The organism is Microvirga sp. 2YAF29 (assembly GCF_052114605.1).
In the GTDB taxonomy this organism is placed as follows: Bacteria; Pseudomonadota; Alphaproteobacteria; order Rhizobiales; family Beijerinckiaceae; genus Microvirga.
In genome coordinates this window covers 115,344-162,366 of sequence record NZ_JBFRFB010000010.1, presented here as the reverse complement: position 1 = coordinate 162,366, position 47,023 = coordinate 115,344, and the positions used below count along the sequence as shown (strand labels likewise).

The window sequence follows — 47,023 nt, the reverse complement described above, 5'->3', positions numbered from 1 at the left end:
GGGAAGACCCTATGAAAGACATCCTCGAACGTCTTGAAGATCGGCGCGCCCAGGCCCGCCTCGGCGGCGGTGCGAAGCGCATCGAGGCGCAGCACGCCCGTGGCAAGCTCACGGCCCGCGAGCGCATCGAGCTTCTGCTCGACAAGGGCTCGTTCGAGGAGTTCGACATGTTCGTCGARCAYCGCTCCACCGATTTCGGCATGGACAAGGCCAAGATCCCCGGTGACGGCGTCGTCACCGGCTGGGGTACGGTGAACGGCCGCACGGTCTTCGTCTTCGCCAAGGACTTCACGGTGTTCGGCGGCTCGCTCTCCGAGGCTCATGCCCAGAAGATCACCAAGATCCAGGACATGGCGCTGAAAATGCGCGCGCCCATCGTCGGCCTGTTCGATGCGGGCGGCGCGCGCATCCAGGAGGGCGTGGCGGCGCTYGGCGGCTATGGCGAGGTGTTCAAGCGSAACGTGATCGCMTCCGGCGTSATYCCGCAGATCTCCGTCATCATGGGGCCATGCGCTGGCGGCGATGTCTATTCGCCCGCCATGACCGATTTCATCTTCATGGTGCGCGACCGCTCCTACATGTTCGTCACCGGCCCCGATGTGGTGAAGACCGTSACCAACGAGACGGTGACGTCGGAAGAACTCGGCGGCGCGAAGGTGCACACCACCAAGTCATCGGTGGCCGATGGTGCCTACGACAACGACGTGGAGGCGCTGCTTCAGGTGCGCCGCCTCATCGATTTCCTGCCCGCCAACAACATGGACGGCGTGCCGGAAATTCCGAGCTTCGACGATCCGAACCGCACCGACGACAGCCTTGACACCCTGATCCCGGACAATCCGAACAAGCCCTAYGAYATGAAGGAGTTGATCCARAAAGTCGTGGACGAGGGCGACTTCTTCGAGATCCAGGAAGCTTACGCCMGGAACATCATCACCGGTTTCGCCCGCGTCGAGGGCCGCACGGTCGGGCTTATTGCCAACCAGCCGATGGTGCTCGCGGGCGTTCTCGATTCCGATGCGTCGCGCAAGGCTGCGCGCTTCGTGCGCTTCTGCGATGCCTTCAACATTCCCATCGTCACCTTCGAGGACGTGCCGGGCTTCCTGCCGGGCACCGCGCAGGAATATGGCGGCCTCATCAAACACGGCGCGAAGCTGCTGTTTGCTTACTCCGAAGCCACCGTGCCGCTGGTGACGGTGATCACGCGCAAAGCCTTCGGCGGCGCCTATGACGTGATGGCCTCAAAGCATATCGGCGGCGACATCAATTACGCATGGCCCACCGCGCAGATCGCGGTGATGGGTGCGAAAGGCGCGGTGGAAATCATCTTCCGGCAGGACATTGGTGACGCGGACAAGATCGCTGCCCGCACCAAGGAGTATGAAGACCGCTTCATGTCGCCGTTCGTCGCCGCCGAGCGCGGCTACATCGACGAAGTGATCATGCCGCATTCAACACGCCGCCGGATTGCGCGCGCGCTGGCGATGCTGCGGAATAAGGAAACCGAGCGGCCCTGGAAGAAGCACGACAATATTCCGTTGTAGGGAAGGTTGCTTTGAAGACTGAGCGTCATACGGCTGGCAAGAGAAAATTCGATGAGATGGTTCATTTTTCTTCAATGGGCGAAGGTCGTTCCATGAAGATTAAAACCGTGCAGCTACTGACTGACCTGCGAAGCAATCAAACTCATCTAGGTTGCAATGTGCCTTAGCCCGCAGGTGAGTAACCCATGAACTATTCGAACCATGATATTCTTCTCAGCTACGCACAATTCCGGAGATCGACATATGATCACTAAAAGACATTACTCCTATGCCATCGCGAGCCGGTTGTGGGCGGGAGCACCTGACAAGTCGCAGTGGCATTCCATCATCCTTGTTGTGCTTGGTACAGCATTGCTCGCCATCTCTGCTCACATCCAGGTCCCGTTCTGGCCAGTGAAGATGTCGATGCAGAGTTTTGTGGTCCTGTCTCTCGGCGTTATCTATGGCAGCCGGCTCGGAACTCTTACAGTTCTTGCCTACCTATTCGAAGGAGCGATCGGCTTGCCGGTGTTCCAGAACGGTGGAGGCCTAGCTCACTTTATCGGACCTACGGTCGGATACTTGCTCGGATTTGTCGGTGCGGTTTGGATGGTTGGAATTTTCGCAGAGCGTAGGGCTATGCGCTCGCTGCCTACCGCTTTCTGCGTTCTTCTGATCGGCGACTCTATCATCATGCTCGTCGGAATGGCATGGCTGGCAAACTTGATAGGCTTCGAAAAGGCTCTATCCGTTGGCTTTCTGAATTTCCTTCCTGCTGAAGCCCTTAAGAAAGATCCTGATTGCGAACCGTGGTGAGATTGCGTGCCGGGTGATCAAGACCGCCCGCCGCATGGGCATCAAGACGGTGGCCGTCTATTCCGATGCCGACCGCGATGCCCTTCATGTGGAAATGGCCGATGAGGCCGTCCATATCGGCCCGGCCGCAGCCGCGCAGTCCTACCTTTTGATCGAGAAGATCATCGAGGCCTGCAAGGCCACCGGTGCCCAGGCGGTCCATCCAGGCTACGGCTTCCTTTCCGAGCGCGAGGCTTTCCCCAAGGCGCTGGCTGAGGCCGGCATCGTCTTCATCGGTCCCAATCCCGGCGCCATCGCCGCCATGGGCGACAAGATCGAGTCGAAGAAGGCGGCAGCCGCCGCTAAAGTCTCCACCGTGCCGGGCTATCTAGGTGTGATCGATGGGCCGGAGCAGGCGGTGACCATCGCCAACGAGATCGGCTATCCGGTCATGATCAAGGCCTCCGCCGGCGGTGGCGGCAAGGGCATGCGCATCGCTCATTCTGCCGACGAGGTGGCGGAAGGTTTTGCCCGCGCCAAGTCGGAAGCGGCATCCTCCTTCGGCGACGACCGCGTTTTCGTCGAGAAGTTCATCACCGATCCGCGCCACATCGAGATCCAGGTGCTCGGCGACAAGCACGGCAACGTGATCTATCTCGGTGAGCGCGAATGCTCGATCCAGCGCCGCAACCAGAAGGTCATCGAGGAAGCCCCGTCGCCGCTGCTCGACGAGGCCACCCGCCGCCTCATGGGCGAGCAGGCCGTCGCGCTGGCCAAGGCCGTCGCTTACGATTCCGCCGGCACCGTCGAGTTCGTGGCGGGACAGGACAAGTCCTTCTACTTCCTCGAGATGAACACCCGTCTGCAGGTGGAGCATCCCGTCACGGAGATGATCACCGGCATCGACCTCGTGGAGGAGATGATCCGCGTGGCCGCCGGCGAGAAGCTGCGCCTTGCCCAATCCGACGTGAAGCTCAACGGCTGGTCGGTGGAAAGCCGCATCTACGCGGAAGACCCGGTGCGCAACTTCCTGCCCTCCACGGGCCGCCTCGTGACCTATCGCCCGCCGGAAGAGGGCGAGCAGGACGGTGTGACCGTGCGCAACGATACCGGCGTCTACGAGGGCGGCGAGATCTCGATCTATTACGATCCGATGATCGCCAAGCTCGTGACCCACGCGCCCACCCGCGCGCAGGCCATCGAAGCCCAATCCACCGCGCTCGATGCCTTCGCCATCGACGGCATCCGCCACAATATCCCGTTCCTCGCGGCGCTGATGCAGCATCCGCGCTGGAAGAGCGGCAAGCTCTCCACCGGCTTCATCGCGGAAGAGTTCCCGCAGGGCTTCAAGGCCCCCGCGCCTGAAGGCGAAGTGGCCCTTCGCATGGCGGTGGTGGCTGCCGCCATCGACCACCTGCAGAACGTGCGCAAGCGGTACATCTCGGGCCAGATGCGCGAGGTTTCCGCCGTGCAGTTCGATCTGGAGCGCGTCGTGATGCTGGGCTGTGCCCATCATGACGTGGTGATCGAGGACGACGAGGAAGGGACCATCGTGATGATCGATGGCCAGTCCTGGCCCGTCGAATCCGACTGGATCAGCGTGTCCCAGGGCCAAGAGGTCAAGGTGGGCGAGCCGCTTTGCATCGTCGAGGCGATGAAGATGGAAAACGTGCTGCGCGCCGAGCGCGACGGCACGATTGCCAAAATTCACGCCAAAGAAGGCGATAGCCTCGCAGTCGATGCGGTGATTCTCGAGTTCGCTTGAGTCGGATAATCGGGCGCTCTTTCCGTTCCAAGGATGTTGAGGGAGTGACACACCTTTCGTCATGGCCGGGCTTGTCCCGGCCATCCCGATTGGAAAAGCGCTGCGCTTCAACCCATCGGGCTCACCGGCACAGGGCCGGTGATGACGTGGAAGTTTCAGGCGCTTTATCGGCAAGACACTCAAGATCGCATTTGCGATCGGCACGAGAGATTGAATCATGCCCCTCTATTTCGCTTATGGGTCCAATATGGACCGAGACGCCATGCTTCAGCGCTGCCCGGCCTCCAAGCCGGTCGGCATCGGACGGCTCATGCGCCATCGGTTCATTATCTTCGAGGAAGGCTATGCCTCCGTGACCCGAGATCCGCAGCGGGCGGTCTGGGGCATGGTGTGGGAGCTGGCTCTCTCCGACGTGCCGGCCCTCGACCGCTATGAGAGCCTTCATACGGGGCTCTACAGCAAGGTCCTCCAGCCCATCGTGACCGGGCAGGGGCCACGCCGGGCGATGGTCTATATCGGGCGCAGCGCCAAGCCGGGGACCCCGCTTCCCGGCTACATGGAGGGCGTGATCGAGGCCGCAACCCATGCAGGCCTGCCCGAGGATTACGTGCGTGGTCTCGGCGTATGGCTCCCTAATGCCCCATCCTCAGCCATGACCCCGTCTCAGCAGCCCAAGGTCCGCCCTTTGTTCGCGGCGCCTTCGAGCACGGTCCGAAAGCCCAGCTAGATCCTGATCCGTTACAGGAGAGCCTTCGCGACAGGCGCGTGGTGTGGCGCGTACTGCATTGATTGATGAAATTCTCCGGAAGCTGGACCCGGAGAACGACCCGCGTATTATCCCGGCTTTGGACGACGATCATTCGGGCCGTCACGCCGACGCCCACCATGAGCATTATCGAGGAAAGACGTGACAGCGAACAAAACAGCCCATGTGCTGTTCCATGGACGGGTCCAGGGCGTGGGCTTCCGCTCCTGGACGCATCACCAAGCCGAGCTGCATGGACTCAATGGCTGGGTGCGCAACCGGCGCGACGGCAGCGTGGAGGCTGTTTTCTCAGGGCCGGATGATCTCATCGATGTGATGCTCAAAGCCTGCCATGAGGGGCCGAGGGGATCGGCTGTCGAGCGCGTGGAGGCTCTCGATGGCGCGGATGCGGAACTCAGCGGGGGAGAGGGTTTCGAGGTTCGCAGGACGGTTTAGTCCTTCGGGCCTTCCTTGATCTCCACCGGCCCACCTTCATTCTTCCAGGCAGTAAAACCGCCTTCAATGTGAGCAACAGGCTTCAGCCCCATGTCCTGCGCTGTCGCAGCCGAGAGAGCGGAGCGCCAGCCGGCCGCGCAGAAGAACACATAGGTCTTGTCCTGGTTGAAGACCGGCTTGTGATAGGGGCTTTCCGGGTCGATCCAGAATTCCAGCATGCCTCTGGGGCAATGCACGGCTCCGGGAATGCGGCCTTCCCGGTCCAGCTCGCGCGGGTCGCGCAGGTCCACGAAGACCACATCCTCCCGTCCGTGCAGCGCCACCGCCTCTTGTGTCGGCAGAGTCCTTATCTTTGCGCTGGCCTCTTCGAGCAATGTCTTGTAGCCGCGTGAGATGGTCTGAGGCATGGCTGTCGCTTTCCCTTTGAGGCTTCAAACAAACTGGGCAAGATGGCGGCGGAGTCAACGGGAGACGGAGCGTGCTGGGTTTCACCTTTCTCGACTACGTGGCGATGATCTTCTTTCTCGTGGCGTGGTTAGGCTATCACACGGCCGTCGAGTTTACCTCCGCTGGCCAGAATAGCCTCAACAAGCTCATGAACCAGTACCGCTATCGCTGGATGGAGGAGATGGTGGTGCGCGAGAACAGGATCGTGGACACGCAGATCCTTTCCTCCCTCATGAACGGCACCGCCTTTTTCGCCTCGACCTCGCTGATTGCGATCGGCGGCGTGCTGGCCCTGTTCCGCTCGACGGAATCCGTGCTGCCGATCTTCGCCGATTTGCCCTTTGGACAGCCGCCGACTCGGCTCGCTCTAGAGATCAAGGTTATCGGTCTTGCGGTAGTTTTCGTCTATGCGTTCTTCAAGTTCGCCTGGTCATACCGGCTCTTCAACTACATGGCCATTCTCGTCGGCGCGGTGCCCGTGCTCAAGGACGGCAACAAGGAAGAGGCGTTGGTCGTCGCACGGCAGGCGGGCGCCATGAGCGCCGTGGCCGGCAAGCATTTCAACCGGGGACAACGGGCGTTTTTCTTCTCGCTGGCCTATCTCGGCTGGTTCATCAGCGCCTATCTCTTCATCATTGCCACGGCGGGTGTTCTCTTCGTCATGTGGCGTCGCCAATTCGTGTCCGATGCAAGGGACGCAGCTATGGATCACAAGCATGTCTAAAACTGCGACACCCGAAGAGCTGGAAGCCGCGATGCTCGCCCTGCTGGCTGAGCGCGGCGCCGGCAAGACCATCGGCCCGGCGGATGTGGCCCAGGCCATCGGCGGCAATCAGCCGGACGGTTGGGGGCCTCTCATGCAGCCCGTGCGCAAGGTCGCGGTGCGGCTGATGAAGGAAGGCCGCATCGTCATTGTGCGAAAGGGCAAGCCGGTCGATCCGGACGATTTTCGCGGCACCTACCGGCTCGCGCTTCCCACCGCGACGGACGAGGCCTGAGGCGCGGGAAACAACACATTCGTGCGGCCCGTCAGGTAATAGCCGATGAGGCCTGCCCATTCTTTCGTGCCCACATCGAGCCGCCGCAGGCCATCCGACACGAAGGCGAAGGGGCGATGGTTGTTCGTGCCGCTCCCGGTGCGGAAATCCACCGGATAGGCCGTCACCGGAAAGCCCGCCTTCTCGAACACGCCGACGGCCCGCGGCATGTGCCAGGCCGATGTCACGAGAAGCCAACGCTCGTTCTCGCGCGGCTTCGCCATTTCCAGCGAGTAGATCGCGTTCTCGGAGGTCGTGCGTGAGCGATCCTCGATGATGATGCGGGCGGCATCGACGCCGATGCGCTTGAAGTAGTCGGCGATGATCGGCGACTCGCCGACCCCATCGCCAAATACGCCGCCACCACCACCTGAAATCAGGATGCGCGCCTGCGGGTAGCGGTGGGCCAACTCGATGGTGTCGAGCACGCGCTCGGCAGACTCGTTGGCGACCAAGCGCCCACGGGCCGCCGAATCCGAGGCTTCCGCCGAGCCGCCGAGCAGAATGATGCCGTCGACGGGCCTGCCATCGTCGTTGAAGGAGGGAAATCGCTCCTCCAGCGGTACCATGAGATAGGTCGAGATGGGGAGCAGCCCCAGAGCAATGGTCGCGACCGTCATGAGAAGGGCGAAGCCGAGGCCGAGTTTCCGGAGGCGGCCGAAAAGCGCGAGGATCAGGCCGAATAGGATGAGGCTGAGAAGCAGGTTCGACGGTGTTGTGAAAAACCAGGCTATTTTCGAGACGTAGTAGAACACCGGCGATCCTCTTCAGAACTTGCGCATGGGGCGCCGACCTGATGGCTGACGAATCCCGTTGCCTTGTATCGCTATTCCATTATCTGAATTGGCGACATGTCGGGCATCACATCTTACGGAGCTGCCGTGAAGCGCCTCGCCATCTTGTTTTTCTTAAGCCTCGCGGCCTGTGAAGCGCCTTCTGGGAAGGCGCTGAAACCATTTTCCCGTGTCGACGTGCAAAGCGTCACCACGAGCGTGGTGGCGGCAATGGCGAGACGCGATCTCGAGACGCTCGCAGGCTTCGTCGGAGAGGAAGGGCTTATCGTCAGCCCCTACGTGATGCTCGATCAAGGCGACCTGCGCCTGTCGCGAGCCGAGGTCGAGCATTGCGGAAGCGATGCGCAGATACGTCTTTGGGGATACCGGGATGGCAGCGGCAGCCCGATCGAGACCACGTGCAAAAGCTATTTTGACGAGTTCGTCTGGAACGCCGACTACCGAGAGGCCCACGAGGTACTCTACGACGAGCCTCGGCAGCGCGGAAACGAGGTCAACAACAATCATGACTTCGTGCCCGGCGGCGTGGTGGTCGAGTTGCATATACGAGGGCAGGGCGGTCAAAAGGCCATGAATTGGAAGAGCCTGCGCCTTATCTTCCGCAAGGGCGAGCAGGGTCTGTTCCTGATCGCCATCACGCGCGACGTGTGGACGATCTGATCTCGTCAGTCTCGATCCGGTGCACCAAGCGGGAAGAAGTGCCGATATGGCCTTGCTTCATTGACGGCCCTTGCGAACGAGGGACGTGCGAGAAGGCGCTGCCGATAGGCGTGGACCCGTGAGAACTCCTCGCCGATAGGGTGGGCCCAATCGGCATAGAAGAGGGAAGGGGCGGCGGCGCAATCTGCTGCGCTGAAGCTGTCGCCCGTGGCCCATTCACGCCCGTCGAGAGCGCCGTCGAGCCACCGATAGGCTGTGTCCAGCATGGCCTTTGCCTGCATGACGCCGTAAGGATCGCGGTCATTCTCCTGCCGGATCTTGTCGGAGACGATCTTCTGCATCGGCGTCATGATGTAGTTGTCGAAGAAGCGGTCCATCATGCGCATGTCGAGCGCCGCTTTCGCATCATCCGGGATCAGTTTGACCGGCCCCGGATGGTTGAGCTGAAGATGCTCGATGATGATTGTCGCTTCCATGACCGCGCGCCCGTTGTCGACGAGGGCGGGAAAACGCTTGATCGGCCAAAGCTTTTCCAGCTCCGCATCCGTCTCCGCGCTACCGAGCATGCGATACTCGAAGGCGGTATCGTTCTCGTACAAAGCGGTGAGGACCTTTTGGCAATACGATGAGAATGGGTGTGCGTAGAGCCTCAAGGTCATGGTGGCCTCTCCGTCGATGATAATGCGTCAAGCTGTCTTCGTGAACAGCTCGCGGCCGATCAGCATGCGGCGGATTTCGTTGGTGCCAGCGCCGATCTCGTAGAGCTTCGCGTCACGCAACAGACGGCCAGTCGGATAATCGTTGATGTAGCCGTTGCCGCCGAGAAGCTGGATCGCATCGAGCGCGCATTGCGTGGCCTTCTCGGCCGCGTAGAGGATCGCTCCCGCTGCGTCCTCGCGGGTGGTCTCGTGGCGGTCGCAGGCTTTCGCCACCGCATAGACATAGGCCTTGGCGGCGTTCATGGTCACGTACATGTCCGCGACCTTGCCCTGCACCAGCTGGAACTCGCCGATGGCCTGCCCGAACTGCTTGCGCTCGTGGATGTAGGGCATGACGATGTCCATGCAGGATTGCATGATGCCGAGCGGACCGGCGGCGAGAACCGCACGCTCGTAATCGAGGCCGGACATGAGCACATTCACGCCCTTGCCGACCTGGCCCAGCACGTTCTCCTCCGGCACCTCGCAATCCTGGAACACGAGCTCGCATGTGTCGGAGCCACGCATGCCGAGCTTGTCGAGCTTCTGGTGCGTGGAGAAGCCCTTGAAGCCTTTTTCAATGAGGAAAGCGGTCATGCCGCGCGGTCCTGCCTCAGGATCGGTCTTGGCGTAGACCACGAGAGTCTCGGCGGTGGGGCCGTTGGTGATCCACATCTTGTTGCCGTTGATCACATAGCGGTCGCCGCGCTTCTCGGCGCGGGTGCGCATCGACACCACGTCCGAACCTGAGCCGGGCTCCGACATGGCAAGCGCACCCACATGCTCGCCGGACATGAGCTTGGGCAGGTAGCGGCGCTTCTGCTCCTCGCTGCCGTTGCGGCGGATCTGGTTGATGCAGAGGTTCGAATGCGCGCCGTAGGAGAGCCCGACCGAGGCGGAGGCGCGGGAGATCTCCTCCATGGCGATTACGTGCTCGAGATAGCCGAGCCCCGTGCCGCCATATTCCTCCTCGACCGTGATGCCGTGGAGGCCGAGCGCGCCCATCTCGGGCCAGAGATCGCGCGGAAACTGGTTCGTCCGGTCAATCTCCTCGGCGCGCGGCGTGATCCTCTCCTGCGCGAAGTCGCGCACGGTCTCACGGATGGCGTCGGCGGTTTCGCCGAGATCGAAATTGAAGGCCTTCGTGACATTCGGCAGCATGGCTGATTCCTCCCTTTCCATTCACTCTGGAGAGCGCTTGGATGCTTAGCTGGTTCGTCATTTTGGTCAGCATTACTGCCATTATCGAGCTGCGGTTCAAGAGATACTTAGGGCGAAAGCCAGGAGGAGTTTGACGAAAGGTCAGACATTTTTTCCTGTGATGCCGGACATCACGCCTTGCAAAACGAATGGCTCCAAATAATACTAGTTGTTACGTTATATAGAAACACAACTTCAACTTTGCATAGGGCACTAGATGGCGTTGTCAGTCGCGTGGGGATCAGTCTTCCTCGTCAACACTACCATAAATAAGAGTCAGTCCTCGCCGAAAACATATGCTTTGAAGGACGGCTCCTTCGTGGCCGTATGGGAGGATTGGAGTGGCACAGGAGGGGATGCCAGCGGCTCTGCCATTCGTGGTCAGCTCTTCAGTGCTGACGGGAGCAAGAAGAGCGGCGAGTTCCTGATCAACACCATGACCACCGGAGGCCAATACGATCCTCTGGTGACCGTGCTGAATGACGGCCGCTTTGTCGTGGCCTGGGAAGACTACGGGTCTGGTTACGTAGCGGCACGAGCCTATAGCGCGAACGGTACTGCCATCGGCAATGAATTCCGGGTGAGCTCTAGCGGAGACGACTACAAGCCTTCTATTGCGGCGCTTTCGACTGGCGGGTTTGCCGTATCTTATCTCGATACCTTCGGTGACATGCGGGTTCAAAGTTTCGATGCCAATCTTCAGAAGAGTGGTTCTGAAGCGGAACTCACAATCTATGGGGACAGTACGATTGTCGGTTTGCAAGGCCAGTACGTCGTGTTCTCCGATGGGGGTGGGAAAATCACTGGTCAGATCCGCAACAATGACGGTATCGCTCCGGCCGGATCGCCCGAGTTCGTTATTGCGAGTGGCGACACGTCAAGTGACAATCCTGTTGCTGCCAAACTTTCGGATGGTCGCATCATCGTCATTTGGAACAGTTATGTCGACGGTGTCGCCAGCCCTGATACCTATAAGATCAAGGGCCAGATCCTGAATGCGAACGGCACTAAGAGCGGCGGAGAACTGGTGCTCAGCGCTCCAGGGCTGACAGGCTCGCGCGCGGCGACTGTAACGGCACTTGCCGATGGCGGTTTTGCCGTGGGCTACTTCAACCTTGTCGAGGGGCGAAACTCTACTGACATTCATGTGTCAGCCTTCAACGGTTCTGGTGCTCGTGTCGGTGTCGATAACCTACTTGAGCGAGTTTACGGAGCTTCTTATTTGAACCTCACAGCCCTCGCCGATGGCCGTCTGACGGTAACCTGGAACAGCACGGCCCATGCCGTGGATGATTTTGGTTCCAGCATCCAAAGCCAGATCGTGGACCTGCGTCAGAAGGGCATGTCCCTCATCGGCACGGCATCTGATGACCGTTACTACGGTTCGGCGTTCAACGACATCATCAAGGGCGAAGCTGGCAAGGACATGCTCTTCGGTCGTGAAGGCAGCGATACCCTCACCGGAGGGGCCGGCGCCGATATCTTCGTGTTCGACACGGCTGCCAAGGTGGGCAAGGCCAAGCACATTGACCGCATCACCGACTGCAATGGCCGCGAGGACAAGATTTACCTGGATGATGCGATCTTCAAGGGCCTGAGCAAGAAATCGGGCTCCATCGACAAGCCGGTGAAGATCGACAAAAAAGCTTTCTGGAAGGGCAGCTCAGCGCATGACACGGATGATCGGATCATCGTGAAGACGTCGGGCGAGATTTTGTACGATGCTGACGGCACGGGGAAGATTGCGGCAGTGGTAATCGCCAAGCTGGACAAGAAGGCGCTCAAGACTGTAGATGCGAACGACTTCTTCGTCATCTGATCGCGCTGCACTGGGATTAATTGCAAGGCTGCAGGCATAACCTGCAGCCTTTTTTCATTCTTATCTTTTCACAGCACAAGTTTTGCGAGCCGCATGAATGGCAACCGTGTCATAGCCGCAAATGAAAAGCCTCCCTGCCATGGGCAAAGGGAGGCTTTTTGTGGATTGTACTTGGATGATTAGAGGACGAAATCGTCCAGATTCAGGCTCTTCGGCTTGTTCTTGAGCAGGATCTGGAACTCAGCGGCGGCGTCTTTGTCCGTGTTGCCGGAGAGAATGCCGGTTTTTGCATTGTAATGCAGCTGCCCGGCCTTTGTGAAAGCCTCCTTGCCCTTCAGGAGGGTCTTGAACGCGTCGTTCTTCTTCGTCGAGGTATTCGCATCGATCTTGCCGAGGTCTATCATGTCGATGCCGGTCTCGAAGTCGTTGATCCTGTCACGATTTTTACCCGTTCCAAGATCTGCGTTCTTCATGAAGACAAAAAAAAGTCCGTGCCTTCACCACCTGTCAGAACATCTCGCCCCTGCCCGCCGACAAGGATGTCATCGCCTGCTCCGCCATTGAGCGTGTCATGACCCATTCCGCCCATAAGGGTATCGTTGGCGGAAGAGCCGGTCAGGACGTCATTGCCTTTTTGGCCAATAAAGATCTCGCCCTCCGGATCGGGTGTCGGATCCGGCTCGGAATTTGGATCCGGCTCGGGATCCGGCTGTTGCGCAGCCAGAACCTCAAGAACCTTGTCGAGATTCCATACGGCACCATCCGAGAAGGCAAGCTTCTCCACGTGGCGGCCGCCAGTCGATAGGTCGAGATAATTTCGGATTGTCAGCGAGCCGCCATTCGCCGAAATGACGAGGGTGCCGTCCAGATGCATCAGAAGGTCGACGTCGGAAGAAGCCGCATCGATCTTAACGAGATCGTCGCCTCCCGCATCCTCGATCAGATCATACCCCTTGCCCTGACCCCAGATATAGACGTCGTTCCCGGCGCCGCCGAACAGTACGTCATCGCCTGTGCCACCATCGATGGTGTCGTCGCCTGCGCCGCCATCAAGAGTATCGTTTCCAGCCGAGCCAAGAAGAAATTCATTTTCAGACGGAGGAGGAGGTGGTGGTGGGTTCTGCGCCTCTAGAGCCGCCAGGACATCCTCCATGTGCGAGACAGTTCCATCGGCAAAAACGATATTCTGGATGTAGCCGCCATTTTCCGACTGATCGAAATAATCATTGATCGTAAGCGATGCACCATTCAACAGAATGCCAAGGGGGGCACCATCCATCTGCGCGTTGTACAGTCGGATTTCCGAAGCAAGCGCATCAATGAGAATCGTATCGTTCCCCTTGTAGTCCCAGATGAAATCGCTGCCGCTTTGCGGCCCCCATATATAGGTGTCGTCACCGGCGGCACCATGGAGATGATCTGCTCCTTCTCCCCCATCGAGCGTATCGTTGCCTTCATCGCCAATGAGGAAGTCGGTGCCCGCGTCACCATTCAGGACATCGTTACCTTCGAAGCCTCGCAGGAGATCGTTGCCCGCGCCGCCGCTGAGTGTGTCGTTCCCAACACCACCTTCAAGGGTGTCGTTGGCATCCGTTCCCACAAGGTAAAGGTCTGAAGCAGGCGGAGGTGTTTGGGAGTGCAGTATTTCGAGAACCTTGTTCCGATCCCAGACTGCCCCATCAGAGAAGACGATGCTCTCAATGTGCCGACTATATTCTCGCCCGTTGCGAGGTAGTTCCGGATCGTAAGCGTTTGGCCCATGATAGAGATGATGAGAGTTCCGTCAAAATGGGCAAACAGTTCGGCATTCGATGAGGCGGCCTTGATCTTGATCGTGTCGTTGCCGCCTGAATCTAGGATCAGATCATTGCCGCTTAGTGGCCCCCAAACGTAGACATCGTTACCTTTGCCGCCAAGCAGCTCGTCATCGCCTCCGCCGCCATCAATCGTGTCATTGAAATCGGTGCCGGTCAGTACCTCACTTGCCTGAGTGCCAACGATGACCTTGCCGTTCCGAGACGGGTGCGGAGGGAGTTCCACGGGGATCAGAGCCTTCAGCACATCGGCCTTAGTCCAGACTGTGCCATCCGAGAACACCAGTCTTTCGATGTGGCCATTCTTGAAGGATTCCTCGCTGAAGTAACCTTCGATCGCGAGTTGCTCGGTACCCAGTTTGATGATGAGTGGGTAGCCCTTGTAGTCCAGACTCCCATAGAATTTCAGCTGATCTGGCGTCGCATCGATCAGAACCGTGTCGTTCCCACCGTAATCGCGCACGACGTCGATGCCGTGGCCGGGCTTCCAGATGTAGACATCGTCGCCATACCCACCTTCGAGAAGGTCAGTTCCGGCACCGCCGGAGATCGTGTCGCCGAAATCTGTGCCGGTGAGGATTTCATCGGCGTCTGTTCCGACAAGAACTTTGCCCCCTGGTGGAGGCGGAGGAGGAGGGTTGCCGGCCAGAGCTGATTGGACTTCAGCCAATCCCCACCTGGAGCCGTCCGCGAAGGTCAGGTCTTCGATATGGCCTGAAGTTGCCGTGTTGAAATAATCTCGGATTGTCAGGAATTTACCGTTCAGAGCGATGACTAGGGAGCCGTCGTCTGTGCTGGCCGAGAGCGTTATTTCCGCTGTCGTCGCATCGATGTGGACGATGTCGTAGCCACTCTCATCGATGATGATGTCTGTACCGCTTGTGCGCCCCCAGACATAGGTGTCGTTGCCGGCGCCGCCCTTGAGCAAGTCACTACCTAAGCCACCATCAATGGTATCGTCGTAGTCGGTGCCGACAAGTATCTCATCGGCATCCGTGCCGATGATCAGCTTGCCTTTAGCAAGGGGAGGCGGCTCGCTTTCGATCACGGCAAGAACGTCATCCCTATGCCAAACCGTTCCATCGGAAAATTCGATGTTCTCGATCCTACCTACGCTGCCTTCACTGAAATACTCACGGACAAAAGCGTAGGCGTCACCTAGTTTGATCATCAAGGTCATGGAGCCTGGTTGACGCCAGAATGTCACTTCCGAAGGAAGGGCATCGATCCTGATGGTGTCGTTGCCATCCGAGTCATAGATCTCGTCCCCGCCGCTATTGCGGTTGAACAGGTAGACGTCGTCCCCGCCATTGCCGAAGAGGAGATCCCGGCCCGAACCTGCATCCAGGGTGTCGTTGCCGCCATTGCCGATCAGCTCGTCCCGACCTTCTCCTCCTTCGAGAATGTCGTTGCCGCCTTCACCTCTGAGATTGTCGTTGCCGGTGGTGCCGGTGAGGGAATCATTGCCGACGCCCCCACAATCGTTTCGCCAAGGAGTGATGCGTCAACTGTAGATGCGGCCATGGTGGCTTTCCGTTTTATCATAAGGCAGATGTGCGACCGAGGTGTCGCTGAATTTTATGTTTATTGTTATAAAGATACAGTAGGTTTATGGTCAACATTAAGAATCTCGTCCGCTGGCGAGCAGGCCGAAGCCAAATAAAAAAGCCCGCCTGCGGATAGCAGACGGGCTCAGGGTATTGAGATCACGAAGTCTCTTTACTCGTCGATACTTGCGGTTTGGACAGGGTCCAGGCCTTGGCAGCGTCCGGCGGATGCGAGCCTGCGGTAGTCGCGGGGGTCGCAGGCGCTTTGGACGAACATGCGCCACTGGTTTTCGGTGCCGTAGAAGGTGTTGCGGTCCACGTCTCCGCTCACGCCGGGAACGCGGCCGGTGGTGGTGAACTGCCAGAAGGTCCAGCGGCGGTTCTCGTAGCGCTCGTGAGGCTCGGCTGCGGTGCTGCGGATCCAGTAGGGGTAATCGTTGAACTCGCCTTCCAGGATTTCCTTATGGAAGGTGATGTCCGTGTAGAGGATCGGCCGCTTGCCCGTATGCGCTTCCATCTCCTGGAGCATCAGGTTGATCATGGCGAGCGCCTGATCGCGCGGAACCTTCTTTGGGCAGTTCACGGACTGGCCGTTCCATTCCACGTCGAGAACCGGAGGCAGGGCGTCCGGATCGGCGGGGACATTGCGTTTGAACCATGCTGCCTGCTCGTGGGCTGGGCGGCACCAATAGACGAAATGGTACGCGCCGCGCGGAACGCCGGCTTTCTTGGCGCCGTACCAGTTCTCTATGAAGCGGTTGTCCACATGGTCACCGCCCTCGGTGGCCTTGATGAAAGCAAATTGCGTACCGGCCTGACGCAGGGCCGCCCAGTCCACCGTGCCCTGCCACTTGGAAATATCGACGCCATGGATCGGAAGGCGATGGGCCTTCGCGACGCCGGCATGAGGGCGCACATCGCTCTTGGTGGGGTATCGGCTGGACGTAGTGGCGGGGCCGACGGCGCAGGAGGCGAGGCCTATGGCCATTGCGGCAAGGGCAGTGAACCGGATGGACCGGATGAACGTCGTCAGGCCAGAGTTTCTGGAACGGCTGGGGGTACGGCGGCGAGTCTTCATCGGCTCATCTGTATTTGACGCAAAACTGGACTTCACCAGCCATGCCCCAAGAGCGTTAACAGGCCATTACGAAAATGGTCCTTTCACAGGATTACAAGTTAAACCACAGCGTAGCTATACCCAAGAAGGAGAGGAACCCGACGATATCCGTGATGCTGGTGACGAAGGGGCCGGACGAAACGGCCGGGTCCACGCCGAATCTGTTGAGGGTGAGCGGCACGAAAATGCCACCGAGTGCCGCGAAGATGAGCACCGTGATCAGCGCCAATCCGATCACCATGCCGAGTTGCGCCGACTGGAACCAGAGTCCGGCAAGCGTCCCCATGATCATCGCGAAGACGAGGCCGTTCAAAACGCCCACCGCCGCCTCGCGGCGGATGATGCGCCAGGCATTGGAGCGACCGAGCTCGCGGGTGGCGAGCGCGCGCACGGCCACCGTCATGGTCTGGGTGCCGGCATTGCCGCCCATGGAGGCCACGATGGGCATGAGGATGGCCAGCGCCACCATCTGCGCGACCGAATCCTCGAAGATGCGGATGATCGTGGAAGCGATGAGCGCAGTGCACATATTGGCGAAGAGCCAGGGAAAGCGGCTTCGCTGGGTGTAGAGGATCGTATCCGAGAGCTCTTCTTCCGAGTTCACGCCGCCGAGTTGCTTGATATCGGCATCGGCCTCTTCCTCGAGCACGTCGACGACATCGTCGACGAGGATTGCACCCACGAGGCGGCCTGCCTCGTCCACCACCGCGGCGGAGACGAGGTTGTAGCGCTCGAACATGCGGGCCACGTCATCCTGGGGCTGGGTCGCCACCACCCGGTCGGGCTCATCGTCCATGATCTCCTGGATCGTGACCGGGCGCTTGGAGCGCAGAAGCTTGTCGAGGGCGACGGCTCCGAGCAGGTGGCCTGCCGGATCGATGACGAAGATCTCATAGAAGGTCTCCGGCAGATCGGTGCCTTCTCGCATGAAGTCGATGGTCTGCCCCACCGTCCAGAACGGCGGTACGGCAATGAACTCGGTCTGCATGCGCCGGCCCGCGCTGTCCTCGGGGTAGTCGAGGGAGCGCTGGAGCGCGACGCGCTCCATGGCGGGAAGCTGGTCGAGAACCTCGTTCTTCTCATTTGCCGGAAGGCTTTCGAGAATCGTGACGGCATCGTCCGAATCGAGATCGCGGACACCTTCGGCCACGGTCGCGGTTTCGAGCTCTTCGAGGATCTCCTCGCGAACGGCTTCGTCCACCTCGGTGAGGGCGGCGAAGTCGAAAGCCGAGCCCAGAAGCTCGATAAGGCGAGGGCGGTGCTCAGGCTCGAGTGCCTCGATGAGGTCGCCGAGGTCGGATTCGTGGAAATCCTCCACGAGACGCTGAAGCAGCTCGGTATCGGAGGCTTCGATGGCATCGGCGGCGGAGGCCAGGAATTCGGAATTAAGCTCACCTTCCTCGTCCCGGAAAACCGGGAGTTCGGTCTCCGGCCCGTCGGGCGTAGGAAGCGTTTTGTCGTTATCGACTTCCAGCATGAGCCGTCCTCAAGAAATGATTGTTTCGGAAAATGCCTGGCCATCCCGGCGCATGCTCGGTCGCTGCGCTGGAAAGGCCATATCAATGAATCGCTTGGCCGCCGTTCCTGTCAGATTGATTCAGGGCGTCTTAGGATAACGCGGTCATATGACCAACAAAAAAGGCCCCGAAAAGGGACCCTTTTTGTAGTTTGGTGCGGTCAAGAGGACTCGAACCTCCACGGGTCTCCCCGCTACCACCTCAAGGTAGTGCGTCTACCAATTCCGCCATGACCGCGAACTGATTTTCAGGAGGGGTTCTCCTGAAGAGGTGGTCGAATTAGCAGAACGATTTCGGCGCCGCAAGCCCTTCCTGAAATTAATCGCGCGAAACGTGACGGTGGGTCGAATTCATGGGCAAAACCGCTGGGGAGTTACTATATGGAGGGTAGCCAACTCGCCGTTTCAGAGTTGCATCAATTCATCCCGCACCAGAGAAAGGTGGATCCGTGTCGAACCCGCGCGACAGCTTGGCAGAAAGACTTCTCATGGAAGGCTCCTCCGAGCCGGTGGAATGGGCGATCTCCGAGAGCTTGGTCCCCTACGAGCAGGCTGTCGCCTTCATGGAAGCACGGGCCGATGCCATTGCGGCAGGAACGGTGCGGGAGATGGTCTGGCTCGTGGAGCATCCGCCGCTCTACACGGCGGGCACATCGGCGCAGGCCACCGACCTCGTGGACCCTGACAGGTTTCCGGTGCACCAGACGGGGCGGGGCGGACAATACACCTATCACGGTCCTGGCCAGCGTGTGGCCTATGTGATGCTGGATCTGAAGCGTCGGGTTCCCGACCTGCGCCGCTACGTGGCTGCCCTGGAAGCCTGGCTGATATCGACCCTCGACGCCTTCAACATCCGGGGCGAGCGGCGGGAGGACAGGGTCGGCGTCTGGGTACGCCGCCCTGACAAGGGCGAAACGGCAGAGGACAAGATCGCCGCTATCGGAATCAGGGTTCGCCGCTGGGCTACTTTCCACGGCATCAGCCTGAACGTGGAGCCTGATCTCACTCATTTCTCCGGCATCGTGCCCTGCGGCGTCACCCGGCACGGGGTCACCAGCCTTGTCGATCTCGGCATCCCAGTCACCATGCCGGAGGTGGATTCGGTGATGCGCAAGGCTTTCGAGGACATCTTCGGGCCGACCGAGCGGGTGGAAGCTCCGTTGCTTTCCGGCAACTGAGTCTCAGTTTCTTACATCCTCCATCGTCAGGCTTCTCCTCAGCGGCTCAACATGCTCTAAGCTTGTCGGAACATTCGCTTATCGACGGACATCCCATGCAGCGCGCCCTTCTTGCTTCCGTTCTCGCCCTGGCAGTCTCGGCCTGTGCCTACCGGCCGGACCCGACGGAGCTCGTCAAAATCGTCGATTCGCCCTCCGACGTGCGCGTCTGCCAGCGTCTTGGTGAGGTGAGCCCGGTCGTTCCCACCACTCCCGGCTTCGACTCTGCCACCGAGAGCATGCTGGAAGCGACTGTCGCTCTGGGCGGCACGCATCTCTACATGCAGCAAACGACGAATGACTGGTCGCTCGTGCGCGGCATCGCCTATCGCTGCGGCCACGGCACCGTCCGGGAAAACGTGGTCATTCGTGCGAAAGGCTGAGGCGTAATCTTCACGAACGCAGTTGCGCAGGCTCTCAGGTCCCCGTTACTGACGTGAGAGCCCTCCGGTTTTCGGCCGTTAGAGGAGCCAAGACAAAACAGGGAGCCTGACGCCGTGCCCGTTATCGCCACCTCCGCCGATCTGAATTCGGATGCCGCCCGTTCCAACCGCGCCGCTTGGGCCGACCTGACCCAGGAGCTTCAGACCAAGCGGCAGGCGGTGGCGGAGGGCGGACCGGCCAAGGCGCGCGAGCGGCATCTGGGACGCGGCAAGCTGCTGCCGCGCGAGCGCGTGACACGCCTGCTCGATCCCGGCGCTCCCTTTCTCGAACTCGGTTCTCTTGCCGCCCATGGCATGTATGACGATGCGATTCACGGGGCCGGCCTGATCACCGGTATCGGACGCGTCGAAGGCCGCGAGGTCATGATCGTCTGCAACGATTCGACCATCAAGGGCGGCACTTATTACCCGATGACGGTGAAGAAGCACCTCCGGGCGCAGGAGGTGGCGCGCGAGAACCGCTTGCCTTGCATCTATCTGGTCGATTCCGGCGGCGCGAACCTGCCGCACCAGACCGAAGTCTTTCCCGACCGCGAGCATTTCGGGCGCATCTTCTACAATCAGGCGACGCTCTCTTCGATGGGCATTCCGCAGATCGCCTGCGTCATGGGTTCGTGCACGGCGGGCGGTGCCTATGTGCCCGCCATGTCGGATGAGACCGTGATCGTGCGGCGCCAGGGCACGATCTTCCTCGGGGGGCCTCCGCTCGTGAAGGCGGCGACGGGCGAGGTAGTGTCGGCGGAAGATCTCGGCGGCGCTGATGTGCATGCGCGACAGTCCGGCGTGGCGGATCACTACGCGACCGATGACGTCCACGCGCTCGCCATCGTGCGCCGCATCGTCGGCACGCTCAACACCCGCAAAAAAATCGACATCGATATCGCGGAGCCCGTAGACCCGAAATATCCGATCTGCGATCTCGACTCGATCGTGCCGACGGACCTCAAGAAACAGTACGATATCCGCGAGGTCATCGCGCGGCTCGTGGACGGCTCCGAATTCGACGAGTTCAAGCGCCTCTACGGCACGACGCTGGTTACGGGCTTCGCCCGTATCTGGGGCATGCCGGTCGGCATCATCGCCAATAACGGCATTCTCTTCTCCGAGAGCGCGCTAAAGGGCGCGCATTTCATCGAGCTGTGCTGCCAGCGGCGCATTCCACTGCTCTTCCTCCAGAACATCTCGGGCTTCATGGTCGGGCGCCAATACGAGGCGGGCGGCATCGCCAAGGATGGCGCCAAGCTTGTGACGGCGGTGGCCTGTGCGCAGGTGCCGAAGATCACCCTGCTCGTCGGCGGTTCGTTCGGCGCTGGCAATTACGGCATGTGCGGCCGCGCCTATTCTCCGCGCTTCCTCTTCACATGGCCGAATTCGCGGATCTCGGTGATGGGCGGCGAGCAGGCGGCGAGCGTTCTCGCCACTGTGCGGCGCGACAATATCGAGGCCGAGGGCAAGACTTGGAGCGCGGACGAGGAAGAGGCCTTCAAGGCGCCCATCCGCAACAAGTATGAGGAGGAGGGCTCGCCCTACCATGCGACGGCTCGGCTCTGGGACGACGGCATCATCCTGCCCTCGGAAACCCGCCGCGTTCTCGCGCTCGCCTTCTCGGCCGCGCTGAACGCTCCGGTTCCGGAGACGAAGTTCGGCGTGTTCAGGATGTAGGCGTCGAGCTCTAGCAGCGGAACCGGCATCGGATAGAGTGGTTGGGAGGGTATGTCCGAGATTGGACCCGATACCCTCCGCCGCAGCTACGCCCATCGGATCGCAAAGCTCGCCGATATCGGCGACGTGCGCATCGAGCAAGCCTTCGCGAAAGTTCCGCGTGAAGACTTCCTGCCGCCACCTCCCTGGACCGTCATCAGCCTTGGCGATGCGAGCGAGACGAACAGGCTCGCCGACATTTACGAGAATGTTCTGGTCGCCATCGACCGCAAACGCGGCATCAATAACGGCGAGCCGGCCCTCCATGCCGCCTGGCTCGATGCCGTCAGCCCGCAGCCAGGAGAAAGCGTCGTTCATGTGGGAGCCGGCACGGGCTACTACACGGCGATGCTCGCGCGGCTCGTTGAACCGGGCGGACATGTCGAGGCCTTCGAATATGAGCCTGACCTGGCAGCCGAGGCGTCCCGGAATCTGCAGTCCTATTCCAACGTGACCGTCCATGCCGGATCCGCCTTTGGCAGGAAACTTCCCGAGGCGGATGTGATCTACGTCAACGCGGGCGTCATTGCGCCGGACGCGGAATGGCTGAGGGCTCTCAAGCCGAATGGACGACTGATCTTTCCCTGGCAGCCGCACAAGGGCTGGGGACCAGCGCTTCTCGTGAAGTGGCGAGAGAAGGGCTTCGCCGCCCAGGTTCTCATGAGTGTAGGCTTCATCTCGTGCAGCGGAATGACGGAAAAATCCAGCGTCAGGCACCTGCCGAGCGAGGCCGATCTCGCCACTGTCAGATCGGTATGGCTTAGGGACGAAATCGCGCCGGACAAGAATGCCGTCGCTACCTACAAACAGGTCTGGTTCTCGTCCAAAGTCGTCGACCGGTGAGAGCCATCCTTTCGGCTGTGCGTACCCGCACCTAACCTAGCGGCAGCTTGAGCTATAAGCGGTGACGAGGAGCAGTTTGCGTAGCTGCGCAGTTCCGAACGGCTTATTTCGAAGTCCCAAAAGGTCAAAAAATTGTTGCCTCCATGCAACACCTAAAAACCTTCCTCATCCTGCCGTTCTTGGCCCAAGCGCCGCCGCGATCCCGCCATAAACCTCGATCACCAGAGAAGGCCTGCTAAGTGCTTCCAAACCAAAGCTTTACAGCGAGGCACTCCAAGGGAAGGTCCGGTTAACGCTACCGGGCATCCCTCCGAGGGGGTCATTGCATAGGTGGCGCAGCACGTGGCAGATCACGAGAGTTCCATCCCACGCGGAACTTTCGTTAGGACTGTGTGGACAAGAGTGTAAATCCATGGATGCGCGCCTGATTGAAATGCCAATGAAGCCGAGCCGCCGCTCGACGGAGGCTTTGCGCGCGTCCCTGCAATCCATGCTCTCGGTCTTTGGGGCCGTTGCACTTTTCAGCCTGTCTGGAATTGGTATCGCCCAGGCGCTCGATGCTGCGCCGCGTCCGCAGCCGCTGACACCCGCGCTCTCGCCGGTGCTCGCTCCGACCGCGAAATATGGCTCCGCGCGCGAGGCTCTTCGTACGGGGATGCGTGACTACAATGCGGGGGACAAGCTCGGCGCCGCCGCCGCTCTCGAATACGCGGCGGGGCAGGGGCACTCGCTCGCGCTCTGGAAGCTCGGTCGCATGTATGCGGATGGCGACGGCGTTCAGCACGACGATCTGAAGGCCTTTGAGTATTTCTCGAAGCTTGCCGACCAGCATGCGGATGAAAGCCCCGACTCGCCGAATGCGACGGTCGTCTCCAGCGCCTTCGTGGCGCTCGGCACCTATTTCCTCGACGGCATCGAGGGCACCTACGTGTCCGCCAATCCGGCCCGCGCTGTCGAAATGTTCAATTACGCAGCGTCTTACTTCAGCGATTCCAACGCTCAGTACAACCTCGCCCGCCTCTATATGGAAGGAACGGGCGTGAGACGAGATTCGCGGCAGGCCGCCCGGTGGTTCAATCTGGCCGCCGAAAAGGGGCATCACCCCTCACAGGCGCTCCTCGGCCATCTTCTCATGAACGGCCAGGGCGTACCGCGTCAGCGGGCCAAGGGGCTCATGTGGCTGACCCTGGCGCACGAAGCCGCCGCCGATTCCAGCAAGGATCAGTGGATCACGAGTCTCTACGAGGAAGCATTCTCCGCTTCCGACGATTCGGACCGCAAACTGGCGCTGGCTCTTCTCGAGCAGTACATTCAATCTCGCCGTTAAGGCATCACCTTAAGCAAGATCCAGGTCCACCATCACCGGCACGTGGTCGGACGGCTTGTCCCAGCCGCGCACTTCCTTGCGGATCGAAGCCGTTTTGAGCTTGTCCTGAGCCTGCGGCGAAAGCAGCAGATGGTCGATGCGGATGCCATTGTTCCGCTGGAACGCGCCTGCCTGATAATCCCAGAATGAATAGAGGCCCGCCTGGTCCGTGCAGGCGCGAAGAGCATCGCTGAAGCCGAGATTTTCGAGCGCCCGGAACTTCGCGCGGCTTTCCGGCTGGAAGAGCGCATCGTTTGTCCAGGCAGCCGGATCTGCGGCATCCTTGGGTTCGGGAATGACGTTGTAATCGCCGCAGAGCACCAGCGGCTCCTCAAGCGTGAGAAGCCTGCGGGCATGGGCATGGAGACGATCCATCCAGGCGAGCTTGTATTCGAATTTCGGCGTGCCGATGGGGTTGCCGTTCGGCAGGTAGATCGAGGCAATGCGCACCGCGCCGCCCTCCGTCGAGATGACGCCTTCGAGATAACGCGCCTGCTCGTCGCCATCGTCGCCGGGAAGGCCGCGCCTGACATCTTCGAGCGGACGCTTGGAGAGGATGGCCACCCCATTATAGGCCTTCTGCCCATGAGTGACGACGTTGTAGCCCAACGCTTCGACCTCGGCCCTCGGGAAGGCCTCGTCCACGCATTTGAGCTCCTGGAGGCACAGCACGTCCGGGTCCGCGCTCTTCACGAAGGTCGCGAGGTGATCCAGCCTCTGCTTGATGGAGTTCACGTTCCAGGTGGCTATACGCATCGTCTCGGCCTCTTTGCCCTCTTGTAAGCCTTCATCGGATGTTCGTGAAAAGCTTGCAAGGTGCTACCCGTCTTTATTCCCACCAGAGCGCCTCACGAACCCATCCGGTTCCTGCCCATCGACAGCGCAGTCTGCGCCACGCTACCACTCGGCACGCATATGCTATGGCACATGCTGAATGCGCTGGTGTTGTGGATTCTCATGAACGCGGCGATCAGGCCCGCTCCCGGAAAAGGCTGCTTCATGTCCAACGTTGAAATCCACGGCTATGCCATCGTCTCCGACAACGACCGCATCGCCGATGCGACAGGACAGACGCCGGATATCCTGCGCAACGATGCGGATTGGGCCTATTTTCAGGCGGAGCTCAACAAGTCTGACCTGACGGTGCTGGGCCGCCTCGGGCATGAGGCCAATCCCAATCCGAGGAAGCGGCTGCGGATGGTGTTGACTTCATCCTCCTCTGGCCTCGAACAGCGGGAGGATGGGTGGTGGTGGGACCCGGGCAAAGTCTCCTGGGAAGAAGCGATCGGCCAGGTCCTGCCGAACGGGGGCAGGGTGGCCGTGCCCGGCGGACGTCAGGTCTTCGATCTGTTCCTCGCCATCGGCTACACCGCGTTTCACCTCACGCGGGCCGAGGGGACCTTCATCCCGGATGGCGTGACCGTGTTTTCCGCCTGCGATCAGGGGCACTCCGCTGAAGTCACATTGGCAGATGCAGGGTTGAAGCCCGGCGGGAAGCAGGTGCTCGATCCGGATGGGCCGGTCACCCTCGTCGTGTGGGCGAGCTAGGCGGGAAACATCCGGCCCGCCGTGAGTTGACTTCCGACAAACTTTGCAAGGAGGGTCTTATGCGGCGTACGCTTCCATCCCTTGTCATGATCGGCTGTCTCGCGGCTGGTGCGGCCTGGGCGCAAAGTTCATCCTCCAGCGGCAGTTCCGGGTCCTCCTCCGGTGCCGCGAGCGGCACGGCGGCTTCGCCGAGTGCGCCGTCGCCCAGCAGTCCCTCGACGCCGCTCCCCCGTCCGCAGAACAGCATGGGAAGTTCAGCCACCACGCCCCCTCAAGGCGCCACAAGCTCGGCCCCCATTCCGCCGCCCGGTAGCGAGGGAAGCACCACGGGGCCGGGAGCGACGGGCAGTGTTCAGGGAGGCCGCCGCGCCGGCAATCCGTCCTCCGTCGGCCCCTCCTCAAGAGAGGAGGAACTTCAGAAGAAAGGCCGGATAATCGAGCAGCGGGCCCGCCGGCTCTGCGACGGCTGCTGATCCTCAGCTCGATAAGCGGCGCAGCGGGCACGCCATGACAAGGTGGTGATGTGGAAGGGTTGTATTGCCCTGCCGCAAGCCAAGCTATCCTTACGTTTCATAGGTGTCGTAAGTCTTCATTAACCATGTGGGCGCATCCTTTTCGTCGCTGAATCAGGAAGACAATTCTAATCGGCCGAGCGGAGATGGGGCACATGACGAACAAGAATATTGCAGAGACGATCGGTGAGAGAATCGCCGCAACCGAACTTGTGGTCGAAGCCATCGCCCAGCATGGCAGGGAGGCCGAGCTTCGCGATCTCCGCGTCCTGCTCATCGGCACCATGAGCCTTCTCACACGCGATCCCGGTGTCGAAGCTGCCGTGGACGATCTTTATGCGGCGGCATCCGCTCTTGTGAGGGACGAGGCTTCCGGCGCTCATCCCGTTGCCCGTAATCTTCGTTTCCTGCACTCAGCTCTGGAGCGCTTCACCGAACGCGTCCCCGTGCTTCTCGGCGAGGAAAAAACCGACGATCCAATGCGCCTGCGTGGCCTCGATGCAGCGTATGCAGTCCAGCTGGAACGCAGCGCGCATGTGGAAGATGAGGACACCTCGGCGGACATCCGCTCCGCTGCATGACGGAACATAGTAACGCTTGCGGCATAAGGCTTTGAGCCGCAGCTTGGCTGTTATAGGGTATTTTCCTAAGTCGCTTTTGATGCGATAACGGCGGCGGCTTCATGAAGCCGCCTTGCAGCACTTCAATCCTGCTTCGTTATCCGTGCCACATCGCGTCTGAGCCCACTTCGGGCTGAGCGTGAGAGAGACTTCGCGAGACATCCCGAATGGCGACCGTCACGTTCACCGCCGACACACCGGAAGACCTGCGTCTGCCAAAGCTCTTCACGGAGATTCTGGGTGCTATCGTGTTCGGTAGGAGCGGTGGCGACGATACAGCGGCGTTTAAAGTCCAGCATCCTGATGGATATATCGGGCACCAGCTCGACGTCTTTTATAGCGGTCGACAGCTTTCAGTTGATGAAGGCGAAGTCTCCTATCTGCGTTTCAGTTATGACGGCGATACTTGGCTGACCATCGGCACACCCAGCGGGCCGGTGCTCTTCACCTATAGCGACTTGCAGGCCTTCCATCGTGGCGGCGCTATCGCAGCCGCAGCGGTTCTGTCTCGATCGGACAATCTTACCGGCTCCGCAAAAGGCGACTACATGGAGTCGTATGCCGGGGACGACGTTCTCGATGGTGGCGAGGGTGCGGATACGCTCAAAGGCGGATCGGGAAACGACATCTACATCGTCGACAACTCCGCGGATCGGGTCGTTGAAGATGTCGGCGGCGGCTACGATATCGTCGAGACGGATGTCGACTTCGCGCTGGCGGAAGATTCCGAGGTCGAGGTTCTCAGGGCGAGTCTTGCCGCCGTCTCGCTGTCGCTCATCGGCAATCAATTTGCTAACCTGATCATCGGAACGCACGGCGACGACCTGCTCGACGGCAAGGGCGGTGTCGATACGCTGATCGGCAAGGCAGGAAACGATATCTATCTCGTCGATAATCCATTCGACATCGTTCAGGAGATTGCAGGGGAGGGGTACGACACGGTCATCACGACCGCATCCTATCGACTGAGCTACAATGTCGAAGTGCTCAAGGCGGCCGCGGGCACGAGCATGCTCGTGCTGGAAGGCAACGCCCTTGCCAACGAGATCTTCGGCAATACCGGCATCGACTTTATCTACGGCCATGATGGCGACGACAGCCTTTACGGCGATGGCGGCAACGACGTCATCTTTGGCGGAACCGGAAACGATCTGATTTTCGGCGGTATGGGCGACGATCACATGGAGGGTGGCGAGGGATACGACATCATCTATGGGGATGTGGGCAACGATGCTCTGATCGGTGGCGGCGGCGACGACACCCTCTATGGCGGGCCGGGCAATGATTACTTCCGTGGGGATGACGGGAATGATCAGCTCTTTGGCGATGTGGGCAACGACACGCTGTACGGTGGCGCCGGCAACGATCTCCTCTATGGCGGTCTCGACATCAACAAGCTCTATGGCGAGAACGGTAACGATCTGCTCTTCGGTGGCGAGCATGTGGACACGCTCGTCGGCGGCGCCGGAAACGATCAACTCTTCGGCGATGCGGGCAACGACTATCTCGACGGTGGCCCAGGACGCGATACGCTGTGGGGTGGCCCGGGGCGCGACAGTTTCGTGTTTCGGGACCGCCTGAACGCCAAGACCAATGTCGACAACATCAGGGATTTTCAGATCAAGGTCGACAAGATCCGCCTGGAAAATGCGATCTTCAAAAAGCTCGGCAAAGCGGGAAAACTGAAACCCGATTTTTTCACCATCGGCATCAGCGCCAAGGATGCGAACGACCATATCGTCTTCAACAAGAAGGCGGGGCTTCTGTCTTACGATGCGGACGGCACGGGGCCGATTAAGGCGATAGCCTTCGCGAGGTTCGTGTCGAAGATCGGGCTCGACGCGGGTGACTTCCTGGTCATCTGAGCGGATTGCGCAGGCGTCAGCCTTACGAGGGCATCGCAGGCTGCTGATAGCCGTTCGAGAATTTGAGAGCGGCTTCGACCCGGTTACGAACGCGGAGCTTCTGCAGGATGTTGGTGAGATGATGCTTGATGGTCTTCTCGCTCAGATAAAGGCTGTTGCCGATTTCCTTGTTGCTCCGCCCTTGGACGAGGATCGTGAGGATCTGCTGCTCACGCGGGGTCAAATGGGGGAGGCCGTTCGCGGTCTTTGACGCGCCATGGGCCGGGCCTTTATCCGTCAGGAGTTTCGCCGCAAGGCTCGGTGAAATGAAGCTCTGTCCCTGGTGAAGGACGCGCGCCATCTGAACGAGTTCGCTGCGGTTGGTCTCCCGCAAGAGGTACCCTCGAGCTCCTCTTCTCAGGGCTGCGTAAACGCTTTCTTCCGTCGCCGTGTCGGCCAACATCACGATCCCGATCCGCAGGTTCTGCCGCAAAATCGCCTCGACCGTTTCCATGCTGTTGTCCAGGATGTCCGCATCAAGCACGATGACATCCGGCATGCTCTCCTTGACGATCCGGATCGCATCCCAAGCCGTTGCACCCTGATCGACGACCTGGATATCCGGCTGGGAATTCAAAGCCAGAATAATCCCGTCCCGAAACATGGGATATTTGTCGACGACACCGACACGAATGCCGTTTTGCATTGGAGCCCCCCAGTTCCAATTCAGCTGATCATAGAGCAGGCAAGGACTCATCTGCCTTTGAAAGGTCTTTCAACCTTTCGACCCTGGAGATAGGATAATAAGTCTCCTTCATACTAGGCAACATCAATAAGTTATAAGGGAAGAACCATAAGCGCCCCTTGAGGAGTACCACTCAAGACGTAGGAACGCGCCGCGACCCGTCAAAAGGTTGAGGCGGCGGTTTCGAAGGGGTAGATCCAACAAAGGCGCTCAAGCTTGAATCTGCCTGTTGTAGAGCCTCGTCGCAGCAACCATGGCAACTTCGACACGGTTTTTGACACCGAGCTTTTCCATGATGGCCGTCAGGTAGCTTTTCACCGTCTTCTCCGTCAGTCCGAGCTCGTCACCAATGCGCCGGTTGCTGAAACCTTGAAGGATCAGCATCAGGATCTGCTCTTCACGCGCGGTGATCTCCGGAAATCTACTCGGGGCGGATGGCTCGCGCTTTTCTGTCACCCTCGCCATGAAGAGCTGCGCCGCAAAACTCGGAGACACATAACTCTGGCCCTTGTCGACGATGCGAATGGCGGTCACGAGTTCCGAACTGCTGGTCCCTTTGAGAAGATAACCGCGCGCTCCCTTTCGCAAGGCGCTGCGGACCTCCTCCTCGTCATCGATGACCGTCAGCATCAGGGTCTTCGTCGAAGGGCAACGCAGCGCGATCTTGGCGGCGGCATTGATGCCTCCGCCCGGCATGTTCATGTCGAGAAGCAGGATATCGGGAGCATGCTCCTGGGCGATCTGCAGGGCATCGGCGGCTGTTCCACCTTGGCCGACAACCTCGATGTCAGCCTCGGATTCCAGGGCGAAAATCACTCCATCCCTGTAGAGCACATGATCGTCCACGACTCCGACACGAATCTTACGCTGCATCCGGCGCTCCCATGGCGAGCGGCAGTGACGCCTTGATGCAGGTTCCGGTTTCCGGCCTGCTTCTCATGTTCACGGTTCCGCCGATGCTTTCGATCCGATCACGAAGCCCCGCCAATCCGAAGCCCGGATGCTTCACGTGGTCCTCCGGTTCGCACATGCCCGGTCCCTTGTCAGAGACCTCGATCTCGATGGAAACTCCATCCCAATGGATGTTGACCTGCTGACCGCGTCCGCCGGCGTGCTTGAAGGCATTATTGAGTCCTTCCTGCACGAAGCGGCACAGGGCAATCTTCACGAATTGCGGGGCCTGCTCCGGAAGTTCGGATATGTTGCGGATGATGATCGTCCCGGTCGTTCGCTCATGATGGCGGATCATGAAGGTCAAAGCATCTTTGAGAGTCAGCTTCTCGACCTCGGGCAAGAGAAGGCCTTTGCAGATGTTCCTTATATCGCTGAGAGCATCCGAGAGGGCTTTTTGAGTCCGGTTCAGATTGTCGTGGTCGTGCGGGTTGTCACGGACCTTGCCCAAACGCAACAGAGCGAGGCTGACCAGTTGCGCGACGCCGTCATGTAGGTCGTATCCCATCTGCCGCAATAGCCGCTCGTTGCTTTCCGTCGCATTCTGCGCGGCTCTCTCGACCCGCTCATGCAGGTCGCGGTTCTGCCGGAGAAGGCTCGACAACTGCGCCACGCGCATGGTGAGCGCCGCGCGCTGCTTGTCGATCGTCTTGCTGCCATTGGCCACGATCACGAAGAGGGCGCCCATCATGTTTAAGGTAACCAGGATCGTCGCGATCCAGGTCTGCCATTCCGATGCGACGAGCTCAGCTTCGGGAACCTCCGCACGCTCGTGAAATTCCAAGGCGGCGATGATCTTGCCGGTATCGCTCTCCCGAATGGGGACGAACACTTTGAAGCGAGACATGCCAGGGCTTGATTGAGCACGCCCGTCTTGGGAAGCGCCTTCGAATTGTACCCTGATGGTGCCGGACAATGCATCATGGAACGCCGGGTTATGCTTAAGCCGTTCTCCGATAACCTTTTGATCGCTGCTGTAGACAGCGACGCCGTCATGCCTCCATACCCTTAAGGAGATTATGTTCGCGCGAAGGTCCGGGCGCTCCATGGCCCTATTGAGGTCGCTGATGCTCTCCTCGGAAAGCGTTTCTCTGAACGCAAGATCCTGGAGATGTGGCGTTACCAGGCTGCTGATCGACAAGGCCACCGATGCGGCTTTGAAATCCGAAACGCTTTTCTCGATCTGCCATGAGACCCAGGTGCCTAAGGCGAGCATTCCAACCAGCATGACTGCGAAAGCCGTAAGAAGGAATTGCCCACTAAGGCTCATCCGCCATCCAGGCTCAGCGCCTGGATCCGTGTCGAGCTTGGCACCCTGAGAAGCGTACAATTCGGAAATCCCTCTGACCCCGGGAGCCAGGCTCTTCTGACTGGAGCCCTGCTTAGAGGTTCTCCAAAGTAGAGCTGTGACGCGCAAGGCTGTAAATACTATCCGGAAGGGGTAGTTCGTTGATGCCTTCAAGTGGGGAAGCTGATTAATAGAAGATTTCACGGCAACGTGATAACGATTGTGAAGATTTGTATCTATTGCGGAGACCGGCGAGCCGGGCAGTTATCTTCGATGTTGTATCATAGTGGACCTTGGTCGAGTTGCCGACCAAGGTCCGAAACGCTTCGAGAACGGCATTGGACTTACGTCCGCCCGCCGTCAGTAAGACCTCAGACCGTCTAGTGAGCAACCTCCCGATTTGGCCAGAATGTGTCTGGTAGCCGTCGTTTTTGCGGCAACAAATTGGGAGGGAAAACCATGGTCAGTCTCGTTCGGCACGATCTCGAGTACATCTTGAAGCAAATCAAAATCGCTGAAAGACATGCAGCTGGTGAGGATTTGCGAAAGCTCGTTGCCGAGGCCGGTGGTCTCGATCCCAACGCTGCCGAAACGCCGGCTCAAGCGCATTTGTTGCCCTACGGTCTGCGCACGGTCGACGGCACCTACAACAACCTCGTCGAGGGACGCGAGACCTGGGGCGCCGCCGACCAGCCGTTCCCGGATATTTCGTCGCCGAATTACCTGAATGAAGGTGACGATGGTATGATGTTCGGCACGCCCGATCATCCGGTGTGGCTGACGAATAACAATTATACCCCCGGGACCACTACCGGATCGCCAATGCTGCCGCCCGGCACCGTTGTCGACGCTGATCCGCGTCTCATCTCGAACCTTGTTGCCGACCAGACCCTCGACAACCCTGCCGCCATCGGAGCGGCTTTGAATTATGCCGGCATCACAGGCGCAGCGCAGAAGGCGGCGATCCTGGAAATCCAGTCGGCACGCGCGGCGATTGCGGATGCCATCGCGGATGCGGGTTCAGCATCCGGCGCCATCGCAGGCCTTCAGGCCGCCGTTTCCGCGGCTGAGGAGGTAGTGACGCAAGCCGAGGCCGCCCTCGTCATCGCGCAAGAGGCGAACGAGGCAAATCAGGCTGCTCATGCGGAGGACCTGGCAGAACTTCAGCAGACGCAGGACGCCTTTGATGTCGCATACAACGCGTTGATGGCCATCTTCGAGGATGGCATCTCAGAGGAGGAGTTTGCGCAGCTGCCGACGATCAATGCCGACTACCTCGCTGCTCAGCAACAGCTGAATCTCAGCCGGCAGATCGAGTCTCTCTCTCGCTCGGAAGCAGAGGCATCGGCAATCGCGGTCACGAACGCGCAGACCGCCGTATCGACCGGGAATGCCGAGCTCGCAACCGCTCAACAGAACCTGGCGACCGGTCAGACCGGTGCTCAGGCTGCGACGGCCGCAATCGAGGCGGCGAAGGCTGAACTGGCCGATCTTCTGGCCGAGAAGGGCATCATGATGGACGGGAACACGGTTCTCATCCCCAACGTTGCGCCCGATATCGGCGATTCCGCGCCTTACAACTCGATGTTCACTCTGTTCGGACAGTTTTTCGACCACGGCCTCGACCTGATCGCCAAGGGCGGCAGCGGCACGGTCTATATCCCGCTGTCGCCGGACGATCCACTCTATAACCCTGCATCGCCACACACCAATTTCATGGTGCTGACGCGTGCCAGCCGTGATGAGGATGGTGCCGCCGTCAACGTGACCACGCCCTGGGTCGACCAGAACCAGACCTACACCTCCCATGCCTCACACCAGGTCTTCCTGCGCGAGTACACGACCGATGCAGCCGGCAAGACGGTTGCAACAGGCAAGCTGCTCGAGGGTGACAAAGGCCTTGCCACATGGGCCGACGTCAAGGAACAGGCCCGGGCCATGCTCGGCATCGATCTGACCGATGCCCATGTCGGGAAAGTGCCCTTGCTGCGCACGGACCCTTACGGCAATTTCATCCCTCACCCTCAGACCGGATACGCTCAGGTGATCGTCGGCCTCGGCCCCGACGGCGTTCCGAATACGTCCGACGACGTGGTGGTCACGGGCACTCCCACGGCTCCCGCGAGCCTCACGAACGCTATTCTCACCGGACACGCCTTCCTCGACGATATCGCCCACGCGGCCGTCCCCGTATTCGACACCCAAGGCGCTCTTGCGGCCGATGGTGACAGTGCAGTCGGCTACAAGAACGCTGACGGAACGACGACGGGTCTCGTCAATTCGCGCGGTTCCAACACAGCCTATGACGACGAAATGCTCGACGCCCATTACATCACGGGCGATGGACGCGGAAACGAGAATATCGGCCTGACGGCCATCCACCACATCTTCCACTCAGAGCACAACCATCTCGTCGATCAGGTCAAGGCGCTTATCCTCTCCAGCGGTGACGTTGCCTTCCTGAATGAGTGGCTGCGTGCGCCGGTCTCCTCAGTCCCGACAGACCCCGCAGCTGTGGGGGCGCTTCAGTGGGATGGGGAGCGCCTGTTCCAGGCTGCCCGCTTCACCAACGAGATGGAGTACCAGCATCTCGTCTTCGAGGAATTCGGGCGCAAGATGCAGCCCGACATCGATGCTTTCGTCTTCGAGCCGTCGGTGGACATCAATCCGGCGATCTTCGCCGAGTTCGCGCAGGCTGTCTATCGGTTCGGCCATTCGATGCTCAACGAGAACATCGACATCGTCGATGCTCAGGGAAATCCGTTCTCGATTGCCCTATTCGATGGCTTCCTCAATCCGTTGGCCTTTGGAGCGACCGATTCAAACGGAAACGTGATCATCGACCACGAGCAGGCAGCCGGTGCGATCATTCGCGGTATGTCTCGTCAGCATGGGAATGAGATCGATGAGTTCATCACGCATGTGCTGCGCAATCAGCTCGTCGGCATCCCGCTCGACCTCGCGGCTCTCAATATCGCCCGTGGACGCGATCTGGGTCTGCCGTCCCTCAATGAGGCCCGCGCGCAGTTCTACCAGGTGTCGGGGCAGGACACGCAGGTTAAGCCCTATGTAAGCTGGGCCGACTTTGGCCTGAACATCAACCACCCGCTGTCGATCATCAACTTCATCGCGGCCTATGGCAGGCACAGCCTCATCGTGAATGCCACGACACTCGAGGCGAAGCGGGCGGCCGCAACCCTGATCGTGCTCGGCGGTGCCGGATCGCCGACGGACCGTCTGGATTTCCTCAATTCGACAGGTGCATGGGCGACCAAGGAAACAGGCCTTAACGATATCGATCTCTGGATCGGCGGCCTCGCCGAAAAGAAGATGGATTTCGGAGGAATGCTCGGCTCGACATTCTCCTTCGTGTTCGAGCTCCAGATGGAAAGCCTCCAGGATGCCGACCGCTTCTACTACCTCTCACGTGTTCAGGGCTTGAACCTCCTGAACGAACTCGAGAATAACTCGCTGTCCGATATCATCATGCGCAACACCGACCTCGGCGATGAAGGTCGGACCGCGCTGCCGGGCGACATCTTTGCCACTCCGGCTTATACGCTTGAGATCATTAAATCTAAGCAAAGAGCCGAAGATCCTACCTGGGATGACGATATCCGGGAGGCGCTTTCCCCCATGGTGGTTCGCAAGGATACGGATGGTGACGGAAAGGACGACGTTCTCATCTATCACGGCACCGACCACGTGGTTATGGGCGGTTCGTCCGGGAATGACTACATCGTGGCGGGCGAAGGCGACGACACGGTCTGGGCCTATGAGGGCAACGACACCATCGAGGCCGGATACGGCGTCGACATCATCCATGGCGGCGACGGTGACGACATCATTACCAATGCCGGTACCGATATCGGTATGGCTGATAAGCTGCATGGCGAGGCCGGTAACGACGTCATCCAGGGCGGCAGTGGCATGGCGCTACTCTTCGGTAATCAGGGCCAGGACTTCCTCATTGCCGGTCCTGACGGCAAGCAGCTGTTCGGCGGCACGGGGAATGACTTTCTCCTCGGCGGCGATGGTGGCGACTTCATGCTCGGCAATGAAGGCGATGACTGGATCGAGGGAGGGGCGAGATTCGATGTCATTTCCGGTGACAACTCGGAACTGTTTTTCAACTCTTCCATCATCGGCCATGATGTGCTCAACGGCGGCAGCGGCGATACCGACTATGATGCCGAGTCCGGCGACGACATCATGTTCCAGGGTGAGGGCATCCAGCGCAACAATGGCATGGCTGGCTTCGACTGGGCGATCCACAAGGGGGATAACGTCGCGGCGAATTCCGATCTCGGCATCCCGATCTTCGGAAATCAGGAGGCGTTCATTCTTCGTGACCGCTTCGACCTCGTCGAGGGTTTGTCCGGATGGAAACATAACGACGTGCTTACGGGGCGCGTCGTCGCCGTGAACACAAGGGCGGAGCTGACCGGCACGGCGGCCATCCCAGGGCCGAACTCTCCGATCGACTCTTTCTCCAACGCCCTGTTGCAGAAGAATGTGTCGCTGATCAACGGTCTCGACCAACTGGTCGCTCACCTCACCCGTATTCCGGTGGTGGATGCAGCCGGCAACCCCGTCCTCGATGCGAGTGGCAATCCCGAGCTGATCGTCTTCGACACGGCTGACGCTTCGGACATCATCCTCGGTGGCGGCGGCAGCGATACCATCAAGGGCTTCGCCGGCAATGACATCATCGACGGCGACAAGTGGCTGAACGTCCGCATTCGCATCACGACGCCGGATGGCATCTATACCGCGGATGGAATGAGCGAGAAGGTATATCGTGAGTCGGACTATGAGTACGGCGCTCCGAAGCCCGGCGCCATTCCCCTGTTCGGCGGCAAGACCCTCGACGCTCTGATGCTCAGCGCCACCCTCAATCCGGGACAGCTCAGCATCGTCCGTGAGATCGTCGACGGTGACCTGAACAACAGCGACATCGACGTGGCTGTCTATGGGGACGTGCGGGCGAATTACGTGATCACCAGCAACGCCGACGGCAGTGTCACCGTTCAGCATGTGACCGTGACGGTCGAGATCGATCCGACCACAGGCAACAATCGCATCTCGGATGGAACAGACCGCCTGTTCAACATTGAGAAGCTGCGCTTCGCCGATGGTGAGGTGAGCCTGACCCCGCCGAAGCTTTCGCTGCACGCCTTCAATAACGGCGGAACCCACGCGGATAATTTCACGACGGCATCCTACAGCCGTTCCGACGGTAGCCGCCCGTGGGCCACGAGCTGGATCGAGACGGGAGATGACGGCAGTGCATCTTCAACCAACGGGCAGATCCAGATTACGAGTGGCGCTCTGCGGTTCGATGCGGGCAATGGGGCGATGATCGAGCGCGGGCTCAACCTCACGGGCATCGCGACCGCACGACTGACCTACTCGGTCGCCGAGCAGGGCTTCGATGCAAACGAACGGGTCGAAGTATGGTTCTCAAGGGACGGCGTGACTTTCACTCTGCTCGAAACAATCGGCGAGGATGCCGATGGTGGGACCCGCGGCTTCGATATCTCCGGTCCGTTCACTTCGGGCGCGAAAATCCGCTTCGTGGTGTCGGGAGTCAACGCGAACAATGAGTTCGTGAACATCGACAATGTGGCGGTGAGCGTCCTGGTCGCCTCGGCGAACCCGACCGTCAACTACGCGACCTCCTTCACCGAGGGCGGTCAGGCGGTGGCGATCGCCAACAATCCTGGCATCGTCGACGACGCAGTCCAGATGGTGTCGGCCCGTATCGTTCTGACCAATGCGCAAGCTGATGACGAGCTCAACATCGGCACTCTTCCGGCTGGGATCTCTGCAAACGTCGCCACAGTGGCCGGCCAGATCATCGTGACGCTCACAGGCTCGGCTTCCCTGGCGGCTTACCAGAGAGCGATCCAGGCGGTGACGTTCGACAATGACTCGCAGAACCCGGTCGCAGGGAACCGCGTGATCCAGGTGACGGTGAATGACGGTATCCTGGACAGCAATGTCGCTACGACCACGATCAACGTGATTGCGACCAACGACCCGCCGAATGCGCAAAACGACATTGTCTTCACCAATGTCACGACCGGGCCGTTCCTGATCCCCGAATGGGCTCTGCTTGCCAACGACACAGATCTTGAGGGCGATATGCTCGACATCACGGCTGTGAACGGCAACAACGCCTTCCAGGCATCGCTGACGGCAACCCCCGGCTTCGTCACCTTGACGGATATCGGCAACCCCGGCGGCACGTTCTCCTACACGGCGTCCGACGGCAAGGGCGGGTCTGACACGGCCACGGTCAACGTCACCCGCGACACGAACGGTGCTGTCGAGGGCAACCAGTTCGACAACATCCTGATCGGCAATGCCGCAGGCAGTACCTTCGATGGCGGTACGGGCAATGACACGATCCTGGCTGGCGGCGGGGATGACACCATCGTTTGGAATGCCAACAACAACGGCGCCACCGATGGAACGGATTTCGTCGACGGCGGGTCGGGGACCGACACTTTCGATCTGAATACTCGCCCGGGTCAGAGCGAAATTTACCGTGTCTATACCCGCGCCGAGGCTGACGACAGGGGCGTGCCGGTGACCAGGGACGAAACGGAGATCGTCATCACGAGGACCGTCGGTAACACGACATCCGTCGTCGCCGAGCTCGACAATATCGAGGAAATCCGCATCGGCTCGCAGACGAGCGACCCGTTCAACGGCAGTGCGGGGCCGGGCGACACCGTGCAGATCTTCGGTGATTTCTCGACCACGAGCCTCGCCCTCAATACCATCACCATCAACGGTAATGCGGGCGACGACACGGTGGATATCTCCGGGCTCACCTCCGCGCATCGGATCGTGTTCCGGTCTCGGGGCGGCAACGATACCATCGTGGGAACCCTGCGGCCTCAGGACGTCATCGAACTCGAACCCGGACGCACGGAGGACGAGTATGAATGGGAGGACCACGAAGATGGTACGACCACCATCACCGCCGGTGTCCACCGTATTACCTTCCGGTGCGAGGATGGAGTCAGGCCGACCCTCAACGAGGTGGCGGCTCCGGTCGATCCTCAGCAGCCGACCGATCCAGTGACACCGACGGACCCGGTGGTTCCCGTGGATCCGGTCAGTCCCGGCACGCCTACGGACTTCGTCCCGGGTGCAGCTGCCGCGCCGGCGGTTCCCGCAAACCTCGTCCTCAGGGGCAGTTCGCGCAGCGAGGCGCTTTTGGGTGGCGACGGTCACGACCGGTTGGACGGTGGCCGTGGTCACGACAAGCTCTTCGGCGGAGCGGGTAACGACCGGCTCCATGGCGGCGACGGTCATGATCGCCTTGACGGCGGCACCGGTGCCGACCGGATGTGGGGCGGACGCGGCAACGACGTCTACATTGTCGATGACCGGAATGACCGGGTCTTCGAGAGCAGAGGGCAGGGCATCGATACGGTGAAGGCGAGCGTTTCCTACTCTCTCGGCGGCACTCATGTCGAACGGCTCATGCTGACGGGATCGGAAAACCTCAACGGCGCCGGTAACGGCCTCGACAACCTCCTGGTGGGCAACAGCGGAAACAATGTGCTCAAGGGTGGACGTGGTGAAGACACGCTCAGGGGCATGAGCGGTGACGACGTCCTCATCGGAGGTGCGGGCAACGACCGTCTCACCGGCGGCTCGGGAGCGGATACCTTCGTCTTCCAGAAAGGTGGCGGCCGCGACGTGGTGACCGACTTCCGCCACAGTCAGGACGACATCGACGTGAGCCGACTGAACGGTGTCAACAGCTTGTCGGACCTGGACATCCGACAGGAGGGACGGAACACCCTTATCCAGCACGAAGACACGATCATCGTGCTCAAGGGTGTCAACGCATCCGATCTCGACAGCAACGACTTCATCTTCTGATCCGAGCTGCTCGAGATTGAGTGGCCCCGCCGGGAGCACATTCCCCCCAGACCCTCCCGGCGGGGATCCCTACTAGACAGTCGCGGAGCATCCCTTCAGGCGATGCATCAGGCGACCCATCCTTCGAGGCAACGCCGATGACAAGTCATCCCAAGAAAAGCCCAAGCCTAATGGCCTCCTGTCGCGGGGCCTTCATCGGCGTCGCTGTCCTGAGCGGCCTCGTCAACCTTCTCTATCTCTCCGGTTCGATCTTCATGATGGAGGTCTATGACCGTGTGCTTCCCAGTCGCAGCATTCCCACACTGGTCGGCCTCTCCGTCATCATCGTGGTTCTCTATCTCTTCCAAGGCCTGTTCGACATGGTGCGCGGGCGCATCCTGGCCCGCGTCGGAGCGGCCGTGGATGAAGACCTGAGCCAACAGATTTTCCAGGGACAGCTCAACGCTCCTCTGAAAGGCAAAGTCGAAGGCGACGGGCAGCAGCCTCTGCGCGACCTCGATCAGCTGCGCGCCTTCCTGGCAGGCGGCGGCCCGACCGCGCTTTTCGATCTCCCATGGATGCCGCTCTACCTGTTCATGTGCTTCGCCTTCCACCCTTGGCTGGGTGCGGTCGCCCTCGGTGGCGCTTGCCTGCTCGTGGTAGTCACGCTGCTCACCGAACTGATGACCCGTGATGCATCGAAAGCTGCCGTGAGCGCAGGCCTTGTGCGGAACGGGATTTCCGAAGGCGCCCGCCGCAACGCGGAGGTGGTCCGCGCCATGGGAATGGGGCAGCGGATCGGCACGATGTGGGGCGATGCGAATGCCAGCTATCTCGCACACCAGCAGCGGACGTCCGATGTGGCAGGCGGATTCGGCGCCATGTCCAAGGTGCTTCGCATGGTGCTGCAATCGGCCGTGTTGGCGGTTGGCGCCTATCTCGTCATCGACGGTCAGGCCACGGGCGGCATCATGATCGCCAGCTCCATCCTGACCTCCCGCGCCCTCGCGCCGGTTGAGCTGGCCGTCGCCAACTGGAAGGGCTTCGTCAGCGCGCGTCAGGGCTGGCGTCGCCTGAAGACCGTGATCGAGGCCAATGCTCGCAGCGAAGCACCTCTCAAGCTGCCCGCTCCGCGCTCAAGCCTGATCTTGGAAAGCGCGGCAGCGGGAGCACCGGGAAGCAAGCGAACCGTTATCCAGGATATGTCCTTTGAACTGACGGCAGGCAGTGGATTGGGCATCATCGGCCCTAGCGCATCCGGCAAGTCATCGCTCGCCCGCATGATCGTGGGTGTATGGCCGACCTGGCGCGGCAAGGTCCGCTTCGACGGCGCGGCCATCGAGCAGTGGCTGCCGGAAGACCTTGGGTGTCACATCGGCTACCTGCCGCAGGATGTCGAACTCTTCTCCGGCACTGTGGCGCAGAACATCGCACGGTTCGACAGCAACCCGAAGGATGAGGCGATCATAGCCGCCGCGCAGGCTGCGAATGTCCATGAGATGATCCTTCAGCTGCCCGATGGCTACGAGACGCATGTCGGGGAAGCGGGTGCCGCTCTTTCCGGCGGACAAAGGCAGCGCATCGCGCTTGCGCGGGCTCTTTACGGAAACCCCTTCCTTGTCGTTCTCGACGAGCCGAACTCGAACCTCGACAACGAGGGCGAGCAGGCTCTCACGAGCGCGATCAAGAGCGTCAGGGCTCGCGGTGGGATCGTCATCGTGATCGCTCATCGGCCGAGCGCGCTCGCCGGGATCGACCTGCTGCTCGTGATGGCCGAGGGACGCATGCAGAGCTTCGGGCCGAAGGACGATGTTCTGAGCAAGGTTCTGCGCCCCGTGCCCGCCTCGCAAGGGACGGAGCCGCGGATGCCCGCCGCCCCGCTGAAAGTCGTCTAAGGTTTGGGAGAGCATCATGACATCAGAAAAGAAAACCAGCGCCCGCGACGCAATCCGCCGCTACTCGCTGCTGGGCCTGTCTTCCGCGTTCTTCCTTGTCGGGGGCCTGGGAGGCTGGGCGGCGGTGACGGAACTCTCCGGCGCTGTGGTCGCTCCCGGCGCGATCGTGGTCGATAGCCACGTTAAGAAGGTTCAACATCCTACCGGTGGCGTCGTCGGCGAAATCCTCGCCCGCGATGGCGACCGGGTCCGGGCCGGGGATGTGGTGATCAGGTTGGATGAAACGGTTGCGCGTGCCAACCTATCCATGATTGCCAAGAGCCTGGACGAATTGGCGGCGCGCCAAAGCCGCCTTGAGGCTGAGCGCGATGGCCTGAAGCAGGTCTCCTTTCCGACGGCATTGACCAGTCGCCTTCTTGAGCCGGAACTCGCGCGGCTCCTCAAGGGCGAGGTTCATGTTTTCGAGGACAGCCGCGCAGCCCGGACTGGCCAGAAAGCGCAGCTCAAGGAGCGTATTGCACAGCTGCAGGAGCAGATCGACGGCCTGAACCTTCAAGCCGTCGCCAAAGCCGACGAGATCAAGCTGATCCAGGACGAGCTGACAGGGGTCGAGCAGCTTTGGCGCAAGAACCTGGTTCCGATCACCCGCGTCACGTCCCTCAAGCGCGAGGAAACGCGTCTGCGAGGTGAGCGCGGGCAGCTCATCTCGAATATCGCTCAGGCGAAAGGCCGGATCGGCGAGACCGAGCTTCAGATCATCCAGATCGATCAGGATCTCAGAAGCGAGGTCTCTAAGGAATTGCGCGAAGTTCAGGCGAAGATCGCGGAGCTTGTCGAGCGTAAGGTGGCAGCCGAAGACCAGTTGAAGCGCATCGAGATCCGCGCGCCTCAGGACGGGCTCGTACACCAGTCCATCGTTCATACCATCGGCGGCGTCATCAATGCAGGCGAGTCCCTGATGCTGGTCGTTCCCGCAGCGGATGAACTCTCCATCGAGGTAAAAGTATCGCCGCAGGATATCGACCAGCTCCGGCTCGGTCTGGATACCTTGCTCAGACTCTCTGCCTTCAACCAGCGCACGACACCGGAGGTGAAGGGAAAGGTGAGCTTGATTGCAGCAGATCTGGTGACGGATCAGCGGTCCGGGATGCAATACTATCCCGTGCGCATCGCGTTTGCCGAAGGTGAACGGGAGCGGTTGGGCTCCCTGAAGCTCCTTCCCGGCATGCCAGTCGAAAGCTTCATTCAAACAGGCTACCGGACCGTCTTCTCCTATCTCACGAAGCCGGTTGCCGACAATCTGGCGAAGGCGTTCCGCGAGGAGTAGGGGCCTATCTCGGACCTTAGCCAGGGAAGCCCCCGATCCACGATGGTCGGGGGCTTTTTCTGCGGCGGTATCGGGTTGCTGTCGACGAGCTCACGCCCCCTGAAATTCGACGAGCTGCTCCTTGTAGATCCCGGTCAGAAGCTTGCCATCCTGGCGCACGACGCCGCGATACATGCCTGAACTGTTGAAGGGCAGGGAGACGTTTCCGGCGTAGTCCACGGCGATGATGCCGCCCGAGCCGCCAGCGGGTTTGAGCACGTCGATCACGACGATGCGGGCTGCGTCTTCCAGGGATTGGCCTGCATAGCGCATGCGTGAGGCGATTTCATGAGCCGCCGCATAGCGGATGAAGATCTCGCCGTGTCCGGTCGCCGAGATGGCGCAGGTTTCATTGTCGGCCCAGGTGCCAGCACCGATGACGGGGCTGTCGCCTACACGGCCGGGCATTTTCGCCGTCATGCCGCCGGTGGAGGTCGCCGCCGCGAGATTGCCGTGCCGATCCCGCGCCACGGCGCCGACGGTGCCGTGCTTGCGGGATTCGTCCTGATCATCCGCGCCGCTCTTGCGCAGGGCGAGGGTCTCCTGAAGGGCCTTCCACCGCTGCTCGGTAAAGAAGTAAGATTCTTCTTCGAACGCGAGGCCTCGAGAGCGGCAGAATTCCATCGCGCTTTCACCGATGAGAACCACATGGCCCGAATGTTCCATCACGGCGCGGGCGGCGAGAATAGGATTGCGGGGGCCGCAGATCCCGGCGACGGCGCCAGCGGAACGGTCGCGCCCATCCATGATCGCAGCATCCATCTCCTGCTTGCCCGCGGAAGTGTAGACCGCACCGCGTCCCGCATTGAACAGCGGCTCGTCCTCCAGCGCCATCACAGCTGCGGACACGGCATCGAGTGCGCCGCCACCGTCGGCCAGGATCGCGCGGCCCGCTTCAAGGGAGCGGCGCAGGCCCGCGTGGTAGGCGGCCTCGCGCTCCGGGGTCATCGTGCTACGCCGGATCGTGCCTGCGCCGCCATGAATCGCGAGGGAGAAGCCAGTATCGGATGAAGAGGTGCTGGTCATGGGATTTCAGCTTTTCGGGTAAGGTGGACGAGGGTGTCTCGGAGGGCGGGCATGTGGTGGCCCGCGCGGCCCGTCATGGGCTGTGCCGCCACGAGGGAGTCGAGGACGGCCTCCTGCGTCGCATCGGCCATGGCTTCAAAGAGAAGGTCGATACGATTTTCGTTGAGAGCGCGAAGCTCGGTGAGGGCTGCTTGTTCATCGTGAGCGATCATGTTCGCTGTCGTGAAACCGAGCGCGATGTCGCCACTGCCATGCCCCCAGAACGAACCGAGCCGCGCGAGGCCGGCACCGGAGCGGCGGATGACGCGCTTCAGCTGTCGGTCACTCAGTGGAATGTCTGTAGCGGCGACGATGATGATCGAACCCTTTTCAGGCGCATTCGCTCTTGTGGAAACAGGGGCGATCTTCCTGCCGTCCGGGAGGCGCAAATCACCAGGGCGTCCGAAATTGGCGAGAACAAGCAATCCGAGATGAAAGCTTTGCTCGTCGAGATCGATGCGTCGGGAGGAGGTGCCAATTCCGCTTTTGAAGCCAAATGCGCGCATGCCGCAACCAGCGCCGACGGAGCCGATTTCCACCTGGGATGATGCAGCCTCGATGGCGGCACATGCGTCTTCTTCAGTGACGGCGAGGGCCTGGATGTCATTGAGGTAGCCGTCATTGCACTCCATGACGATCGGATTCACGGTGGCGGTCTCGCGGCCGATATCGGGATTGTGTGCAACGGCATGGCGCACGAGCGCTGTGAAGCAGGTGCCGACCGACAAGGTGTTGGTGAGAAGAATTGGCGTCTCGATGACGCCAAGCTCCTCGACCTGAACCAGGCCGGTGCTCTTGCCGAAACCGTTCAGAACATGGGCAGCGGCAATGGGCTTCCGGCGATAGAGATTGCCGTCATGCGGCACTATAGCGGTAACGCCGGTGCGGATGTCGTCATGCATGAGAGTCAAGTGACCGACCAGCACTCCAGGAACATCCGCAATGCTGTTGAGTGCGCCCGTGGGCAGGGTGCCACAGGCGAGACCGATATCCCTGGCACGCAAGGTCTTCATGGCGATGGACATTCCGTTTTCACATATGCGGCGATTTCCGCATGCGTGGCGATCCAGACATCGGAGCGCTTCGTGATTTCTTCCAAGAGCTTTTCCAGGATCCAGATGCGCGACCGATAGCCCGTCACATGCGGATGCATGGTGAGCAGGAAGAGGCCGCCTTCTTCATAAGCGCGTTCGAACTCGCGGATGAAGATGTCGTAAACGGCGGTCGGCGGCGTGTAAGGGCGCAGGCCGTTGAAGCGGTGCATGTTGAAGTAGACCGCATCGTCACGAATCCATTCCACCGGCAACTCGACGATTCCGGTCGGCTCACCCTTCTCCAGAAGTTCATATGGGTCGTCATCAGCCATGAGCGACGAGTCGTATAGCAGTCCCAGCTCGCGTTCGATCTGAAGGGTGGTGGGGCTAAAATCCCAGGAGGGCGTGCGAAGGCCTACCGGGCGAACGCCGGTAATGCGCTCGAGCGTGTCTGTGGCGCGGAACATGAGGTCGCGCTCGATCTCATAGGGCAGCTGGCTGTTGAGTTCGTGAATCCAGCCGTGGATGCCGATTTCATGCCCTTCGGCCACCACGCGGCGCTGCTCGTCTTCGTAGAGAAGAGCTGCAACTGCGGGCACGAAGAACGTCGCCTTCGCATCGTACTTGGCGAGCGCGTTGAGGATGCGCGGAACGCCCTGGCGATTGCCGTACTGTCCCTGCGACATACGCCCGATGGACTTGCCGCCATCACGCAACTCGTTTGTTTCATGATCCGAATCGAAGGACAAAGCGACCGCGCAGCGTGCGCCGTTCTTCCACTTGGCGGGTTTCATTGAACGTCCGGCACGCACATGTTCCACCTTCGTACGCCAGGTCTGCTCTTCCCATGTCCAGGGCTGCGTGCTGAGATCGTCCATGGTCTCTCAAATCCTTCAGTGAAAATCGGATACTACGAGCGGCCGCCATCGACCGAGATAATCTGGCCGGAAACCCAGCCCGCAGCGTCGGATGCCAGGAACATGACCGTGTTGGCGATATCCTCCGGGTGGCCGAGGCGGCGGGTATGGATGCTCTCGACAAGGCGTGCCTGTCCCTCGGGCCCATAGCCTTCCCATTGGCGCTGTGTGGCCGGATTCGATAGGACGAAGCCGGGAGCGACGCTGTTGACCGTGACGCCGTAGGGTCCGAGTTCGAAGCTGAGCTGCTTCGTCAATCCGACGAGTGCATGCTTGGAAGCCGTGTAGGCTTGAATGCCCGTGAGGCTTGGGCGCAGACCGGCGCCGGATGAGATGTTGATGATGCGTCCGAATTTCTGGCTCTTCATGTGAGGGGCGACGGCCTGGGAGCACCAGAAGGCTCCATGCACATTGGCCTCGAAGAGAACCAGCCATTCCTGCTCGCTCACGTCCTCGACAGGCTTCGCTACCTGGCTACGAACGCCTCCGGCGCAGTTCACGAGGATGTCGATGCCGCCTAAGCTCTGGGCCATATCGTCTATGGCACGGGCAACGGCTGCACGGTCCGCGAGGTCGAGAGTGCGGGTAGCCTTGGCGCCGGCCTCAGTCGCGATACGCAAACCTGCCTCATCCAGGTCGAGAGCCCAGACATGCGCGCCTTCTGCGGCAAGAGACTGAACTATGGTGCGGCCGATGCCCTGTGCGGCGCCGGTTACGACGACGCGGCGATTGGCGAAATCGAGTTTCATGATGCGAGCATTTCGTCGAGAGTGGACCAGGATTGTTCGCGCCGACCATCTTCGATGTCGTGGATCAGGCTCACCAGCTTGTCGATGGCGGGAGTCGGAATGCCGGCCTCCTGACCGAGAGATCCGATAATGGCGATCTGTGCATCCACTTCGGTCTTGCGCTTGCGCACTGCGAGGTCGCGCCAGATGCCGGAATGAGTCTTGGCCGTGTGCCGGTTGAACTCCGCCATGTCGGACACCGAGCGGTGCGCAAGCGACTCGTCGGCCCCCGGCATGAAGAAGGTAGGCTCGAAGCCGTTGAAACCGAGAGGCTTCACGCCGCGCGCACTGGCGACAGCCATCACTTCCTGTCCGAGCTTGTGAAAGACCGGGAAGTGACGCTCGGAGGCGAGATTTTCCGACATTGAGGCGTTCGTGAGGGCGGTGGCGAACAGCAGCGAACCGTAACCGAGCTTGCCCCAGAGATAACCCCAGATATTATCCGTGAGCACCGCCTTCGGCTCGAAGATCGAGAGCAGGCGATGGTAGTCACGCACGGCGTCCATATTGTTCCCGTCGATGCTGCCCACCGCCACGGCGGCCCGGTTGCCGAAGAGAATACGGCCCGGCTCCAGCCAATCCGCCCCGAAATTGACGAAGCAGCCGATTGTGCGCTTAGCGCCGACTTCTTCGGCGATAATGATTTCATTCAGGCCGTTCTGCGCGGAGAGCACGGTGCCATCATCAGTGAGATGGGGCTTTAGTGCGCGCACGGCATCGCGGGTGTGGTGAGCCTTCACGGCGAGGATAACGCGCTTGAACTGGCCCGTCACGTCCTCCGGTATCGCGGCGCGAACGGCCTGCTGAAACGTCTCGACCGGGCCTTCGATGAGAAGGCCGTCGCGGTTCATGGCGTCCACATGCTCGCTGACGATGTCCACGAGCAGAACATCTTCGCCCGCGCGGGCGAGATAAGCGCCGAGCACGCCACCGATGGCGCCCGCACCCCAGATCAGGATCGTGTTCTCGTTCATCACCAGCTCTCGATCAGCGCACGGGTCTCGGCAATGGCAACCTGCCAAACGGCGTCCATATCCTCGTCGGAGCGCTGGTAACGTCCGCC

38 protein-coding genes, 1 tRNA gene and 4 pseudogenes (1 of these 43 running past the window's edge) are annotated in these 47,023 nt (G+C 60.4%); 22 read left to right on the top strand and 21 right to left on the bottom strand.

The genetic code is table 11. The annotated features are described in order from the left end of the window. Positions 1 to 11 precede the first annotated feature (11 nt). The 6 genes and pseudogenes from AB4Y85_RS14590 to AB4Y85_RS14565 all read left to right on the top strand — a co-directional run bounded on the left by AB4Y85_RS14590 (position 12) and on the right by AB4Y85_RS14565 (position 5,284). On the top strand, positions 12 to 1,544 hold the full coding sequence (locus tag AB4Y85_RS14590; protein ID WP_441985636.1) for an acyl-CoA carboxylase subunit beta: 1,533 nt from the start codon (positions 12 to 14) through the stop codon (positions 1,542 to 1,544). Positions 1,545 to 1,787: 243 nt separating this feature from the next. Beyond that, positions 1,788 to 2,339, top strand: a complete 552-nt coding sequence (locus AB4Y85_RS14585) for a biotin transporter BioY (RefSeq protein WP_441985626.1) — start codon at positions 1,788 to 1,790, stop codon at positions 2,337 to 2,339. Continuing rightward, positions 2,299 to 3,870: pseudogene (locus AB4Y85_RS14580) on the top strand (acetyl-CoA carboxylase biotin carboxylase subunit); the annotation flags it as partial. The gene AB4Y85_RS14585 and the pseudogene AB4Y85_RS14580, both read left to right, overlap by 41 nt. A gap of 9 nt (positions 3,871 to 3,879) precedes the next feature. Further along, a pseudogene (locus tag AB4Y85_RS14575) lies at positions 3,880 to 4,083 on the top strand (acetyl-CoA carboxylase biotin carboxyl carrier protein subunit); the annotation flags it as partial. Between the two features lie 217 nt (positions 4,084 to 4,300). Continuing rightward, a pseudogene (locus AB4Y85_RS14570) lies at positions 4,301 to 4,729 on the top strand (gamma-glutamylcyclotransferase family protein); the annotation flags it as partial. A 261-nt stretch (positions 4,730 to 4,990) separates the two neighbouring features. After that, a complete protein-coding gene (locus tag AB4Y85_RS14565; protein ID WP_441985625.1) occupies positions 4,991 to 5,284 on the top strand; it encodes an acylphosphatase in 294 nt (97 codons plus the stop codon). Here the strand turns inward: AB4Y85_RS14565 and AB4Y85_RS14560 are convergent. After that, positions 5,281 to 5,691 carry a rhodanese-like domain-containing protein gene (locus tag AB4Y85_RS14560; protein ID WP_441985624.1) on the bottom strand — a complete coding sequence of 137 codons (411 nt, stop codon included), beginning with the start codon at positions 5,689 to 5,691 and terminating at the stop codon, positions 5,281 to 5,283. The genes AB4Y85_RS14565 and AB4Y85_RS14560 overlap by 4 nt on opposite strands. Before the next feature lie 104 nt (positions 5,692 to 5,795). On the opposite strand from AB4Y85_RS14560, the gene AB4Y85_RS14555 reads away from it, so the two are divergent. Beyond that, entirely contained in the window at positions 5,796 to 6,455 is a 660-nt protein-coding gene (locus AB4Y85_RS14555) for a DUF599 domain-containing protein (RefSeq protein WP_441985635.1), read from the top strand. Further along, positions 6,448 to 6,729 carry a DUF3253 domain-containing protein gene (locus AB4Y85_RS14550; protein WP_441985623.1) on the top strand — a complete coding sequence of 94 codons (282 nt, stop codon included), beginning with the start codon at positions 6,448 to 6,450 and terminating at the stop codon, positions 6,727 to 6,729. The genes AB4Y85_RS14555 and AB4Y85_RS14550 overlap by 8 nt, the downstream gene beginning before the upstream one ends. Here the strand turns inward: AB4Y85_RS14550 and AB4Y85_RS14545 are convergent. Then, positions 6,690 to 7,523: a YdcF family protein gene (locus AB4Y85_RS14545; RefSeq protein WP_441985622.1), complete on the bottom strand. Its 834-nt coding sequence runs from the start codon at positions 7,521 to 7,523 to the stop codon at positions 6,690 to 6,692. The two genes, AB4Y85_RS14550 and AB4Y85_RS14545, sit on opposite strands and share 40 nt — an antisense overlap. 96 nt (positions 7,524 to 7,619) lie before the next feature. On the opposite strand from AB4Y85_RS14545, the gene AB4Y85_RS14540 reads away from it, so the two are divergent. Further along, positions 7,620 to 8,222, top strand: a complete 603-nt coding sequence (locus tag AB4Y85_RS14540) for a hypothetical protein (protein WP_441985621.1) — start codon at positions 7,620 to 7,622, stop codon at positions 8,220 to 8,222. Positions 8,223 to 8,227: 5 nt separating this feature from the next. Here AB4Y85_RS14540 and AB4Y85_RS14535 read toward each other — a convergent pair whose 3' ends face one another. Beyond that, positions 8,228 to 8,881, bottom strand: coding sequence for a glutathione S-transferase family protein (locus AB4Y85_RS14535; protein ID WP_441985620.1), 654 nt, complete (start codon positions 8,879 to 8,881; stop codon positions 8,228 to 8,230). 27 nt (positions 8,882 to 8,908) lie between these two features. Further along, on the bottom strand, positions 8,909 to 10,081 hold the full coding sequence (locus AB4Y85_RS14530) for an isovaleryl-CoA dehydrogenase (RefSeq protein ID WP_441985619.1): 1,173 nt from the start codon (positions 10,079 to 10,081) through the stop codon (positions 8,909 to 8,911). A 256-nt stretch (positions 10,082 to 10,337) separates the two neighbouring features. Between AB4Y85_RS14530 and AB4Y85_RS14525 the strand changes: the two genes are divergently transcribed. Further along, complete coding sequence (locus AB4Y85_RS14525) at positions 10,338 to 11,939, top strand: calcium-binding protein (protein ID WP_441985618.1); 1,602 nt, start codon at positions 10,338 to 10,340, stop codon at positions 11,937 to 11,939. Positions 11,940 to 12,118: 179 nt separating this feature from the next. On the opposite strand, the gene AB4Y85_RS14520 is transcribed toward AB4Y85_RS14525, so the two are convergent. The 7 genes and pseudogenes from AB4Y85_RS14520 to AB4Y85_RS14490 form a co-directional block, all read right to left on the bottom strand. Continuing rightward, entirely contained in the window at positions 12,119 to 12,412 is a 294-nt protein-coding gene (locus AB4Y85_RS14520) for a M10 family metallopeptidase C-terminal domain-containing protein (RefSeq protein WP_441985617.1), read from the bottom strand. Further along, positions 12,409 to 13,539 carry a calcium-binding protein gene (locus AB4Y85_RS14515; protein ID WP_441985616.1) on the bottom strand — a complete coding sequence of 377 codons (1,131 nt, stop codon included), beginning with the start codon at positions 13,537 to 13,539 and terminating at the stop codon, positions 12,409 to 12,411. The genes AB4Y85_RS14520 and AB4Y85_RS14515 overlap by 4 nt, the downstream gene beginning before the upstream one ends. Further along, positions 13,431 to 14,933 carry a calcium-binding protein gene (locus AB4Y85_RS14510; RefSeq protein ID WP_441985615.1) on the bottom strand — a complete coding sequence of 501 codons (1,503 nt, stop codon included), beginning with the start codon at positions 14,931 to 14,933 and terminating at the stop codon, positions 13,431 to 13,433. Before AB4Y85_RS14510 ends, AB4Y85_RS14515 begins: the two co-directional genes overlap by 109 nt. A gap of 147 nt (positions 14,934 to 15,080) precedes the next feature. Then, positions 15,081 to 15,254 (bottom strand): annotated as a pseudogene (locus AB4Y85_RS14505) (hypothetical protein); the annotation flags it as partial. Between the two features lie 218 nt (positions 15,255 to 15,472). Beyond that, positions 15,473 to 16,378: a glycoside hydrolase family 25 protein gene (locus AB4Y85_RS14500; protein WP_441985614.1), complete on the bottom strand. Its 906-nt coding sequence runs from the start codon at positions 16,376 to 16,378 to the stop codon at positions 15,473 to 15,475. 91 nt (positions 16,379 to 16,469) lie between these two features. Continuing rightward, positions 16,470 to 17,894, bottom strand: coding sequence for a magnesium transporter (mgtE, locus tag AB4Y85_RS14495; RefSeq protein ID WP_441985613.1), 1,425 nt, complete (start codon positions 17,892 to 17,894; stop codon positions 16,470 to 16,472). 192 nt (positions 17,895 to 18,086) lie between these two features. Continuing rightward, a tRNA-Leu gene (locus AB4Y85_RS14490) sits at positions 18,087 to 18,171 on the bottom strand. A 250-nt stretch (positions 18,172 to 18,421) separates the two neighbouring features. Here AB4Y85_RS14490 and lipB point away from each other — a divergent pair. The 5 genes from lipB to AB4Y85_RS14465 all read left to right on the top strand — a co-directional run bounded on the left by lipB (position 18,422) and on the right by AB4Y85_RS14465 (position 23,464). After that, positions 18,422 to 19,111 carry a lipoyl(octanoyl) transferase LipB gene (gene lipB, locus AB4Y85_RS14485; protein ID WP_441985634.1) on the top strand — a complete coding sequence of 230 codons (690 nt, stop codon included), beginning with the start codon at positions 18,422 to 18,424 and terminating at the stop codon, positions 19,109 to 19,111. Positions 19,112 to 19,206: 95 nt separating this feature from the next. Then, the gene (locus AB4Y85_RS14480) at positions 19,207 to 19,533 is read left to right on the top strand and encodes a hypothetical protein (protein WP_441985612.1); all 327 of its coding nucleotides are present in this window, start codon (positions 19,207 to 19,209) and stop codon (positions 19,531 to 19,533) included. Positions 19,534 to 19,647: 114 nt separating this feature from the next. Next, entirely contained in the window at positions 19,648 to 21,255 is a 1,608-nt protein-coding gene (locus tag AB4Y85_RS14475) for a carboxyl transferase domain-containing protein (RefSeq protein ID WP_441985611.1), read from the top strand. Between the two features lie 51 nt (positions 21,256 to 21,306). Next, positions 21,307 to 22,137, top strand: a complete 831-nt coding sequence (locus tag AB4Y85_RS14470; RefSeq protein ID WP_441985610.1) for a protein-L-isoaspartate O-methyltransferase family protein — start codon at positions 21,307 to 21,309, stop codon at positions 22,135 to 22,137. Positions 22,138 to 22,627: 490 nt separating this feature from the next. Continuing rightward, complete coding sequence (locus AB4Y85_RS14465; RefSeq protein ID WP_441985633.1) at positions 22,628 to 23,464, top strand: tetratricopeptide repeat protein; 837 nt, start codon at positions 22,628 to 22,630, stop codon at positions 23,462 to 23,464. 9 nt (positions 23,465 to 23,473) lie between these two features. Here AB4Y85_RS14465 and xth read toward each other — a convergent pair whose 3' ends face one another. Beyond that, positions 23,474 to 24,259 (bottom strand): exodeoxyribonuclease III, encoded by a 786-nt coding sequence (xth, locus tag AB4Y85_RS14460; protein WP_441985609.1) that lies wholly within the window; start codon positions 24,257 to 24,259, stop codon positions 23,474 to 23,476. 243 nt (positions 24,260 to 24,502) lie between these two features. Here xth and AB4Y85_RS14455 point away from each other — a divergent pair, with 243 nt between their 5' ends. The 4 genes from AB4Y85_RS14455 (at position 24,503) to AB4Y85_RS14440 (ending at position 28,048) form a co-directional block, all read left to right on the top strand. Continuing rightward, positions 24,503 to 25,051 carry a hypothetical protein gene (locus tag AB4Y85_RS14455; RefSeq protein WP_441985608.1) on the top strand — a complete coding sequence of 183 codons (549 nt, stop codon included), beginning with the start codon at positions 24,503 to 24,505 and terminating at the stop codon, positions 25,049 to 25,051. 59 nt (positions 25,052 to 25,110) lie between these two features. Next, on the top strand, positions 25,111 to 25,524 hold the full coding sequence (locus tag AB4Y85_RS14450) for a hypothetical protein (protein WP_441985607.1): 414 nt from the start codon (positions 25,111 to 25,113) through the stop codon (positions 25,522 to 25,524). Positions 25,525 to 25,718: 194 nt separating this feature from the next. Further along, complete coding sequence (locus tag AB4Y85_RS14445; protein ID WP_441985606.1) at positions 25,719 to 26,144, top strand: hypothetical protein; 426 nt, start codon at positions 25,719 to 25,721, stop codon at positions 26,142 to 26,144. A gap of 206 nt (positions 26,145 to 26,350) precedes the next feature. After that, on the top strand, positions 26,351 to 28,048 hold the full coding sequence (locus AB4Y85_RS14440) for a calcium-binding protein (RefSeq protein WP_441985605.1): 1,698 nt from the start codon (positions 26,351 to 26,353) through the stop codon (positions 28,046 to 28,048). 22 nt (positions 28,049 to 28,070) lie between these two features. On the opposite strand, the gene AB4Y85_RS14435 is transcribed toward AB4Y85_RS14440, so the two are convergent. From AB4Y85_RS14435 to AB4Y85_RS14425, 3 genes are all read right to left on the bottom strand, one after another. Beyond that, positions 28,071 to 28,733, bottom strand: a complete 663-nt coding sequence (locus AB4Y85_RS14435; protein WP_441985604.1) for a LuxR C-terminal-related transcriptional regulator — start codon at positions 28,731 to 28,733, stop codon at positions 28,071 to 28,073. 249 nt (positions 28,734 to 28,982) lie between these two features. Then, positions 28,983 to 29,645, bottom strand: coding sequence for a response regulator (locus tag AB4Y85_RS14430; RefSeq protein WP_441985603.1), 663 nt, complete (start codon positions 29,643 to 29,645; stop codon positions 28,983 to 28,985). Further along, positions 29,635 to 30,570 (bottom strand): sensor histidine kinase, encoded by a 936-nt coding sequence (locus tag AB4Y85_RS14425; protein ID WP_441985602.1) that lies wholly within the window; start codon positions 30,568 to 30,570, stop codon positions 29,635 to 29,637. The genes AB4Y85_RS14430 and AB4Y85_RS14425 overlap by 11 nt, the downstream gene beginning before the upstream one ends. 900 nt (positions 30,571 to 31,470) lie before the next feature. Between AB4Y85_RS14425 and AB4Y85_RS14420 the strand changes: the two genes are divergently transcribed. The 3 genes from AB4Y85_RS14420 (at position 31,471) to AB4Y85_RS14410 (ending at position 42,117) form a co-directional block, all read left to right on the top strand. Then, positions 31,471 to 38,916: a peroxidase family protein gene (locus AB4Y85_RS14420; RefSeq protein ID WP_441985601.1), complete on the top strand. Its 7,446-nt coding sequence runs from the start codon at positions 31,471 to 31,473 to the stop codon at positions 38,914 to 38,916. Positions 38,917 to 39,086: 170 nt separating this feature from the next. Then, entirely contained in the window at positions 39,087 to 40,790 is a 1,704-nt protein-coding gene (locus tag AB4Y85_RS14415; RefSeq protein ID WP_441985600.1) for a type I secretion system permease/ATPase, read from the top strand. A gap of 16 nt (positions 40,791 to 40,806) precedes the next feature. Then, a complete protein-coding gene (locus AB4Y85_RS14410) occupies positions 40,807 to 42,117 on the top strand; it encodes an HlyD family type I secretion periplasmic adaptor subunit (protein ID WP_441985599.1) in 1,311 nt (436 codons plus the stop codon). Positions 42,118 to 42,207: 90 nt separating this feature from the next. Here AB4Y85_RS14410 and AB4Y85_RS14405 read toward each other — a convergent pair whose 3' ends face one another. The 6 genes in view from AB4Y85_RS14405 to AB4Y85_RS14380 are tightly spaced (at most 32 nt apart) and all read right to left on the bottom strand, a layout consistent with a single transcriptional unit that may run on beyond the window. Next, complete coding sequence (locus tag AB4Y85_RS14405) at positions 42,208 to 43,182, bottom strand: isoaspartyl peptidase/L-asparaginase family protein (protein WP_441985598.1); 975 nt, start codon at positions 43,180 to 43,182, stop codon at positions 42,208 to 42,210. Beyond that, a complete protein-coding gene (locus tag AB4Y85_RS14400; protein ID WP_441985597.1) occupies positions 43,179 to 44,234 on the bottom strand; it encodes a DmpA family aminopeptidase in 1,056 nt (351 codons plus the stop codon). The genes AB4Y85_RS14405 and AB4Y85_RS14400 overlap by 4 nt, the downstream gene beginning before the upstream one ends. Further along, positions 44,231 to 45,133, bottom strand: a complete 903-nt coding sequence (locus AB4Y85_RS14395) for a polysaccharide deacetylase family protein (RefSeq protein ID WP_441985596.1) — start codon at positions 45,131 to 45,133, stop codon at positions 44,231 to 44,233. The genes AB4Y85_RS14400 and AB4Y85_RS14395 overlap by 4 nt, the downstream gene beginning before the upstream one ends. A 32-nt stretch (positions 45,134 to 45,165) precedes the next feature. Then, complete coding sequence (locus AB4Y85_RS14390; protein ID WP_441985595.1) at positions 45,166 to 45,921, bottom strand: SDR family NAD(P)-dependent oxidoreductase; 756 nt, start codon at positions 45,919 to 45,921, stop codon at positions 45,166 to 45,168. Further along, positions 45,918 to 46,934, bottom strand: coding sequence for a ketopantoate reductase family protein (locus tag AB4Y85_RS14385; RefSeq protein WP_441985594.1), 1,017 nt, complete (start codon positions 46,932 to 46,934; stop codon positions 45,918 to 45,920). The genes AB4Y85_RS14390 and AB4Y85_RS14385 overlap by 4 nt, the downstream gene beginning before the upstream one ends. Then, on the bottom strand, positions 46,934 to 47,023 hold the final stretch of the coding sequence (locus tag AB4Y85_RS14380) for a creatininase family protein (RefSeq protein ID WP_441985593.1). It continues 606 nt past the right edge of the window; only the last 90 of its 696 coding nucleotides appear in the window; its start codon lies off the right edge, out of view; the stop codon is at positions 46,934 to 46,936. The genes AB4Y85_RS14385 and AB4Y85_RS14380 overlap by 1 nt, the downstream gene beginning before the upstream one ends.

What these genes read in the sequence shown, in the direction of transcription:
- AB4Y85_RS14435 (WP_441985604.1), bottom strand. Translation starts at nt 28,733, where the DNA reads ATGCAAAACGGCATTCGTGTCGGTGTCGTCGACAAATATCCCATGTTT.
- AB4Y85_RS14550 (WP_441985623.1), top strand. Translation starts at nt 6,448, where the DNA reads ATGTCTAAAACTGCGACACCCGAAGAGCTGGAAGCCGCGATGCTCGCC.
- AB4Y85_RS14530 (WP_441985619.1), bottom strand. Translation starts at nt 10,081, where the DNA reads ATGCTGCCGAATGTCACGAAGGCCTTCAATTTCGATCTCGGCGAAACC.
- AB4Y85_RS14525 (WP_441985618.1), top strand. Translation starts at nt 10,338, where the DNA reads ATGGCGTTGTCAGTCGCGTGGGGATCAGTCTTCCTCGTCAACACTACC.
- AB4Y85_RS14410 (WP_441985599.1), top strand. Translation starts at nt 40,807, where the DNA reads ATGACATCAGAAAAGAAAACCAGCGCCCGCGACGCAATCCGCCGCTAC.
- AB4Y85_RS14500 (WP_441985614.1), bottom strand. Translation starts at nt 16,378, where the DNA reads ATGAAGACTCGCCGCCGTACCCCCAGCCGTTCCAGAAACTCTGGCCTG.
- AB4Y85_RS14455 (WP_441985608.1), top strand. Translation starts at nt 24,503, where the DNA reads ATGTCCAACGTTGAAATCCACGGCTATGCCATCGTCTCCGACAACGAC.
- AB4Y85_RS14415 (WP_441985600.1), top strand. Translation starts at nt 39,087, where the DNA reads ATGGCCTCCTGTCGCGGGGCCTTCATCGGCGTCGCTGTCCTGAGCGGC.
- AB4Y85_RS14395 (WP_441985596.1), bottom strand. Translation starts at nt 45,133, where the DNA reads ATGGACGATCTCAGCACGCAGCCCTGGACATGGGAAGAGCAGACCTGG.
- AB4Y85_RS14555 (WP_441985635.1), top strand. Translation starts at nt 5,796, where the DNA reads ATGATCTTCTTTCTCGTGGCGTGGTTAGGCTATCACACGGCCGTCGAG.
- AB4Y85_RS14535 (WP_441985620.1), bottom strand. Translation starts at nt 8,881, where the DNA reads ATGACCTTGAGGCTCTACGCACACCCATTCTCATCGTATTGCCAAAAG.
- AB4Y85_RS14480 (WP_441985612.1), top strand. Translation starts at nt 19,207, where the DNA reads ATGCAGCGCGCCCTTCTTGCTTCCGTTCTCGCCCTGGCAGTCTCGGCC.
- AB4Y85_RS14450 (WP_441985607.1), top strand. Translation starts at nt 25,111, where the DNA reads ATGCGGCGTACGCTTCCATCCCTTGTCATGATCGGCTGTCTCGCGGCT.
- AB4Y85_RS14465 (WP_441985633.1), top strand. Translation starts at nt 22,628, where the DNA reads ATGCTCTCGGTCTTTGGGGCCGTTGCACTTTTCAGCCTGTCTGGAATT.
- AB4Y85_RS14520 (WP_441985617.1), bottom strand. Translation starts at nt 12,412, where the DNA reads ATGAAGAACGCAGATCTTGGAACGGGTAAAAATCGTGACAGGATCAAC.
- AB4Y85_RS14585 (WP_441985626.1), top strand. Translation starts at nt 1,788, where the DNA reads ATGATCACTAAAAGACATTACTCCTATGCCATCGCGAGCCGGTTGTGG.
- AB4Y85_RS14385 (WP_441985594.1), bottom strand. Translation starts at nt 46,934, where the DNA reads ATGAACGAGAACACGATCCTGATCTGGGGTGCGGGCGCCATCGGTGGC.
- AB4Y85_RS14440 (WP_441985605.1), top strand. Translation starts at nt 26,351, where the DNA reads ATGGCGACCGTCACGTTCACCGCCGACACACCGGAAGACCTGCGTCTG.
- AB4Y85_RS14445 (WP_441985606.1), top strand. Translation starts at nt 25,719, where the DNA reads ATGACGAACAAGAATATTGCAGAGACGATCGGTGAGAGAATCGCCGCA.
- AB4Y85_RS14405 (WP_441985598.1), bottom strand. Translation starts at nt 43,182, where the DNA reads ATGACCAGCACCTCTTCATCCGATACTGGCTTCTCCCTCGCGATTCAT.
- mgtE (WP_441985613.1), bottom strand. Translation starts at nt 17,894, where the DNA reads ATGCTGGAAGTCGATAACGACAAAACGCTTCCTACGCCCGACGGGCCG.
- AB4Y85_RS14560 (WP_441985624.1), bottom strand. Translation starts at nt 5,691, where the DNA reads ATGCCTCAGACCATCTCACGCGGCTACAAGACATTGCTCGAAGAGGCC.
- AB4Y85_RS14510 (WP_441985615.1), bottom strand. Translation starts at nt 14,933, where the DNA reads ATGACCTTGATGATCAAACTAGGTGACGCCTACGCTTTTGTCCGTGAG.
- lipB (WP_441985634.1), top strand. Translation starts at nt 18,422, where the DNA reads ATGGAAGGCTCCTCCGAGCCGGTGGAATGGGCGATCTCCGAGAGCTTG.
- AB4Y85_RS14390 (WP_441985595.1), bottom strand. Translation starts at nt 45,921, where the DNA reads ATGAAACTCGATTTCGCCAATCGCCGCGTCGTCGTAACCGGCGCCGCA.
- AB4Y85_RS14400 (WP_441985597.1), bottom strand. Translation starts at nt 44,234, where the DNA reads ATGAAGACCTTGCGTGCCAGGGATATCGGTCTCGCCTGTGGCACCCTG.
- AB4Y85_RS14430 (WP_441985603.1), bottom strand. Translation starts at nt 29,645, where the DNA reads ATGCAGCGTAAGATTCGTGTCGGAGTCGTGGACGATCATGTGCTCTAC.
- AB4Y85_RS14425 (WP_441985602.1), bottom strand. Translation starts at nt 30,570, where the DNA reads ATGTCTCGCTTCAAAGTGTTCGTCCCCATTCGGGAGAGCGATACCGGC.
- AB4Y85_RS14470 (WP_441985610.1), top strand. Translation starts at nt 21,307, where the DNA reads ATGTCCGAGATTGGACCCGATACCCTCCGCCGCAGCTACGCCCATCGG.
- xth (WP_441985609.1), bottom strand. Translation starts at nt 24,259, where the DNA reads ATGCGTATAGCCACCTGGAACGTGAACTCCATCAAGCAGAGGCTGGAT.
- AB4Y85_RS14540 (WP_441985621.1), top strand. Translation starts at nt 7,620, where the DNA reads ATGTCGGGCATCACATCTTACGGAGCTGCCGTGAAGCGCCTCGCCATC.
- AB4Y85_RS14420 (WP_441985601.1), top strand. Translation starts at nt 31,471, where the DNA reads ATGGTCAGTCTCGTTCGGCACGATCTCGAGTACATCTTGAAGCAAATC.